The organism is Pauljensenia sp. 20925_1_34, assembly GCF_041432775.1.
GTDB lineage: Bacteria > Actinomycetota > Actinomycetes > Actinomycetales > Actinomycetaceae > Pauljensenia.
The window spans coordinates 1-57,671 of record NZ_JAPWAG010000002.1 but is presented as its reverse complement, the minus strand read 5'-3'; the positions used below and the strand labels follow the sequence as shown (position 1 = coordinate 57,671).

Annotated in this window: 47 protein-coding genes, 1 tRNA gene, 1 pseudogene and 1 riboswitch (1 of these 50 running past the window's edge); of the genes and pseudogenes, 35 read left to right on the top strand and 14 right to left on the bottom strand. The window is 65.4% G+C overall.

Translation table 11 applies throughout. The features are described from left to right. Together O3669_RS01235 and O3669_RS01230 are read left to right on the top strand one after the other, a co-directional pair. Positions 1–2,805, top strand: the 3' portion of a protein-coding gene (locus tag O3669_RS01235) for a fibrinogen-like YCDxxxxGGGW domain-containing protein (RefSeq protein ID WP_371523326.1). It extends 666 nt beyond the left edge of the window; only the last 2,805 of its 3,471 coding nucleotides appear in the window; its start codon lies beyond the left edge, outside the window; the stop codon is at positions 2,803–2,805. 5 nt (positions 2,806–2,810) lie between these two features. Next, positions 2,811–3,596 carry a WecB/TagA/CpsF family glycosyltransferase gene (locus O3669_RS01230; protein ID WP_371523325.1) on the top strand — a complete coding sequence of 262 codons (786 nt, stop codon included), beginning with the start codon at positions 2,811–2,813 and terminating at the stop codon, positions 3,594–3,596. Positions 3,597–4,480: 884 nt separating this feature from the next. Here the strand turns inward: O3669_RS01230 and O3669_RS01225 are convergent. Further along, positions 4,481–5,176, bottom strand: a complete 696-nt coding sequence (locus O3669_RS01225) for a sugar transferase (RefSeq protein WP_295968500.1) — start codon at positions 5,174–5,176, stop codon at positions 4,481–4,483. A 308-nt stretch (positions 5,177–5,484) separates the two neighbouring features. Further along, positions 5,485–5,570: riboswitch (ZMP/ZTP riboswitch) on the top strand. Between the two features lie 38 nt (positions 5,571–5,608). Here O3669_RS01225 and glyA point away from each other — a divergent pair. From glyA to O3669_RS01210, 3 genes are all read left to right on the top strand, one after another. Next, positions 5,609–6,898, top strand: a complete 1,290-nt coding sequence (glyA, locus tag O3669_RS01220) for a serine hydroxymethyltransferase (protein WP_295917661.1) — start codon at positions 5,609–5,611, stop codon at positions 6,896–6,898. After that, on the top strand, positions 6,895–7,803 hold the full coding sequence (locus O3669_RS01215) for a bifunctional methylenetetrahydrofolate dehydrogenase/methenyltetrahydrofolate cyclohydrolase (protein ID WP_295968504.1): 909 nt from the start codon (positions 6,895–6,897) through the stop codon (positions 7,801–7,803). Before glyA ends, O3669_RS01215 begins: the two co-directional genes overlap by 4 nt. A gap of 125 nt (positions 7,804–7,928) precedes the next feature. Continuing rightward, positions 7,929–8,756: an exodeoxyribonuclease III gene (locus O3669_RS01210; protein ID WP_371523324.1), complete on the top strand. Its 828-nt coding sequence runs from the start codon at positions 7,929–7,931 to the stop codon at positions 8,754–8,756. Positions 8,757–9,734: 978 nt separating this feature from the next. Here the strand turns inward: O3669_RS01210 and O3669_RS01205 are convergent. Continuing rightward, positions 9,735–10,283 carry a 2'-5' RNA ligase family protein gene (locus tag O3669_RS01205; RefSeq protein WP_315282726.1) on the bottom strand — a complete coding sequence of 183 codons (549 nt, stop codon included), beginning with the start codon at positions 10,281–10,283 and terminating at the stop codon, positions 9,735–9,737. Between the two features lie 121 nt (positions 10,284–10,404). On the opposite strand from O3669_RS01205, the gene galK reads away from it, so the two are divergent. The 12 genes from galK (at position 10,405) to O3669_RS01145 (ending at position 23,056) form a co-directional block, all read left to right on the top strand. Further along, positions 10,405–11,652: a galactokinase gene (gene galK, locus O3669_RS01200; protein WP_371523323.1), complete on the top strand. Its 1,248-nt coding sequence runs from the start codon at positions 10,405–10,407 to the stop codon at positions 11,650–11,652. A gap of 103 nt (positions 11,653–11,755) precedes the next feature. Beyond that, complete coding sequence (locus O3669_RS01195; RefSeq protein ID WP_295917624.1) at positions 11,756–12,619, top strand: SGNH/GDSL hydrolase family protein; 864 nt, start codon at positions 11,756–11,758, stop codon at positions 12,617–12,619. After that, complete coding sequence (gene pth / locus O3669_RS01190) at positions 12,609–13,211, top strand: aminoacyl-tRNA hydrolase (RefSeq protein ID WP_371523322.1); 603 nt, start codon at positions 12,609–12,611, stop codon at positions 13,209–13,211. Before O3669_RS01195 ends, pth begins: the two co-directional genes overlap by 11 nt. 54 nt (positions 13,212–13,265) lie before the next feature. Next, entirely contained in the window at positions 13,266–16,850 is a 3,585-nt protein-coding gene (mfd, locus tag O3669_RS01185; protein WP_371523321.1) for a transcription-repair coupling factor, read from the top strand. A gap of 60 nt (positions 16,851–16,910) precedes the next feature. After that, the gene (locus tag O3669_RS01180) at positions 16,911–17,507 is read left to right on the top strand and encodes a hypothetical protein (RefSeq protein ID WP_371523318.1); all 597 of its coding nucleotides are present in this window, start codon (positions 16,911–16,913) and stop codon (positions 17,505–17,507) included. Positions 17,508–17,687: 180 nt separating this feature from the next. After that, a complete protein-coding gene (eno, locus tag O3669_RS01175) occupies positions 17,688–18,965 on the top strand; it encodes a phosphopyruvate hydratase (RefSeq protein ID WP_295917616.1) in 1,278 nt (425 codons plus the stop codon). Between the two features lie 108 nt (positions 18,966–19,073). Beyond that, entirely contained in the window at positions 19,074–19,832 is a 759-nt protein-coding gene (locus O3669_RS01170; protein WP_371523317.1) for a septum formation initiator family protein, read from the top strand. Continuing rightward, complete coding sequence (locus O3669_RS01165) at positions 19,829–20,338, top strand: DUF501 domain-containing protein (RefSeq protein ID WP_295917611.1); 510 nt, start codon at positions 19,829–19,831, stop codon at positions 20,336–20,338. Before O3669_RS01170 ends, O3669_RS01165 begins: the two co-directional genes overlap by 4 nt. Positions 20,339–20,395: 57 nt before the next feature. Continuing rightward, positions 20,396–21,373, top strand: coding sequence for a Ppx/GppA phosphatase family protein (locus O3669_RS01160; protein WP_295968922.1), 978 nt, complete (start codon positions 20,396–20,398; stop codon positions 21,371–21,373). A 38-nt stretch (positions 21,374–21,411) separates the two neighbouring features. Beyond that, a tRNA-Leu gene (locus O3669_RS01155) sits at positions 21,412–21,485 on the top strand. A gap of 151 nt (positions 21,486–21,636) precedes the next feature. Beyond that, complete coding sequence (locus tag O3669_RS01150) at positions 21,637–22,614, top strand: Bax inhibitor-1/YccA family protein (protein WP_314768023.1); 978 nt, start codon at positions 21,637–21,639, stop codon at positions 22,612–22,614. Between the two features lie 43 nt (positions 22,615–22,657). Next, positions 22,658–23,056 carry an FKBP-type peptidyl-prolyl cis-trans isomerase gene (locus O3669_RS01145; RefSeq protein ID WP_295968918.1) on the top strand — a complete coding sequence of 133 codons (399 nt, stop codon included), beginning with the start codon at positions 22,658–22,660 and terminating at the stop codon, positions 23,054–23,056. Positions 23,057–23,119: 63 nt separating this feature from the next. Here the strand turns inward: O3669_RS01145 and msrA are convergent, their stop codons facing one another. Further along, positions 23,120–23,746, bottom strand: coding sequence for a peptide-methionine (S)-S-oxide reductase MsrA (msrA, locus tag O3669_RS01140; RefSeq protein ID WP_371523406.1), 627 nt, complete (start codon positions 23,744–23,746; stop codon positions 23,120–23,122). A gap of 105 nt (positions 23,747–23,851) precedes the next feature. On the opposite strand from msrA, the gene O3669_RS01135 reads away from it, so the two are divergent. Continuing rightward, the gene (locus tag O3669_RS01135) at positions 23,852–25,351 is read left to right on the top strand and encodes an AI-2E family transporter (protein WP_371523316.1); all 1,500 of its coding nucleotides are present in this window, start codon (positions 23,852–23,854) and stop codon (positions 25,349–25,351) included. 94 nt (positions 25,352–25,445) lie between these two features. Here the strand turns inward: O3669_RS01135 and greA are convergent, their stop codons facing one another. Continuing rightward, the gene (greA, locus tag O3669_RS01130) at positions 25,446–25,925 is read right to left on the bottom strand and encodes a transcription elongation factor GreA (protein ID WP_295917690.1); all 480 of its coding nucleotides are present in this window, start codon (positions 25,923–25,925) and stop codon (positions 25,446–25,448) included. Positions 25,926–26,042: 117 nt separating this feature from the next. Beyond that, positions 26,043–26,726, bottom strand: a complete 684-nt coding sequence (locus O3669_RS01125; protein WP_315282747.1) for a hemolysin III family protein — start codon at positions 26,724–26,726, stop codon at positions 26,043–26,045. Between the two features lie 172 nt (positions 26,727–26,898). Between O3669_RS01125 and O3669_RS01120 the strand changes: the two genes are divergently transcribed. Next, a complete protein-coding gene (locus tag O3669_RS01120; protein WP_295917598.1) occupies positions 26,899–27,660 on the top strand; it encodes an isoprenyl transferase in 762 nt (253 codons plus the stop codon). Between the two features lie 91 nt (positions 27,661–27,751). Here O3669_RS01120 and O3669_RS01115 read toward each other — a convergent pair whose 3' ends face one another. From O3669_RS01115 to xseA, 3 genes are read right to left on the bottom strand one after another with little or no spacing between them, the layout of a single operon-like run. Beyond that, entirely contained in the window at positions 27,752–28,687 is a 936-nt protein-coding gene (locus O3669_RS01115; protein WP_371523314.1) for a carbohydrate kinase, read from the bottom strand. A gap of 43 nt (positions 28,688–28,730) precedes the next feature. Next, positions 28,731–28,961 carry an exodeoxyribonuclease VII small subunit gene (locus tag O3669_RS01110; RefSeq protein ID WP_295917593.1) on the bottom strand — a complete coding sequence of 77 codons (231 nt, stop codon included), beginning with the start codon at positions 28,959–28,961 and terminating at the stop codon, positions 28,731–28,733. A 57-nt stretch (positions 28,962–29,018) separates the two neighbouring features. After that, positions 29,019–30,188, bottom strand: a complete 1,170-nt coding sequence (gene xseA / locus O3669_RS01105) for an exodeoxyribonuclease VII large subunit (protein WP_371523405.1) — start codon at positions 30,186–30,188, stop codon at positions 29,019–29,021. Between the two features lie 300 nt (positions 30,189–30,488). Here xseA and O3669_RS01100 point away from each other — a divergent pair, with 300 nt between their 5' ends. The 9 genes from O3669_RS01100 to mcrC all read left to right on the top strand — a co-directional run bounded on the left by O3669_RS01100 (position 30,489) and on the right by mcrC (position 40,737). Then, a complete protein-coding gene (locus O3669_RS01100) occupies positions 30,489–31,556 on the top strand; it encodes a 4-hydroxy-3-methylbut-2-enyl diphosphate reductase (RefSeq protein ID WP_371523313.1) in 1,068 nt (355 codons plus the stop codon). Between the two features lie 90 nt (positions 31,557–31,646). Beyond that, positions 31,647–32,978, top strand: coding sequence for a hypothetical protein (locus tag O3669_RS01095; RefSeq protein ID WP_371523312.1), 1,332 nt, complete (start codon positions 31,647–31,649; stop codon positions 32,976–32,978). A 217-nt stretch (positions 32,979–33,195) separates the two neighbouring features. Beyond that, positions 33,196–34,506 (top strand): hypothetical protein, encoded by a 1,311-nt coding sequence (locus O3669_RS01090; RefSeq protein WP_371523311.1) that lies wholly within the window; start codon positions 33,196–33,198, stop codon positions 34,504–34,506. Between the two features lie 76 nt (positions 34,507–34,582). Continuing rightward, entirely contained in the window at positions 34,583–35,665 is a 1,083-nt protein-coding gene (gene ychF / locus O3669_RS01085; RefSeq protein ID WP_315293996.1) for a redox-regulated ATPase YchF, read from the top strand. 680 nt (positions 35,666–36,345) lie between these two features. Then, positions 36,346–36,687, top strand: coding sequence for a HigA family addiction module antitoxin (locus tag O3669_RS01080; RefSeq protein ID WP_371523310.1), 342 nt, complete (start codon positions 36,346–36,348; stop codon positions 36,685–36,687). A 149-nt stretch (positions 36,688–36,836) separates the two neighbouring features. Continuing rightward, positions 36,837–37,031, top strand: a complete 195-nt coding sequence (locus O3669_RS01075) for a type II toxin-antitoxin system VapB family antitoxin (protein ID WP_295917569.1) — start codon at positions 36,837–36,839, stop codon at positions 37,029–37,031. After that, on the top strand, positions 37,028–37,399 hold the full coding sequence (locus O3669_RS01070) for a type II toxin-antitoxin system VapC family toxin (RefSeq protein WP_295917565.1): 372 nt from the start codon (positions 37,028–37,030) through the stop codon (positions 37,397–37,399). Before O3669_RS01075 ends, O3669_RS01070 begins: the two co-directional genes overlap by 4 nt. 108 nt (positions 37,400–37,507) lie before the next feature. After that, positions 37,508–39,685: an AAA family ATPase gene (locus tag O3669_RS01065; RefSeq protein ID WP_371523308.1), complete on the top strand. Its 2,178-nt coding sequence runs from the start codon at positions 37,508–37,510 to the stop codon at positions 39,683–39,685. Next, on the top strand, positions 39,652–40,737 hold the full coding sequence (mcrC, locus tag O3669_RS01060; RefSeq protein WP_371523306.1) for a 5-methylcytosine-specific restriction endonuclease system specificity protein McrC: 1,086 nt from the start codon (positions 39,652–39,654) through the stop codon (positions 40,735–40,737). Before O3669_RS01065 ends, mcrC begins: the two co-directional genes overlap by 34 nt. On the opposite strand, the gene O3669_RS01055 is transcribed toward mcrC, so the two are convergent. Further along, entirely contained in the window at positions 40,709–41,911 is a 1,203-nt protein-coding gene (locus tag O3669_RS01055; RefSeq protein ID WP_371523305.1) for a DNA recombination protein RmuC, read from the bottom strand. The two genes, mcrC and O3669_RS01055, sit on opposite strands and share 29 nt — an antisense overlap. Before the next feature lie 121 nt (positions 41,912–42,032). Here O3669_RS01055 and O3669_RS01050 point away from each other — a divergent pair, with 121 nt between their 5' ends. The 4 genes from O3669_RS01050 (at position 42,033) to O3669_RS01035 (ending at position 47,964) form a co-directional block, all read left to right on the top strand. Further along, positions 42,033–44,960, top strand: a complete 2,928-nt coding sequence (locus O3669_RS01050; RefSeq protein ID WP_371523304.1) for an AAA domain-containing protein — start codon at positions 42,033–42,035, stop codon at positions 44,958–44,960. Between the two features lie 296 nt (positions 44,961–45,256). Further along, positions 45,257–46,102 (top strand): DUF6318 family protein, encoded by an 846-nt coding sequence (locus O3669_RS01045; RefSeq protein WP_371523303.1) that lies wholly within the window; start codon positions 45,257–45,259, stop codon positions 46,100–46,102. Between the two features lie 556 nt (positions 46,103–46,658). Beyond that, positions 46,659–47,018: a hypothetical protein gene (locus O3669_RS01040; protein WP_371523302.1), complete on the top strand. Its 360-nt coding sequence runs from the start codon at positions 46,659–46,661 to the stop codon at positions 47,016–47,018. Between the two features lie 73 nt (positions 47,019–47,091). Next, positions 47,092–47,964 (top strand): DUF6318 family protein, encoded by an 873-nt coding sequence (locus O3669_RS01035; RefSeq protein WP_371523300.1) that lies wholly within the window; start codon positions 47,092–47,094, stop codon positions 47,962–47,964. A gap of 698 nt (positions 47,965–48,662) precedes the next feature. Here the strand turns inward: O3669_RS01035 and O3669_RS01030 are convergent. Continuing rightward, on the bottom strand, positions 48,663–49,535 hold the full coding sequence (locus O3669_RS01030) for an EamA family transporter (protein WP_371523299.1): 873 nt from the start codon (positions 49,533–49,535) through the stop codon (positions 48,663–48,665). 166 nt (positions 49,536–49,701) lie between these two features. Here O3669_RS01030 and O3669_RS01025 point away from each other — a divergent pair, with 166 nt between their 5' ends. Both O3669_RS01025 and O3669_RS01020 read left to right on the top strand, forming a co-directional pair. Next, a complete protein-coding gene (locus O3669_RS01025; protein WP_371523298.1) occupies positions 49,702–50,694 on the top strand; it encodes a hypothetical protein in 993 nt (330 codons plus the stop codon). 143 nt (positions 50,695–50,837) lie between these two features. After that, the gene (locus O3669_RS01020; protein ID WP_371523297.1) at positions 50,838–52,331 is read left to right on the top strand and encodes an alpha-amylase; all 1,494 of its coding nucleotides are present in this window, start codon (positions 50,838–50,840) and stop codon (positions 52,329–52,331) included. 86 nt (positions 52,332–52,417) lie between these two features. Here the strand turns inward: O3669_RS01020 and O3669_RS01015 are convergent, their stop codons facing one another. The 3 genes from O3669_RS01015 to O3669_RS01005 form a co-directional block, all read right to left on the bottom strand. Then, positions 52,418–52,945 carry a GNAT family N-acetyltransferase gene (locus tag O3669_RS01015; RefSeq protein ID WP_295921377.1) on the bottom strand — a complete coding sequence of 176 codons (528 nt, stop codon included), beginning with the start codon at positions 52,943–52,945 and terminating at the stop codon, positions 52,418–52,420. Then, a complete protein-coding gene (locus O3669_RS01010) occupies positions 52,933–53,232 on the bottom strand; it encodes a DUF1778 domain-containing protein (RefSeq protein ID WP_291451744.1) in 300 nt (99 codons plus the stop codon). The genes O3669_RS01015 and O3669_RS01010 overlap by 13 nt, the downstream gene beginning before the upstream one ends. A 159-nt stretch (positions 53,233–53,391) precedes the next feature. Next, complete coding sequence (locus tag O3669_RS01005; RefSeq protein WP_314770125.1) at positions 53,392–54,210, bottom strand: YbjN domain-containing protein; 819 nt, start codon at positions 54,208–54,210, stop codon at positions 53,392–53,394. A gap of 108 nt (positions 54,211–54,318) precedes the next feature. Here O3669_RS01005 and O3669_RS01000 point away from each other — a divergent pair, with 108 nt between their 5' ends. Further along, positions 54,319–55,410 (top strand): EcsC family protein, encoded by a 1,092-nt coding sequence (locus tag O3669_RS01000; RefSeq protein WP_371523294.1) that lies wholly within the window; start codon positions 54,319–54,321, stop codon positions 55,408–55,410. 989 nt (positions 55,411–56,399) lie between these two features. Here O3669_RS01000 and O3669_RS00995 read toward each other — a convergent pair. Further along, positions 56,400–57,671, bottom strand: a pseudogene (locus O3669_RS00995) (hypothetical protein); the annotation flags it as partial.

The following is a 57,671-nucleotide window of genomic DNA, read 5'->3' as shown; positions in this document are numbered from 1 at the left end:
GGCTTCGGCTACGGCCCCCTCGCCTCCTCGTGGTACGACACTTCCTCCTCGACCTCCTACTTCCACCGCAACGGGTCGATCATCAACCCCTACGCGGAGGTCTACGTCCGCCCCGAGCTGCGCTCCACGGACTCTTCCTTCCGCGCCATCAGTGACGGCGGTCTGGCCGCCGAAACCCAGAAGGCCTCGGTGTCTGAATTCGCCACCCCCACGACCTGGGGCGTGACCGGCAACCTCAACGGCTCGATCCAGGAGGGCAGCATCCAGGTGCAGGCCTTCGAACAGATCGGCTCGACCATGTACGTGGGTGGCAACTTCACCGGCGTGCAAAAGGGCAAGAACGGCCAAGAGATCACCTCTCGCGGCCTGGCCGCCTTCGACGCCGTGACGGGTGACTGGACCGGCCAGACCTTCGACTTCAATAACCAGGTCAAGGACCTCGTGGAGCTGCCCAGCGGCAAGCTCCTCGCCGTCGGTGACTTCACCAAGGTCAACGGCGAAACCCGCGTGGGCACCGTCCTCATCGACCCCGCGACCGGGCAGATCGACCCCTCGTGGAACCTTCAGGTACGCAATGGCAACGGCGGGCGCGTCAGCGTGAAGTCCGCGAAGGTGATCGACGGACGCATTTACCTGGCCGGTGCCTTCACTCACCTGTCGGGCAACGGCGTTTCCTCCGTCTACGCCCGTAACGCCGGGCGCCTTGACCTGACCGGCACACCCGACCGCTCCTGGAACCCCGAGTTCAACGGCACCGTCGCCGATATCGACGTCGACGAGGCCGACACCTACTTCTACGCAGCCGGATTCTTCACGCGCATCCACGATCGCGTCGCCGAGAACGCCGCCCGCGTTGAGACGTCCGCGGGTGCCACGCTCGACCAGTCCTGGTCCTTCCGCCACTCCTACTTCATCGGCAAGTACCAGCAGGCCGTCACCGTTGGTAACGGGCGCGCCTACTTCGGCGGCTCGCAGCACTCGCTGTTCGGCTACAACACCTCCGACATGAGCCGCACCTCCGGGTCTATCACCATGCAAAACGGCGGCGACCTGCAGGCCACGACGGCCTCCGCGACAGGCGTCATTTACGGCTCCTGCCACTGCTCGGACTACACCTTCCAGGACGCCTACCAGTACCTGGCCCTGGGCAACACCTGGACCCGCGCCGACGAAATCCAGTGGGTAGGCGGATGGGACCAGGCCACCGGTCGTCAGCTCGGATGGACCCCCTACCGACTGTCCTCCCTGCGCTCCACCGGTGCGTGGGCCCTCGAAATGGGAGACGACGGCGCCCTGTGGGCCGGCGGCGACTTCAACTTCTCCTTCACGTCCAAGACGGCCGGCCAGTGGTCCGGCGGCTGGGTGCGCATGCCCGCCCGTAACGCCACCGCCCCCGCCGTGCCCGCCAACCTGCGCGCCTCCGACGGCAACTCCCAGCAGGTGACCCTCAAGTGGTCCTCCGTACCGGGTGCCGACTCGTACCAGATCCTGCGCGACGATCGCACGATCGCCACCACGACCTCGACGTCCGTCACCGTGCCCCTGGGCGGCAACAACCGCTTCTTCGTTCGCGCCGTCGCCTCCGACGGCCTGGTCGGCGCCACGACCCACGCCTACACGGTCGATGCCAACGGCCAGCCCGCCAAGCCCGACGACGCCACCATCCTCGTCGAGGACGACGCCACCTGGGCGTACCACTGGTCCAACGATGCGGTCGCGCAGGACTGGGCCCAGACCTCGTACGACGACTCCTCCTGGAGCCGCGGCACCGCCCCCATCGGCTACGGTGCCCCCGACCTGGGCACCACCCTCAAGCCCGGCACGCCCAAGACCCGCCCGCTGACCACCTACGCGCGCACCAACTTCACGGTCGCTGACCCCACCGCAATCGGCGGCATCAACGTCTCCGTGACGGCCGACGACGGCGCCGTGGTCTACGTCAACGGCACCGAGGTTGTGCGCCAGCGCATGAGCGAGGGCACCGTCACCGCCGGCACCTACGCGTCCGCCGCGGCGACGACCGCGTCCGCCCGCGCCGACCGACAGCTGGTCTTCGTCCCCGCGTCCCAGCTCGTTGCCGGCACCAACACGCTGGCCGTCGAAACCCACCTGAACTACCGCTCCACGGCCTCGATGACCATCGATGGAACCGTTCGGACCGTGGCAAAGGGCGACGTGCCCGAACCCGAGCCGCAGCCCCAGCCGGAACCCGAGCCGCAGCCCCAGCCCGACCCGGACAAGCCGATCACTCCTGACCCGGACAAGCCGCTTGAGGTCCTGGACGTCTCCGGCGTCAACTTCGGCGAGTTCATGCCCACCGGGGAGTACTGGAACTACTGGGTCTCCAAGGAAGCCCCCGACGCCAAGTGGAACTCCACCGCGAACCTGGCACAGTGGAAGCACGGCGCCAGCCCGCTCGGCTGGGGCGACCGCGACGCCGGTACCCCCTTCGTCATGGAGAAGGCCGACCGACCCATCACGACGTACTTCGCCCGCGACGTGAACCTGGGTACCATCAGCGCCGACTTCGAGCTCACGCTCACCGTCCGTTCCGATGACGGAGCCGTTGTCTACATCAACGGAACCGAAGTCAAGCGCATCAACATGCCGGAAGGAACCATCACCCCGAACACGAACGCCAAGTCCAACGTCTCGCTGGGCACGGCCAAGAACAACCTCCAGACCATCACCGTTCCGCGTGATCTTCTGAAAGATGGTGTCAATCGCATCGCGGTCGAAGAGCACGCGAACTACGCTGGAGCTGTGTCCGTTTCCTTCGATCTCAAAGCAAGCCTGCTGAGGTAATCGACATGACTCTCCAGTCGCCCAACGCTGGCGGCCTCGACCAGAGCGAGGCCGTCGGCGCGGTCGGCCCCAGCGCCGCCGATCCCGCCTTCGACCTGATGGCGCAGCGCGTGCTCACCCGTGGGCACGCCACCACGTGGCTCAACCACTGGTCGCTGCTGCACGCTGACTTCCGTGCGTTGGCGCGCATGAACACCGTCGGCTTCGACGGCACGCTCCTGCAGATGCGACTGCGCGCAGCCGGACACGAAGTGGCTCGCACGTCGGCGGACCTTGTCCTGCCCCACGTCTTCTCTCGCCTTGACGACGGCACTCGAATCACCCTGATCGGTGCCGTTCCCGAGGCCGGCGAGGCGGCAGCGCGGCGCCTGGAGCGTTTCGACGTCCAGGTCATCGACGGTTACGACGGACTGCGCCGCTTCAAGGCGCAGCCTTCCGTACTGGCGGACTTCGAGCCCCGGCTCGTGATCGTGGGCCTGGGCGCTGGCTTGCAGGAGGTCGTCGCCTCGGTCGCACTCGGGCTCGTGCCCGAGGCGTCCGTGTGCACGGCGGGCGGATGGATCGACCAGTACGCCAAGGCTGCCGACGACTACTTCCCCGACTGGGTGCACGCCGCCCGCCTGGGATGGGCCTGGCGCATCGCGCACGAGCCCAAGCGTCTCACCAAGCGCTATACGGTCGAAGCCCTGGACTTCATCGCGCACTGGCCCGAGCTGATTCGTCGTCTCGAGGCCATGGGAACCTTCGACGAGCTCGGCCTCGTCGTGGATAAGAGGGACGCGTCGGTGTGATCGGCGTGCTCTAAGCACTGCTTGCGACAGGCGGGCCAGACCCTGTGAGGGTCTGGCCCGCCTTGCCGTATCCGTGGGGTGCGCACGAGCCTGGGGGTGAGCTGCCTGCGAGACCGGGGGAGTGGGGAGTGTGGCCGGTTTGTGTCGTTACTACTCGGCTCGGCGTCTCGCGCACCGGTACGGACGGTGCGTGCCCGAGTGGCCGCGCCGATGGGGCTAACAGCTGTTCGAAGTCCAGGGAGCAACAGAGCACGTGTGCCTCGTCAGGAGACACAGTGACGCGCGAAATCAGCGCGAAACTATACTGTCGAGTGCGTGCTCAAACGCTGACGTCACACCGTGAAACGGCGAGCACGAGGTGAGTCTCAGGCGAGGCCCGTGACACTACTTCTGACGCTCCTGTTAGGTACGCAACAACGGTTAGTGGGGTATTGACAGTGTCGTCACGACGCGTTCGGGAACCCGTCAGTCAGCAACTGTGTCAAGCATTCGTAAAGTCGCCGGTAGCGCCAATCTAGCATGCACGCGGCAATTATCCATTCGTGTTGCATTCCGATGGGGCCGGGGAAAAGTGGGAGTGCTTCGCCTCTGCAACCCGCCTGAGGGGGTGCTAACTGGGAAGGAATCCCAGTGGGCCACGGGGAGTGCTCTGAGGGCTGTTGAAGGCGCCTAGGGGGTTTCTTCATGCTCCCTGAGGCCCTCGTAGGGGCAGAGAAGCTCTGGCGTGCGGACTGCCCCTGCGGTCGCTACGAGGCCTGCGCGTGTCTCATGGGCGCTTCCAGGCCTTGCGGGACATCTCTGTGCGTAGCCTGCACAATTGGCAAAAGGGTGAGGCCCGAGCCTCTCGGCTCGGGCCTCACCCAATCACACACACGCAGAAAGAATCAGTAGGCTCCCTCGGAACGCAGCAGAGCGGGAACCGTCTGCAGCATGATCCACGCATCGAGCGTGAGGGAACGGTGCTGGGCGTAGGACAGATCCAGGTGGACGGTCTCATCCCAGGAGAGGTTGGAACGGCCCGAAATCTGCCACAGGCCGGTGATGCCCGGGCGGACGGCGAACTTGCCCATGACGCGCGGCTCGTACTGCGCGACCTCGCTGGGGAGCGGGGGGCGCGGGCCGACGAGAGACATATCACCGCGCAGAACGTTGAAGAGCTGGGGCAGCTCGTCAATGGACGTCTTGCGCAGGAAGGAGCCGATACGCGTAATACGCGGGTCGTTTGCCATCTTGAACATGATCGAGTTGCCGGCGCTGGCATCGGCCTCGTTGGCCTCGGCCAGAGAATCCTTCATGGCCTCGGCGTCAACACGCATCGTGCGGAACTTAAACATGGTAAAAGTCGTGCCATCGAGGCCCACGCGCTCCTGGGTGAAGAAAGCGGGGCCACCATCGTTCAGGCGCACTGCTGCGGCGACGATGATCCACACCGGCGTCAGCAGGATAATGCCAATGAGCGAGGCGATAATGTCGCACATGCGCTTGATTGCGTTGTCGGCGGACGCGGCGAAATTCGACGCATGCTCGAACGCGAGAGCCGTCGATGCGGCGCGTGCAGTTGGCTTCGTCAATGTTGTCATCTGTGCGTCTTCCTTCTACTTCTTCAAACTCAAATACTGTAGGTCGGTTAGAGGAGTGAATCCCCCGAACTTCAGGACATTTACTGGGTAAATATCCCGTGAGCGCCTCAGTCACCGTTAGGTGTTAACCCTAGTCTATCCATACGGTTAACTTATTTGCTAACCAAAGGGTTAAGTACAAGGGAAATTGGGCTGTGATTTCATGCACCGGTGATCTTGTCCGGCTCGACCTGTCAGACTGGGTGACCATGTGGTAGTCGTCTGACACCTTGGAAGAATGCGCAGGTCATCGTGGGACGATAGACTTGTACATGCGTCGTGACTGGCGAATTAGGTGGGGAACCACCGGGGAGCGGCGCGCCTGCATCGAGAGCCGCCCGCCTGGGCTTGAAGTTGCGGACATCACATTCGAATGATCAACAGGAGAACCACATGGACTCCCTCAACGACATGACACTGGCGCAGCTGGACCCCGAAATCCAGGCAGTGCTGGACGCCGAGCTGGGGCGCCAGCGCGAGACCCTCGAGATGATTGCATCGGAGAATTTCGTTCCGCGCGCTGTGCTTCAGGCGCAGGGCTCCGTTCTGACGAACAAGTACGCGGAGGGCTACCCCGGCCGCCGCTACTACGGTGGCTGCGAGTTTGTCGATGTTGCCGAATCGCTCGCGATCGAGCGCGCGAAGCAGGTCTTCGGCGGCGACTACGTCAACGTTCAGCCCCACGCTGGTGCGCAGGCAAACGCCGCTGCCCTCATGGCCATGGCGAACGTCGGTGACACGATCCTGGGCCTGTCGCTGGCTCACGGCGGTCACCTCACCCACGGCATGCGTCTGAACTTCTCGGGCAAGAACTACAAGGCCGTCGCCTACGAGGTCGATCGCGAGACCATGCGCATCGAGCCCGAGAAGGTTCGCGAGGCCGCCCTGGCCGAGCGTCCCCGGGTCATCATCGCCGGTTGGTCCGCCTACCCGCGTCACCTCGACTTCCAGGCCTTCCGCGACATTGCGGACGAGGTTGGTGCCGCCCTGTGGGTGGACATGGCCCACTTCGCGGGCCTCGTGGCTGCCGGCCTGCATCCCAACCCGGTCCCCCACGCCGACGTCGTGACGACGACGGTCCACAAGACCCTCGGCGGGCCTCGTTCCGGCATGATCATCTCCTCGCGCGGCGAGCAGTGGGGCAAGAAGCTCAACACCGCCGTGTTCCCCGGCCAGCAGGGCGGCCCCCTCATGCACGCGATTGCCGCCAAGGCCATCGCCATGAAGGTCGCGCAGACCGAGGAGTTCAAGGATCGTCAGCGCCGCACGATCGAAGGCGCGCAGATTCTGGCCGAGCGCCTGGGCGCAGACGACGCCAAGAACGCCGGCATCAAGCTGGTCACGGGCGGCACGGACGTGCACCTGGTCCTGGTTGACCTGGTTGATTCCGAGCTCAACGGCCAGCAGGCCGAGGACCTGCTGCACGAGGTGGGCATCACCGTTAACCGCAACGCGGTCCCCTTCGACCCGCGTCCGCCGGCCGTCACCTCCGGCCTGCGTATCGGCACCCCCGCCCTGGCCTCGCGCGGCTTCGACGCCGAGGACTTCGCCGAGGTCGCCGACATCATCGGCACGACCCTGGCTCAGGGAGCTTCCGGCGCAAACGTTGAGGTGGACGCGCTGCGCGCCCGCGTCAAGAAGCTGACGGATAAGCATCCCCTGTACGCGGGGCTCGAGCAGTGAGGGCTCCCTGGGAGGGGCCCGCGCGGGTTCTCGATGGGACGGCGACCGCCGCCGCGATCAAGGCCGAGCTCAAGGAGCGCGTGGATCGACTGCGCGAGGCCGGGGTCGTCCCCGGGCTCGGCACGATCCTGGTGGGCGAGGACCCGGGGTCTGTCGCCTACGTCGCGGGCAAGCACCGCGACTGCGCCGAGATCGGTGCTGAGTCGATCCGCGTGGACCTGCCGGCCGACGCGACGCAGGAACAGGTGGAAGCCGCCATTGATCAGCTCAACGGCGATCCGGCATGCACTGGATACATCGTGCAGCTGCCCCTGCCCCGCGGCATCGACGCGAACGCTGTCCTGGAACGTATCGATCCGGCCAAGGACGCGGACGGCCTGCACCCGATGAACCTCGGGCGCCTGGTTCTTCGTGGCTCCGGCCCCATCGACTCGCCTCTGCCCTGTACGCCGCGCGCGGTCATCGAACTCGTGGAGCGCCACGGGATCGATCTGGCTGGTCAGAATGTGTGCGTCATTGGGCGAGGCGTGACGGTGGGCCGATCCATTGGCCTACTCATGATGCGCAAGGAAGTTAACGCCACGGTCGACATTTGCCATACGGGCACTGCTGATTTGGCAGATCACGTGCGCCGCGCGGACGTTATCGTCGCGGCTGCTGGTTCCGCCGGAATCGTTACTCCCGATATGGTGACCCCCGGTGCGGTCGTCCTGGACGTGGGTGTGAGTCGCGTGCGGGGTGAGAACGGCAAGGCTCGGCTCATGGGCGACGTCGCAGACGGCGTGGACCAGGTAGCGTCCTGGCTCAGCCCCAACCCGGGCGGAGTTGGCCCGATGACGCGTGCCCTGCTGGTCACGAACGTCGTTGAAGCAGCGGAACGCCAGGCGGGCCTCGGCCCCCGGTAAACGATCCGCATGCCGGCTGCGCCCGGAGCGACGACAATGCGCGAGAGGCGCGGTGAGGATACCCATTCCTCGCCGCGCCTCCTCGTTCATCTAGACTGAAGAAAACTCTTGTTAAGGAGAAAACGATGACTCTGACGGTGACCACCGTAAACCTCAACGGTATTCGCGCCGCCCATAAGCGCGGCTTCCTGGACTGGCTGGGGGCCTCCGACACGGACGTGCTGCTCATGCAGGAGGTGCGTGCACCGGAGGAGATTTCCCGCGAGATCATGGGCGAGGCCTGGGACAGCGTGTGGGTTCCCTGTCGTATCAAGGGTCGTGCGGGCGTGGGCGTGGCCGTGCGACGCGGCCGCGCGAGCCTGGAGGGCGAGCCCCGCCCGATCCTAGACGACGCCGAGACTGACGTGGATTCGGGCCGCTGGCTCGAGGCTGTCGTGCGACCCGAGGGCGGCGATACCCCCGTGCGTGTCGTTTCGGCCTACTTCCACTCGGGCGAGAAGGACACTCCCAAGCAGGAGGCCAAGATGGCGCACCTGCCGCGCATCGGCGCCCGCATGGCCGAGCTCATCGCCGAGGAGGCCGCCGGCGGCATCTCCTCGCTCGTGTGCGGTGACTTCAACGTCGTGCGCTCCGAGGCTGATATCAAGAACTGGAAGCCCAACCACAACAAGCGTGCCGGCGTCCTCGACGAGGAGATCGTCTTCCTGAACCAGTGGGTCGAGGAGGGCTGGCGCGACACCGTGCGCGACCTGGCCGGCGACGTGCAGGGCCCGTACTCGTGGTGGTCGTGGCGCGGGCAGGCCTTCGTCAACAACGCGGGCTGGCGCATCGACTACCAGTACGCGACGCCCGCGCTGGGGGAGCGTGCGCGCTCCTTCGAGATCGGCCGCGCCGACGAATACGCGGAGCGTTTCTCCGATCACGCGCCGGTGAGCGTCACCTACGACATCTGACGTGTCATCGACGCGGCCGTGGCTGGCCTGGGAACGAGCGTTTCCTGGGTGGCCGCGGCCTTTCGTGTCTGCGGGTGTCCACGGCCTTTCGTGTCTGCGGGCGACCATGGCCTTTCGTGTCTGCGGGTGACCTGTTGTATGACCTGTGGCACTGTTTTCCAAAATTTCGCACGTAATTCGTTTGGGTAAAGTTTCAATAATCGCTGGAAACGTTGCAATTCCAACAGTGTGACTTCAAAATTTGAAGTAGTCGCGAGGGAATTACGTGCGACATTGATGGGGCCTGGCTGCGGGTGGCTGTGGCCTTTCGTGTCTGCGGGCGACCTGTTGTGTGAGCTGTGGCACTGTTTTCCAAAATTTCGCACGTAATTCGTTTGGGTGAAGTTTCAACAATCGCTGGAAACGTTGCAATTCCAACAGTGTGACTTCAAAATTTGAAGTAGTCGCGAGGGAATTACGTGCGACATTGATGGGGCCTGGTTGCGGTGCCTGTGGGCGGTGGCGGGTCCTGGCGCTGGGCTGCTAGCAGTAACGAGAGTGCCGGTGTGGAGGGCGCTGGGAACACCAGCGGGCGACCTGTTGTATGAGCTGTGGCACTGTTTTCCAAAATCTCGCACGTAATTCGATTGGGTGAAGTTTCAACAAGCGCTAGAAACGTTGCAATTCCAACAGTGTGACTTCAAAATTTGAAGTAGTTGCGAGGGAATTACGTGCGACATTGATGGGGCCTGGTTGTGGGGCCTGTGGGCGGCGGCGGGGCCTGGCCGGGCTTCGAGATCGATCACTCCGAGCGAAGCTCGTGTGTGGCGATCTCGCGGGCGGGCCGCCGCCCACAGGCGCAACCGGCCGGATCAAGTGGGCAGGCCTCGCGCCGCCCGAAATGTCAGTGGGTGCGCGCCGCACGGAAGTGTGGTGGCAAAGCTGCCGCACGGAAGTGTGGTGGCGAAGCTGCCGCGTGGAAGCGAGGTAGGCAGAAGCTCAGCGACCGGAGGCGTCGAAGTCGAACAGGGCCATCGAGGAGTAGATGCCCGAGGGATCGATGCGGTCCAGGCGGAAACCGGGAACGATCCACGAGGCCTCGACGGTGGCGCCGATGTCGAGCGCAAGATCGAGGGCGATATCGTCGACGTCCTGAGCAAGCGTCACGTGTGGGTGGTAGGGAAAGCGCGTCTCGTGATCGAGGGGGCCGGATCGGATCTCCTCGGCGAGATCCGTGCACGCGGAGGCGCCTTCAGCCAGCGTCATGAAGGCGACGTTCGAGATGGGACGGAAGGAATCCGTGCCAGACAATGTGATGCGGAAGGGGGCGTGGCGCGAGGCGATGGAGCGCAGGTGGTCGATGACGTCGGCGCGAGCCTCGCGTGCGACGGGGGTGGGTGGCATGAGCGTGATGTGCGCGGGGATGCGCGATCCGGCGAGGTCTCCCAGGCGCAGGCGCAGCTCGGTGAGCTGTGTGACCCACGGTTCGGGGATCGCGACGACGACGCCGAGCCAGTCCTGGCCGGGAAGTCGTTGGGGGAGGAACATGGTGCCTGTCCTGTGTCGCTGGGTGGGCCTCCCACTGTACCGGGGAGCGGGGGTGGGATAGCGCTTGAAGGTTGTGAGGGCGTTCACGTAGCCTTGAGTGAGTGAGACCAAGGAGGATCTTGTGATTGATCTCGTGTGGGCCGACGCCGCTACTCCCGATGAAGGGGCCGTGCAGGCCGCAAACCTGTTTCGTGACGCGTATGGCTGCGAGCCTCGGGGCGTGTGGAGCGCGCCCGGGCGCGTCAATATCATCGGCGAGCACGTGGACTATAACGGCGGCCCCTGCCTGCCCATTGCCCTGCCGCACCGTGCGTTTGTGGCGCTGTCGCCCCGCAGTGATCGCACGGTTCGCCTGGTGTCGACGCAGACGCGCGAGGCGATCGACGTCCTCGACCTCGACGTGATCGGTCCGAAGGGGACCCCCGGCGAGGTGGCCAACCACTGGACCGCGTACCTCGCTGGCGTCGCGTGGGCCCTCGAGCAGGCCGGATATGGCCCGCTTCCCGGCTTCGATGCTGCCCTGTGGTCGTGCGTGCCCCTGGGCGGTGGCCTCTCGTCGAGCGCCGCGCTCGAATGTGCGACGGCCGTGGCCTTGGACGAGGTCTGTGGCCTGGGGTTGGCGGGTTCGCTTGAGGATCCGAACGACGAGGGCCGCAAGGTGTTGGTCAAGGCCGCTCAGGCAGCGGAGAATCAGATCGCGGGCGCTAACACGGGTGGCCTGGATCAGACGGCGTCGCTGCGCTGCCGTCAGGGCCACGCGCTGGCCCTCGATTGCCGGGACATGTCTACACGTCAAGTTCCCTTCGACCTGAGCGCGGTCGGCCTCGAGCTTCTCGTCATCGACACGCGCGCCAAGCACTCGCTGGCGGACGGCCAGTACGGGTCGCGCCGCGCGGACTGTGAGGAGTCGGCGCGCATCCTGGGCGTGGGACAGCTCGTCGAGGTGGAGGACTTGGACGAGGCCTCGGCTGCGTTGGGCGATGATCGCCTGGTTGCGCGCACCCGCCACGTTGTCTCGGAGATCGCGCGCACGCGCGCGTTCATCGAGCTGCTGGATGAGGGGCCGCTGGAGGGCACGCGCCTGGCGGTCGCGGGCGCGCTCATGAACGACTCCCACGACTCGCTGCGAGACGACTACGAGGTGTCGTGCGAGGAGCTGGACGTGGCCGTGGAGGCGGCGCGCGTGGCGGGCGCGCACGGCGCTCGCATGACAGGCGGCGGCTTTGGTGGCAGCGCGATCGCGCTTGTCAGTGCGGACGCGGTCCTGGACATCGCTCAGGCGGTCGCGCGCGCCTATGAGATGCGCGGCTGGGAGACTCCTCACTTCATCCGAGCCCTGCCGGGTGCGCCAGCCGGGCGACTGGGCTAAAAGCACCCGACACGACCCGAGGGGCCGGTGCTTCAGCATTTGAAGCACCGGCCCCGGCCTCGTTACACTTGAGGAAGCAACGAAAACGCGGGAAGGACGCAACATGGGGATCGGCAAACGAGCATGGCAGGTGGCTGGCGCGGCGGCTGGCGGCGCGAGTCTCTTCGGCGGCGGCGTGGCGATCGGACGCCTGCTGCGCCTCGATTCCCAGCGCGGTGACTACCGCCGCTCCTGGGAGAACCACAACCTGGCCACGCTGGAGCGCCTGCGTCAGCTTGACGAACACCCCGAGGGCGAGCGCCCCTACCTGATCGTGTCGCTGGGCGACTCTTCCGTGCAGGGCATGGGCGCCTCGCGCGTCACCGAGTCCTACCCGGCGCGCCTGGCCTCCGCCATTAACGAGCAGCTGGACCGCGAGGTCCTGATGCTCAACCTCTCCCTGTCGGGCGCCACCATCGAATCCGTCGAACTGACCCAGATCCCCCAGATGCGCGGCCTGGGCCTGCTGGAGGGTCCCTACCGCCCCGACCTAGTGACCCTGACGATCGGCGGCAACGACGTCATGGCCGAAGATATGGCCCCCGGACAGTTCGAGGAGCGCCTGCGCCGCGTTCTCGCCTCTCTGCCTGCTGATGCCCTGGTTTCCACCATCCCGTCTTTCGGCATCATGCCGCAGGAAAGCCGCGCGCAGGATATGTCGGACCGCATCCGCGCCGCCGTCGAGGACTCCGACGCGCACCTGGTCGACCTGCGCTCCCTCACGCAGGAGTACTCCCTGCCGACCTACACCTTCGCCTACCACGCGGCGGACTTCTTCCACCCCAACTCGGCGGCCTACGCCAAGTGGGCCCAGCTTTTCGCCGAGGCCTGGGCGACGTCTCGACGTGAGGCAGCCCCCGTCGTCGAGGACGCCCCCCAGTGGGACATGCTCTCGGCGCGGGTGGCACAATCGGAGTATGACGACTGACGGACCGTGGCTCGTCGTCGGGTTAGGTAACCCCGGCGCGCAGTATGCCTCCACCCGACACAACGTCGGGTACTTGACCCTCGACGTGCTCGCCTCGCGCGGCGGTGCGACCCTGACCTCGCACCGCTCGCGCACGCACACCGCTGACGTTCGCCTCGGGATCGGCCCGGGCGGCGTGCCCGGCCCCCGCGTGATCCTCGCGCGCTCGGATTCCTACATGAACACCTCCGGCGGCCCGATCAGCGCGCTGGCCTCCTTCCTGAAGATTCCCCCGGCCCGCATCCTCGTCATTCACGATGACATGGACCTGCCCGCCCACACGCTGCGCATGAAGATCGGCGGGGGAGAGGGCGGCCACAACGGCCTGAAGTCGCTGACCCAGCACCTGCACACGCGCGACTATGCGCGCCTGCGCATCGGCGTGGGACGTCCGCCGGGGCGCATGGATCCCGCCGACTACGTGCTGGCCCCCGTGCCCGCCAAGGAACGACCCGACTGGGACGTGACCTTCGAGCAGGCCGCCGACGTGGTCGAAGACATCGTTACCAAGGGTTTTGCCCCCACCCAGATGGCCCTGCACACAGGGGCCTGATCGGGCCGCGCGCCCGACCGGGCGCCGCGCCACCCTCACCGCGAAAGGCAGCGCGTGCTTCTCACCGGACTCCTCCCGGACATCACCTCCGATCCCGCGATCGAGACGGCGACCGACTCCCTCGAGGTCGGCCGTTCGGGCACGATCGTCGCTCCCGTCGGCATCCGCCCGCCCCTGCTCGCGGCCGTCGCCACGCGCGCGGCCACGCCCCTCGTGGTCCTCACGGCCACCGGGCGCGACGCTGAGACGCTGACGAATGCCCTGGCCTCGTGGATCCCGGGCGTGGCGATGCTCCCCGCGTGGGAGACCCTGCCCCACGAGCGCCTCTCTCCCCAGGTCGACACGATGGCCAGGCGTATCGCCGTCCTGCGCCGCCTCGTCCACCCCATCGCCGGGGACGAGAGCGCGGGACCGATCTCGGTGCTCGTCGTGCCGATCCGCGCCTTCCTCCAGCCGATCATCTCCGGCCTGGCCGACCTCGAGCCCGTGCGCGTGCGCACCGGTGACATCCTGGACCTCACCGAGACCACGAATCGCCTGGCCGAGCTCGGCTACGAGCGCGTCGACATGGTCGAAGGCCGCGGCCAGATGAGCGTGCGCGGCGGCATCCTCGACGTCTTCCCGCCCCAGGAACCCCACCCCCTGCGCGTGGAGCTGTGGGGCGACGAAGTCGACGATATCCGCGCCTTCTCCGTCTCCGACCAGCGGACCCTCGGCGAGGCAGCCGACGGCCTGTGGGCCGTTCCCTGCCGCGAACTCCTGCTCACCCAGGCCGTGCGCGCCCGCGCCCGCGAGGCCGCCGACCGCCTGCCCGGTGCTGCCGAGATGCTGACCCTCGCCGCTGAAGGAATCGCCGCCCCCGGCATCGAATCCCTCGCCCCGATTCTGGTGAGCGGCATGCAGTCCCTCCTCGACCTGCTGCCCGCCGGGTCGCCGATCCTCGCCTCCGACCCCGAACGCATCCGCGCCCGCGCCGCCGACCTCGTGGCCACGACCGAGGAGTTCCTCGCCGCCGCGTGGAGCGCCGCCGCCGGGGGAGCCGACACCCCCCTCGAGGCCTCCAAGGCCTCGTTCCTGGACCTGGCCGACCTGTGGGGGAGCGGGACTCGCCCCTGGTGGGAGCTCACCGACCTGCCGCCCGCCGACCTCGCCTCCGCCATCGACGAGGCCGAGGCCGGGTCCGCGGGTCAGTCAGGCCCCGCACCCGTCGTCGTCTCACCCACCCTCATGCGCGTGGGAGCGCGCGACGTGCACCCCTACCGCGGCGACTTCGCCCGCGCCTGCGCCGACCTGACCGACCTGGCGCGCCAGGGCTGGCGCATCGTCGTCACCACCGAAGGCCCCGGCCCGGGACGCCGTATCCGTTCCATCCTCACCGACGCCTCGTGCCCGGCCGCGCTCGCGGACAGCGTCGAGGAGCGGCCCGACGCAGGCCTCGTGACCATTACGACCGCGCAGGCCGGCGTCGGATTCGTCGCGCCCCACCTCAAGCTCGCCGTGCTCACCGAGGGCGACCTGACCGGGCGCGTGGGCGCCTCCACGCGCGACATGCGGCGCATGCCCTCGCGCAGGCGCAAGGGCGTCGACCCCCTGACCCTGCACCCCGGGGACTACATCGTCCACGATCAGCACGGCATCGGACGCTTCATTGAGCTCGTCTCGCGTTCCATCGGGCGCGGGGACGCGGCCTCCACGCGCGACTACCTAGTCATCGAATACGCCCCCTCCAAGCGCGGACAGCCCGCCGACCGGCTCTTCGTGCCCACCGACGCCCTCGACCAGATTTCCAAGTACACCGGCTCCGACGAGCCCTCCCTGACCAAGATGGGCGGCGCCGACTGGGCCAAGACCAAGGCGCGCGCCAAGAAGGCCGTCAACGAGGTCGCCAAGGAACTCATCCGCCTGTACGCCGTGCGCCAGCAGACCAAAGGCCACGCCTTCGGTCCCGACACCCCCTGGCAGCGCGAACTCGAGGACGCCTTCCCCTACGTCGAGACACCCGACCAGCTCGTCACCATCGACGAGGTCAAGGCCGACATGGAAAAACCCGTCCCCATGGACCGCCTGCTCACGGGCGACGTCGGCTACGGCAAGACCGAAATCGCCGTGCGCGCCGCCTTCAAGGCCATCCAGGACGGCTACCAGGCCGCCGTCCTCGTGCCCACGACCCTGCTGGTCACCCAGCACGCCGAGACCTTCGCCGAGCGCTACGCGGGCTTCCCCGTGCGCATCGGCACGCTCTCGCGCTTCTCGACCCCCAAGGAAACCGAGGAGGTCAAGGCCGGGCTGGCCTCGGGCGAGGTTGACCTGGTCATCGGCACCCACGCTTTGCTGACCGGCACCGTCTCCTTCAAGAAGCTCGGCCTCGTCATCATCGACGAGGAGCAACGCTTCGGCGTCGAACACAAGGAAACCCTCAAGGCACTGCGCACCGACGTCGACGTCCTGTCCATGTCGGCCACCCCCATCCCGCGCACCCTCGAGATGGCGATCTCCGGCATCCGCGAAATGTCGATCCTCCAGACGCCGCCCGAGGAACGCCAGCCCGTCCTCACCTTCGTCGGCGCCTACACGGACGCCCAGGTCAGCGCCGCAATCCGGCGCGAGCTCCTGCGCGACGGCCAGGTCTTCTACGTGCACAACCGCGTCGATTCGATCTCCTCGGTCGCCGCCCACATCTCCGAGCTGGTGCCCGAGGCGCGCGTGCGCACCGCCCACGGCAAGATGAACGAACACCAGCTCGAGGCCGTCATCCAGGACTTCTGGAACCACGAGTTCGACGTCCTGGTCTGTACGACGATCGTCGAGACCGGCCTGGACATCTCCAACGCGAACACGCTCATCGTGGACCGTGCCGACACCTTCGGCCTGTCCCAGCTCCACCAGCTGCGCGGACGTGTCGGGCGAGGCCGCGAACGAGCCTACGCGTACTTCTTCTACCCCGGCGACAAGGCGCTGACAGAGACCGCGCACGAGCGCCTCAAGACCATCGCCGCCAACACGGAGCTGGGGGCTGGCCTGGCCGTCGCCCAGCGCGACCTCGAGATCCGAGGCGCCGGCAACCTCCTGGGAGGCGCCCAGTCCGGGCACGTTGAAGGCGTCGGATTCGACCTGTACGTGCGCATGGTCTCCGACGCGGTCGCCGCCTACCGAGGCGACGCCCCGACCGAGAAGACCGACGTGCGCATGGACCTCCAGGTCGACGCCCACATCCCCGAGGGCTACGTGCGTGGCGAACGCCTGCGCCTGGAGGTCTACGCCAAGATCGCGGCCACCTCCACCCCCGAGCAGGAAGCCGACGTGCGCGAGGAACTGGTCGACCGCTACGGCCCCATCCCGCCCCAGGTCGACCTGCTCTTCGCCGTCGCCCGCTTGCGCGAGATCGTGCGCCGCGTCGGCATCGCAGAGGTCGTTACTCAGGGCAAGTACCTGCGCGTCAGCCCCGTGGAGCTGCGCGACTCCCAGGTGATGCGCCTCAAGCGCCTGCACCCGGGAACGGTCATCAAGACGGCCGTGCGCCAGGTCCTCGTGCCCCTGCCCCTCACCACGCGCATCGGCGGATCCCCGCTGACGGACGGGCCTCTGTTGGAGTGGGTGGAGACGCTAGTGACCAAGATTCTCGTACCTTTTGGCGAGTAGTACCTGTGGTGGAATACACTGGTCCTATTGCGTTGCAAGACATCTGAGGAAGGAACGCACGTGCGCTACACACGTCAGCTCGCCACCGCCGCCCTGGTCGTGGCCGCAGGACTGGGAATGGGGGCCTGCTCGGCCCACCCGGGTGCCGCCATCGTCACGTCGTCGGGGGCTACGTACTCCAACGCGGATATTCACGAAGCCGCCAGCCAGATCAACGTTCTGGCGGGCGGACAGCAGAACTACTCCGACGGCGAGATTCGCGCCAAGCTCATGAACCAGGACGCCTACGCGGCTGGCGCCGCCGTTGCCGGGATCACCGTGACCGACGAGATGATCAATATGCTCAATCAGGACGCGGCTGCCGCCCACAACGCTGCTCCCCTCGAACTCACGCCCACGACGCGCGACGCGCTGACGGCGCTCATCCTCGAAGCGCAGCTGCGCGGGCAGATGCAGATGAACCCCGCTGCGGCCAACGCGATCAACAGTGCGATGAACGAGGCCAGTGCGGCCAGCGGCATGACGCTCAACCCGCGCTTCCCGGTCTCTTCCGTCAATGGGCAGCCGCCCCTGTTCGGAGACGCGGTTGCCGGCCCGCAGGACCCTGATCCGTCTGCGCTGATGGGTGGGGGCCAGACGGGAACCAGGACGCAGTGACGCTTGTGTGAGTATTCGCTCACACCGGGCGGGGGACTAATGTCGCTTGTCCGGCGTCGCACACAGGAGCGTTTCGCTCCAAAACATAAGACGTCGCCTCATCGGGGGTGACCACACATGGCGGTCCGTATTACCGTTGTACTGACCGCTTCCACGCAACAACATCGATTGGAGAATGACGTGGCAGTTATTGAAGGCATTGGTGCACGCGAGATCCTCGACTCGCGCGGTAACCCGACCGTCGAGGTCGAGGTCGTCCTCGAGGACGGCACCGCTGCGCGCGCGTCCGTTCCCTCCGGCGCGTCCACCGGCGCGTTCGAGGCCGTCGAGCGTCGCGACGGCGACAAGGACCGCTACCTCGGCAAGGGTGTCCAGGACGCCGTTGACGCCGTCGTCGAGCAGATCGCCCCCGAGCTCATCGGCGAGGAAGCCGACGATCAGCGCTACATCGACCAGGCCATGATTGACCTGGACGGCACCCCCAACAAGGGCAAGCTCGGCGCGAACGCCATCCTCGGCGTCTCCCTCGCCGTCGCCAAGGCCGCCGCGAAGTACGCGGACCTGCCCCTGTACAAGTACCTGGGCGGCCCCAACGCTCACGTCCTGCCCGTTCCCATGATGAACATCCTCAACGGTGGCTCCCACGCGGACTCCAACGTTGACATCCAGGAGTTCATGATCGCCCCCCTCGGCGCTCCCTCCTTCCGTGAGGCCCTGCGCTGGGGCGCCGAGGTCTACCACACGCTCAAGGGCGTCGTGAAGGACCGCGGTCTGTCCACCGGTCTGGGCGACGAGGGCGGCTTCGCCCCCAACCTGGACTCCAACGCTGAGGCCCTCGACCTGATCGTCTCCGCGATCGAGAAGGCCGGCTTCAAGCCGGGCGAGGACGTTGCCCTGGCCCTGGACGTCGCCTCCTCCGAGTTCTTCAAGGACGGCCTGTACCAGTTCGAGGGCGAAGGCCGCTCGACCGAGTACATGGTGGAGTACTACGAGAAGCTCATCTCGAACTACCCGCTGGTTTCCATCGAGGATCCGCTGGATGAGGACCAGTGGGACGCCTGGAAGGCCCTGACCTCCGAGATCGGTGGCCGCGTCCAGCTGGTTGGTGACGACCTGTTCGTCACCAACCCCGCCCGCCTGAAGAAGGGCATCGAGCTGGGCGCCGCGAACGCGCTGCTCGTCAAGGTGAACCAGATCGGTTCGCTGACCGAGACCCTCGACGCCGTCGAGGAAGCGCACCGCAACGGCTACCGTTCGATGACCTCGCACCGCTCCGGCGAGACCGAGGACACCACCATCGCCGACCTGGCCGTCGCCACCAACTCCGGCCAGATCAAGACCGGTGCTCCCGCTCGCTCCGAGCGCGTCGCCAAGTACAACCAGCTGCTGCGCATCGAGGAGCAGCTGGGCGAGGCCGCCGTGTACGCCGGCCGCTCCGCCTTCCCTCGCTTCAAGTGAGTCTAGGCAACTAGCCGCATAGCTCCGCGCGGGCCCGCAAGGGTCCGCGCGGAGTTTTTTCACGGCGTGGGGTGAGCCAAATTCGCGTTCATAGGGCACGATAGAAGAATGGCTAGTCGTCGTCCCTCCTCCCGCCCCTCCCCGCGTCGCCGCTCCTCCGCCTCGGAGGGAGCGCGGACGACGCGTGAGATCAACGCGGAAAAGTCTCGCCAGCGCAGGGCCGCGGCACAGGCGGCGAAGGAGGACGAGGCCTCGGCGCGCAAGAAGGACAAGGCCGGCAAGGCGGACCGGAAGAAGGCGGCGCGCACGACGGGGGAGAAGTCCTCGGACAGGGTGCGCCGCGACCGGCGCGCCAGGAGACGCGATTCGAAGCGCACGCCGCGCGAGAACGCCCCCGTCCTGTCGATCGGCGGCCTGGACGTCTCCACGCGCCTCGTCGTCGTCATGGTCGTCGCCGCGATCTTGTCCGTCATGCTGGTGCCCAGCCTCTACCAATGGTGGCAGCAGGAGCGCGAACTGGCTCAGATCAAGGCACAGGTGGCCGAACAGCAGAAGAAGAACGCTGACATGCAGCGCCAGCTGGACCTGTGGAGCGACCCGGACTACATCTCCACCCAGGCGCGCGAACGCCTCGGATACGTGCGCCCCGGTGAGACTCAATACACGGTCGTCGATCCCGGGCCGCAATACCAGGACTCCGCGATGGCCGCGGCCGCAGCGCCGACCGGGCCCGCGCGGCCCTGGGTGCAACAGGTCGCTATCCTTGTGGGGAAGGCGGACCAGCCGCCCACCTCGAACCCCATCCCATCGGCCGAGACGAGCCAGTCCGGCCAGGCAAACACCACCGGCCAAGAAAGCGGAGAATGAGCCTCGTTAACACTACGGACGCTACCGAAGAGGATCTGGAGGTCCTGCGCTCCCAACTGGGGCGCATCCCCCGTGGCGTCGTCGGTATCGCCGCGCGCTGCGTGTGCGGGCGCCCCACGGTCGTCGCCACTGCGCCGCGTCTGCCCGATGGTACTCCGTTCCCCACGACCTACTACCTGACGCACCCCGCCGCGGTCAAGGGGGCCTCGACGCTGGAGGCCGAGCACGTCATGGAGACCCTCAACGCCCAACTCGCCGAGGATGAGGAGCTGCGCGCCGCCTACGCGCGTGCCCACCAGGCCTACATCGACGCACGCCTGAGCCTGGGCGACGTCCCCGAGATTTCCGGCGTCAGCGCCGGCGGAATGCCCACGCGCGTCAAGTGCCTGCACGCCCTCGTCGGCCACGCCTTGGCCGCGGGCCCGGGCGTGAACCCGATCGGTGACCGCGCGCTCGCGATGCTGGCCGAGCGCGGCCTGTTCTCAACCGAGCGCTGCTCCTGCTGAACCATTCCCACACGCTAGCCCCGGCCTCGTCCGGGACGACACACGAGAAACGAAGCGATGACCCGCGTAGCTGCCATTGACTGTGGAACCAACTCGATCCGACTACTCGTCGCCGATGGACATATCGGTGAGGATGGCCGGCCTCACCTGGCCGACCTGACCCGCCAGATGCGCATCGTGCGCCTGGGACAGGGCGTGGATGCGCGCGGGTACCTCGATCCCGCCGCGATTTCGCGCGCGGTGGAGGCCACCGTCGAGTACCAGCGGATGATCGAAAAGCTTGGTGCGACGAGCATTCGTTTTGTGGCGACCTCGGCGACGCGAGACGCGTCCAACAGCGCTGAGTTCGTCCGCCAGATCAAGGCCGTCATCGGCGTCGAGCCCGAGGTTGTCGTGGGCACGCAGGAGGCGTCGCTGTCCTTCCGCGGCGCCGTGGGCGGGCTGGGCGAGTCGTTGCCCGGCCCGATGCTGGTCGTCGACATCGGCGGCGGCTCAACCGAGCTGGTCCTGGGCTCGACGAGCGTCAAGCAGGCGATTTCGATCGACATGGGCGCGGTGCGCGTCACGGAAAAGTTCTTCACGCACGTGGATCCGGCCGGTGGCGTGCCCGCGGCCGACCAGGAACGCGCGATCGCGTGGATCGATGAGCAGCTGGACATCGCGGAAAAGTCCGTGGACCTGGCGCGCGTGCGCTCCCTCGTGGGTGTCGCCGGCACGGTGACGACGCTGACCGCGCAGGCCCTGGGCCTGACCTCCTACCAGCCCGAACGCATCCACGGCGCCCGCCTGAGCGCCCCCGAGATCGACGCGGCCGTTCGCTTCATGGTGGATCAGCCGACTTCCGTGAAGGCCTCGCTGGGCTTCATGCCCGAGGGGCGCGAGGACGTCATTGCCGCCGGTGCGCTCATCTGGAGTCGCATCGTCACCCGCGTGCTTGAGCGTGCGCGGGCGGCCGGTCACCCCATCGACGAGGTCATCACCTCCGAGCACGACATCCTCGACGGCATCGCGATGTCGATGATCGACCAGGCTTGATGCGCGCCTCGGCCTCCCGTAGGCTGGTAATGCGCTTCGCCCCCGTGGCCCAATTGGCAGAGGCAACCGACTTAAAATCGGTGTGTTGTGGGTTCGAGTCCCACCGGGGGTACTGTTCGTACGCTTTGTTGACGAGGCCGTGGCTCGTAGCGCCCGCACGCCTCGTGGAAGGATGCGTTCGTTGCGCGCATAATGAAATGTTGCCCACGGCGCCTGACGCCGTGCGACACTAGAGGCATTGCATCACTGATGAAGGAGGAAATATGGCCAATCCGGTGATGAACAAGATCGTCAAGGACTGGTCGACCCAGTCGTCGACGCCCGCCGGCTATCCCACGATGCCCGGCTACCAGCCCGCTTCGCAGCAGGCACCCAACCCCTACGCGGGACAGACTCACCCGTACGCGACGCCGCCGCAGGCGGCCCCCTACTCCGCTCAGCCGACCTACGGCATGCCCCAGGAGCAGGCGTACGGCCAGCAGGGCGCCTACGGTGACCCGATGGCCTCCTACGAGGCGATGATGAACGGGCCCGCCGCCGACGCGGTGGATCGTGGGCGCATGACCTACGACGACGTCGTGGTTAAGTCCCTCATGTGCTTCGGCCTGGTTTTCGGCGGTGCGGTCGTCGGCTGGATGGCGGGGATTGTCGTTCCTGCTCTGGCGATGCTCATGGCCTTGGTTAGCTGCTTCGTGACCCTTGGCCTGGGCCTGTGGATTCGCTTCTCGCAGAAGGTGCGCCCGGCCGCGATCATCGCCTACTCGGCGATTGAGGGCTTCGTGCTGGGTGCGTTGTCCTTCGCTTTCGAGACGCTCTACCCGGGCATTGTCGTCACCGCTGTCCTGGCAACCCTCGTCGTCATCGGTGTGACGCTGGGTGCGTTCAGCTTCGGTTTCGTACGTAACTCGAACACGCTCACCCGAGTCGCGGGCATCGGCTCCTTCGCGTTCTTCATCTACTACTCGCTGAGCATTCTCCTGTCGGGCACCGGCCTGGTCGACATGACGGCCGTGCGTAACACCCCCGTGTTCGGCATCCCGCTGGGCGTCATCATTGGCCTGCTCGCCGTGTTCATCGGTGTCCTGTGCCTCGTGCGCGACTTCGACGCCGTCAAGGTTGGCGTCAACGCCGGCGTGCCCGTGAAGTACTCGTGGCTGTGCACCTTCGCGATCATGACGGACGTCATCTGGATCTACCTCGAGATCCTCAAGATCCTGTCCTACTTCATGCGCCGCGACTGACGCGCCGCACCGCATCACCGACACCCCCTTAAGGAAAGACACCATGGAAAACATCTCTGTCACGGGCGAATTCGGCCGCAAGCCCGCCCTCGCCTTCGACGGCACCCCCTCTGACGAGCTCGTCGTCGAGGTCCTGCGCGCCGGCGACGGCCAGGAGGTTGAGGCCGGCGACACGATCACCTGCCACTACTACGGTGCCGTCTTCGGCTCCGCCACCGACTTCGACAACTCCTTCGATCGCGGCGGCGCCCTGTCCTTCCAGATCGGCGTCGGCATGGTCATCCCCGGTTGGGACGAGGGCCTGGTCGGTAAGCGCGTGGGCGACCGCGTGCTGCTCTCCATTCCCGCCGAGCTCGGCTACGGCGCTCGCGGTGTTCCGCAGGCCGGTATCCCCGGCGGCGCGACCCTCGTGTTCGTCACCGACATCCTCGGCGTGAACTGATCGTCCTGCACGCGGGGGCCGACACCATCGTGTCGGCCCCCGCGTGCGTGTGCTGCGCCCCGTCTACTCCTGGGGAAGCGCCGGGCATGCCACGCCCGTGCGCGCGTGGCACTCATAGCCGCCGGGGTTCTTGAACAGATACTGCTGGTGGTAGTCCTCGGCCTGCCAGAATCGAGCGTTCGACTCGGGGGAGGGGGCCGGAGAGATCACCGTCTGGATCGGGCCGAATCCTCGCGCGCTCAACACCTCCTGGTAGGCTGCGCGCAAAGCGGTCGCGTCCTGTAGCTGGCGCTGCGTCGTCGTCCAGATTTCGGAACGATACTGGTCGCCGATGTCGTTACCCTGGCCGCCTACCTGCGTGGGGTCGTGAATCTCGAAGAACAACCGAATCAAGTCTGCCGCGCTCGTCAGTGACGTATCGAAGAGGACACGCACGACCTCGGCGTGGCCGGTCGCATGAGAACAGACCTGACGGTACGTCGGATGAGCGGTGTGCCCGCCCATGTAGCCGGTCGCCGTCGTCACGACGCCGGGAGCGTTCCACATCGCCTTCTCCACGCCCCAAAAGCACCCAGCCGCCAGGAAGATAACCTCCTGGCCAGCCCCGGCCTCGTCGCTCATCGATGACCCCAACACGGCGTGCACCGACGGGGACACCCCCGTGCGCGCCACACGAAAAAGCTCATTCATGTATGCCATTTCACCACCTGCGCCTCGCTTGCGCCTATTGAGCGCGTGAGTTCTGGAAATAGATGCGGGGACGGGTAGGCTGGGGCAGTGAGAAAAGGAGAGCCAGTGGCCACAACACCCAAACGACCTCGGTGGAACCTGTCCGACCTGATGGGGAGGGTGAGCGCGGTAATACCCGCGAAGAACTCCGCCCGCGCGACGCCCCCCGTGCATGCTTCGGCCCCCGCTCCCGTCGTCCTGTCCGTGCGTGAAGAGCGCAGCGACGAAGTTGACGCCTCCGCGCTGGTTCCGCGCAGCTTGCGAGTGGCAGCGGCTCTGTCGTGGCGCACGCTCGTCATCATCGGCCTGGTCGCCGCCTGCATGTGGGTCGGAGCGCACCTGACGCTCGTCATCATGCCGGTCGCGATCGCGCTGACCCTCGCGGTTCTGCTGGAGCCGCTCGTGTCGTGGATGCGTCGGAAACTGCACCTGCCCTCGTCCCTGGCTGCGACCGTCGGCCTGCTCATTTTCTTCGCGGTCGTCGCCGGCGCGCTGAGCCAGGCCGCCGCCGAGCTCATCCAGCAGGTGCCGCAGCTGGCGACTCAGGCCGTGCAAGGCTTCGCCGCCTTGCTCAACGCGTTGGCACACAACGACTACCTCACGAACGGTCCACTCAAGCTCGACACGGCCGTTTTGAATAACATGCTTGAGGCGCTGCGCACCGAACTCGTCACCTGGCTCGACACCAACAAGGAGACGCTGGCGACCGGTGCCATCAATATCACCTCGTCGGTGGGCACGTTGGCCACGTCGGGCCTGACGATGCTCTTCTGCCTCTTCTTCTTCCTCAAGGAAGGCCGCTCCATCTGGCTGTGGTGCGTGCGCCTGCTGCCCGCGCCCGCGCGAGTGCCCGTCCACGAAAGCGCGATCCGCGGCTGGGCGACCTTCGGTTCCTACGTGCGCACACAGATTCAGGTTGCGGCGATTGACGCCACCGGCATCGCGCTGGGCGCGTTCTTCCTGGGCGTTCCCCTGGCCATTCCGATCGGTGTCATTACGTTCTTCGCGGCGTTCGTGCCGATTCTGGGTGCGCTGACGTCGGGCGTGATCGCGGTCTTGGTGGCCGCTGTGAATGGCGGCCTGTCCAAGGCGATCATCATGCTGATCATCATCCTGGTGGTTCAGCAGGTCGAGTCGAACATCCTCCAGCCTTTCATGATGTCGAACGCAGTATCGTTGCATCCGGTTGCTGTCATGCTCGTGATCACCACAGGTTCGGCGATTGCGGGCATTGCGGGCGCGGTCTTCTCTGTGCCGATCGCGGCCTTCATCAACGCGACCGTCATGTACCTGCACGGCTACGACCCGATGCCCGAATTGGCTACGGCCCAGGACCGACCGGGCGGGCCTCCCGGAATGCTTGAGGAGCAGATCGCCGCGACGTACGCGGGTAAGGTGGACACGCGCCCCTACCACTCCAGGCTCGATATGGACGAGGCCGTGGCTGAGTCTGAGCCCGTGGTGAAGGTGCGGGTGGAGTCGGGTAAGGCCGCCTCCTCGAGCGATTCGGCCGCGGGCGAGAAGGAGACGTCGGGGGAACCCCCGACGCCGCACGTGGACGCGTGAACACGCACGTATGACGCAGGCGGGTCCCACCCTAGGGTGGGACCCGCCTGTTGCGTGAGTGGGCGAGGCAGCGTCCTGTCTCGCCGGGAGCGCGTCAGCCTTCGAAGGGCTTGGCTTCGATGATTTCGACGTCGATCATGCGGCCGGTGGGGGCTTCGAAGGAGAGCTTGTCGCCGGCCTTGTGGCCGATGACGGCCGCACCGAGAGGGGCCTGCGCGGAGAAGACCTGGATGCCCAGGTCGCCGCCGGCGTCGCGCGAACCCAGGAGGAAGGTCTGCTCGCGGCCGGCCACCAGGGCGGTGACGACCATGCCGGGCTCGACGATGCCGTCGTCGGCGGGGGTCTCGCCGACCTCGGCGTGTTCGAGCATGTCCTGGAGGGCCTGGATGCGCGTCTCGTTCATCGACTGCTCGTTGCGGGCGGCGTGGTAGCCGCCGTTCTCGCGCAGGTCGCCCTCCTGGCGGGCGGCGTCGATGAGTCGGGCAATTTCGACGCGCTTGACCTCGACGCGTTCCTTGAGCTCGTTTGCGAGCAGGTCGTACTGGGCCTGCGTGAGCCACTGAGTGTCGGCCATGGTTCCTCCATTGACGTGTGTCAGTCCACTGAGCGCCGACACGGGGGTGTCGGCGCGCACGGTGTCGAGTGTAGCAACATTGCGCGTCTCGACGTATTCAGCGCTGTCGGTGGCGCGTCAGCCGCCCAGGACCGCCAGGTAGACGGCGACGCAGTGGCAGGCCCACGCGGCGACGGTAAAAGCGTGGAAGATCTCGTGGAACCCGAACCAGGTGGGGGAGGGGTCGGGCTTCTTCAGGCCGTAGACGAGAGCGCCCACCGTGTAGAGGAGGCCGCCAGCGACGATGAGCCAGACGACGGCGGGTCCGCCCCCGGCCCATAGCTGAGGCAGGTACCAGACGGCCACCCATCCGAGCGCGACGTAGACGAGGGTGGAGAGCCAGCGCGGCGCGGTGGGCCAGAACAGGCTGAGCAAGATGCCAGCGCTCGCCCCTGCCCAGACAACGGACAGGAGGATAGTGGCATCGGAACGGTTCAGGAGGGCGATGGTGAGCGGCGTGTAGGTGCCGGCGATCAGCAGGAAGATATTGGAGTGGTCCATGCGCCTCCACGCGGTCTCCCAGCGGGGCGCCCAGTAGAAGCGGTGGTAGGTGGCGGAGACACCAAAGAGGATGAGGGAACAGGCCAGGTAGACGGCCGATCCGATCTTGGTCGGGGTCGTGGGGGCCAGGCACACCAGGACGATGGAGGCTGCCAGGGATAGGGGGGCCGCGCCCAGGTGGAGCCACCCGCGCAACTTCGGCTTGATGTGGACGAGTTGTCCGGACGCCCACTGCTTGGGCGTGAGCGATGCGATCTTCATCTCTTCACCTCATCAATTCCTTACGCCACCGTAGGTTACTACGCCGTAAGTTGACGTGGCGGGTTTGTTCTCGCACTGCGAGAGCATTTCTGTTTCCCTGTGGCCAGCGGCGCGATACCCTTAATCCCATAAGCGTACGCCGCGCGCCGCGCCGACACTAAGGAGAGACGACATGGGCCAGTGGAACATGCTCTACGACATGTATGAGCGTCGCCTCAAAGCCGAGCTGTCCGACGCGGCAGTACCCAAGCACGTGGGAGTCATCCTCGACGGGAACCGCCGCTGGGCCAAGTCGCTGGGCGCGACCGCCTCGCAGGGGCACCGCGCGGGAGCCGGCAAGATCGCCGAGTTCCTCCAGTGGTCCGAGGACGCGGGCGTCTCCATCGTGACGCTGTGGCTGCTGTCCACCGACAATCTCTCGCGCGACGCGGGTGAGCTGGGTGAGCTGCTGCGCATCATCTGCGAGGCCGTGTCCCTCCTGGCCGACCAGGGGCGCTGGAAGCTGGCGGTCGTCGGTGATCTGTCCCTGCTGCCCGAGAAGGTGGGCGAGGACCTGCGTTCTTCCGTCGCGCGCACCGCGGACGTGCAGGGGATGACCGTCAATATCGCGGTGGGCTACGGCGGCCGACACGAGATCACCGAGGCCGTCCGCGCCATGATGCGCGAGGCCTCCGCCCAGGGCCGCACCCTCGACGAGCTCGCCGACTCCTTCACGGACGCTGACATCACCGCCCACGTGTACACGAAGGACCAGCCCGACCCCGACCTCGTCATCCGAACCTCGGGGGAGCAGCGCCTGTCCGGTTTCATGCTGTGGCAGTCCGTGCACTCCGAGTACTACTTCTGTGAGGTCTACTGGCCCGACTTCCGTCGCGTGGATTTCCTGCGCGCCCTGCGCTCCTATGCCCAGCGCGAGCGCCGCATGGGCAAGTAGGCCCGCGCCACATCGCGCGCACGCACACACTGAACGAGGCCGGACCCCGCTGTGGGGACCGGCCTCGCTCGCGTTGGTGGGGGGAGTCGCCTCAGGACAGTTCGTGCGCCCAGGGCGGGTTCGCGCCCTTGCGTGACACGGTCACGTCGGAGACGGCGCTGGCGCGGTCGATGATGGCGCGGACCTGCTCCTCGGACAGGGAACGCAGAGCCTCGCGCGCGTCGGCGCCGCGCAGGCCCATGCCCCACATGGCGTCGATGATGCCGCCCATGAACGAGTCGCCCGCGCCAACAGTGTCGACGACCTCGACGTTGCCCGGGGTCTTCGTGACACGCAGGCCCGAGGCCGTGGCGATGTCGCTCCCGTGCTTGCCTCGCGTGACGACCACGAGCGAGGGCCCCATGCCGAGCCAACGATCCACGACCTCGTCGATGGGGGCACCGCCCGTCAGCCACTCGATGTCCTCATCCGACACCTTGACGACGTCCGCCAGCGCGATGAAACGCTCGAGGGAGGCGAGGGCCGCCTCGGGTTCGCCCATGATCGAGGGGCGCGCGTTCGGGTCGAAGCACACGAGCGCGTGCTCGCGGCCGCTGGCCAGCGCGTCAAGAACGGCGGAGGCGCCCGGCTCGATGATCGCCGAAATCGAGCCCGCCTCGATGATCTGAGCGGTAGGCGGAACGGTGATTGGTGGAGCCGGCGCCCACTCCAGGTCGAAGGTGTAGGAGGCAGCCCCCGACTCGTCCAGGCGTGCCAGCGCCGTCGACGTGTGCGAGGCACCGCGCGAGGCCCCGGTGACATGCACGCCGGAATCGTACATGTGGAAGTCGATGAGGCGGCCGCGCTCGTCCAGACCGATCCAGGTCGCCAGCGCCACCGGGCGGCCGAGGCGACCCAGCGTCAGGGCGACGTTCGCGGGAGAGCCACCTGGGACCTCAACGGGGAAGTCAGGCTGCTCGTACGTGATGACGACGTCGATGAGCGCCTCGCCGATCGCGAGAATGTGGGGTCCAGATTGCACCGTCATGGTGTCTCCTCGCCTGCGTGTGAGCGGATCTACAGAATGTAGACTAGCGCGCTTCGGGGGTCGGGGGCGTCGCGAGTCCAGAAAGACGCGCCTGCGCACCGTCCAGGATCTGGGAACAGCGCGCCGCCAGTGCCTCGCCGCGCTCCCAGAGTGACAGCGTGTCCTCGAGCGGTGCCTGCCCGCCCTCGAGGGTCTGGACGATGCGCACCAATTCGTCGCGCGCTGCCTCGTATCCGAGGGACTGAGGATCGGGCAGCTGATCATTCGCGGTCATTGTGTTCTTCCTTACCTTGGGTGATTGGTGGGACGAGGCTGGGGCGCAGGTCCCGGGTTACGAATCGGCGGGCGGGGTCGGATTGGTGGCGCCCACCACCTGGGCGACCATGCGGCCAGAGGCGAGGATTCCCTCAATGAGGTCGCCCTTCTTGACCTGCGCCGAGGAAGTGATGAGCTGGCCCGATGGCGTCTTGAGCAGCGCGTAGCCGCGGTCCAGCGTCGCCTGCGGGGACAGGGCGGTGAGCGTGGCGCGTGCACGGGTCAGGCTCTGGCGCTCCGACGCCAGGCGGCGCTCGACCGCCGTGCGCAGCGCGGTCACGCGCTGATCGAGGGCGCTGCGGTGCCCGTCGACGATGGCCCCCGGCCCCTGGAGCACCGGCCGCGACGTCAGGAGCGACAAGTGAGAGCGCTCCGCCATGAGGCGACCGGCCAACGCCCCACGCATGCGGGAGACGGCTTGCGTGACGCCGTCGCCCTCGCGGGCGCGGTCCGGGACGATGCGGCGAGCCGCGTCCGTCGGCGTCGAGGCGCGGTAGTCGGCGACCAAGTCCAGCAGGGGAGAATCGCCCTCGTGGCCGATCGCAGAGACGACGGGGGTGCGTGCGTCCGCGACGGCGCGCACGAGGCGCTCGTCGGAGAAAGGAAGCAGGTCCTCAACCGCGCCGCCGCCGCGCGCGATGACGATGACGTCTACGTCCTCCATGGCGTCCAGCTCAAGGAGCGCGCGGCCCACCTCGGGCACGCAGTGGTCTCCCTGCACGGCGACCTCGCGGATCTCGAAGCGCGCGGTGGGCCACCGGTCCGATGCGTTGACGACCACGTCGTCCTTCGCCTTCGCATTGCGGCCGCAGATCAGCCCGATCGTGCGCGGCAGGAAGGGGAGGGGCTTCTTGCGGGCGTCCGCAAACAGGCCCTCTGCGGCCAGGCGGGCGCGCAGCGCCTCAATCTGGGCGAGCAGGTCGCCCACACCCTGGAGGTGAATCTCGGCGGCCTGAAGGTTCAGGCGACCCGAACGCTCCCAAAACACGGGCTTGACGCGCGTCACCACGCGCGCGCCCTCCGTCAGAGGCGTGGAATCCATGACGCCCGCCCACGCGGTCACCGTCATCGACGTGTCCGTGTCCAGGTCGCGCAGCGTCAAAAAGTGCATTCTCGCGCCCGGGCGCACCTTGTACTCGACGACCTGGCCCTCCACCCACAGGGGGCTCATGCGGTCCACATACACCTTGATGTTCTCCGTCAGCCTGCGCAGCGGCCACGGGTTATCCCGCGTCGTGTCGGCGGCCTTCGCGGCGGGCGGCTGCGCAGGAGCAGTGCCGGAAGCGGGCCCGGCTGCGGGCGAGGAGGGAGAGTAAGGCGAGGTCACTCACACAGGATGCCACACGCCGCCCCCATCTGCGCCGCTGCCCCAACGCGTGTGGGCAGACGACAACGCGGGCGCGCCCCGGCCTCGTCAATAGAGGTGCCGATGTGGGATTTCCGCGCCCACGCGCACGGTCAGCGCCCCGGGCGATAGGGTTGACGCATGAATGAAAACGTCGACCTGCGCGCCAGCGCCGAGTCCCCCCTGCCCGAGGCCCACGGCGAAGGTAACGGCCGTATCCTCCTGGCCGCCCCCCGCGGATACTGCGCCGGCGTGGACCGCGCCGTCGACGTCGTCGAAAAGGCCCTCGAGCTGTACGGCGCGCCCGTCTACGTGCGCAAGGAGATCGTCCACAACAAGTTCGTCGTCGAGTCGCTGACCAAGCGCGGCGCGATCTTCGTCCAGGAGACCGACGAGGTGCCCGAGGGCGCCCGCGTCGTCTTCTCCGCGCACGGCGTCTCCCCGGCCGTCCACGAGGCCGCCGCCACCCGCCACCTCGCCACGATCGACGCGACCTGCCCGCTCGTGACCAAGGTGCACCGCGAGGCCGTGCGCTTCGCGAAGGAAGACTACGACATCATCCTGGTGGGCCATCAGGGCCACGAGGAGGTTGAGGGCACCTTCGGCGAGGCACCCGACCACATCCAGGTCGTGGGCACCCCCGACGAGGTCGATGGCGTCGTCGTGCGCGACCCCTCGCGCGTCGTGTGGATCTCCCAGACCACGCTCTCCGTCGACGAGACCCGCGAGACCGTGGACCGTCTGCGCCAGCGATTCCCGCAGCTCATCGACCCGCCGTCGGACGACATCTGCTATGCCACCCAGAACCGCCAGGGCGCCGTGAAATTCATCGCGCCCCAGGTGGACGTCATGGTCGTCGTCGGCTCGGCCAACTCCTCGAACTCCGTGCGCCTCGTCGAGGTCGCGCTCGAGGCCGGGGCGGGGTCCGCGTACCGCGTCGACAAGGCGGAGGAACTCGATGAGTCCTGGTTCGAAGGTGCCCGCACCGTCGGGCTCACCTCCGGTGCGTCCGTTCCCGAAATCCTCGTGCGCGACGTCATCGAATGGCTGCAGGAGCGCGGATTCCCCACCGTCGAGGTGGCCCGCACCGAAACCGAATCGACGACCTTCGCGCTTCCCCGTGACCTGCGCGCCGACCTCAAGAAGGCCGGCATGGCGCCTGCGCGCCCCCACGCGCCCCGCGTGGCAGGGCCCGACCACACCAGCTGAGACCGCCGCGTGCGCGCGTCTGACACTGCGGTAAGCTTGCTGTGAGGGGCGGGGCTCCGCTGATTGTCAAGCGAACGTGGAGGTTTGCGCATGGATCCCATCGAACGAGTGAGCGACGCCGTCGCCGCCCTGGTAGGGCGCGACCTGACGCTCGAGGACGCGCACCAGTTCCTCCTGGATGCCGCGAAGCTGGTGGCACCCGCTCGTCCCGTCATCGTCGGCGGAGGCACATGCGGCAGCGAGGTGCGCTGGCGCCTCGGCGAGCGCACCCTGGCGATCAGCGGGGGACACGAACCCGAGACACCCCTCGTGTCGGTGAGCTTCGTCAACGCCGAGCACGCCGACGACGAGGAATTCCGCGACTTCAAGTGGGGCCTCATGCAAGACGTGCCCTTCCACTGGACGATCCTCACAGGCCCCGCAGAACCCGGGGACATCTGGACCAAGCAGTGCGCATGCCTGTGCTACAACTGGGATCTCTTCGACGAGGTCTTCGATCCCGTCTTCCAGGCCTTGCCCCACGATCTGGTGAAGCTCCCGCCCGCCTGGCGCCCCCAGATCATCTACCAGTGGGACATGAGCGTGACCTCCCTGGGCGTCATCACGGTGCGCGCCACCGTCGACGGGGTCCAGATCTCCTCCGACGCAACCGGCGACTGTGTCACCCTGCCCCCGGGATTCCCAATGGGAATCGGCCGCATCCTCGCGGGCCTGGCAGGAGGAGTACCCCTGCGCGACGTCCGCTTCCTGGAATCCCGCGGATTCGCCGCCGGCCCCACGAGCCTGACGGGGCGCGAAACCCCTGATCTTCTGGAACAGATCGCGTGGATGGAGCAGCACAACTGGGACGAGTTCGCCCCCGACAACGAGCACAACAAACGCCCCGCCCTCACCTTCGACGACCTGCGTACGGCGGTTGCACTGGCCGAGGCTGACGCTGATGAGAAACCCAGGCCTCGTACCACGCGAGACAACGCCAGCCCCATGCGCGCCGGCCTGACTACCCAACACCTGCAATGGATCGCCCAGCAGTGGCTCGGCGGTGCGCCCGTCTCTGATCTCCTGACGCGCGAGCTCGGCGGGACGCCCGGCACCTACCTCAACCAACAGGCGATCGTCGGCACCGATTGGGTGGCCTACCAGCCCGAACACAACGGCGAGTGGGCCATCATCGTCTCGCCCGCCGAAGGGGAGACGTGGACTGACGACCAGGCGCTCGCGGGCGCAGCCTGGGAGCTGAGCGGCGCGCTGAAGGCCATGGTTGGAGCGCCCTTCGCGGGCCAGACGACCAGCCATTTCGTCTACACCCGATTCTTCGCAGCAGGGGAGCGGGCGCTGGCCGTCGACACCCTCCTCGGGCTGCGACTTCGGCTCGGGACCTTCGAGGAAATGAAGGCCTTCTACCCCCGCGCGTCGGCGTAGCACGCCACTCCCGCTCCTCCCTTTCCCACTCGTCCCTTTCCCGCTCGTCCCTCTTCCTGCCTCCCCGCGCGACCGCCTCCCGCGCGCCCGCGCGCCCCGTGTGGCAGGGCCCGACCACACCAGCTGAGACCGCCGCGTGCGCGCGTCTGACACTGCGGTAAGCTTGCTGTGAGGGGCGGGGCTCCGCTGATTGTCAAGTGAACGTGGAGGTTTGCGCATGGATCCCATCGAACGAGTGAGCGACGCCGTCGCCGCCCTGGTAGGGCGCGACATGACGCGCGAGGATTGCCACCAGTTCATCTTGGAGGCCGCGCAGATGATGGAGCCGGTCAAACCGATCATCATTGGCGGGTCTGAGCAGGAGGAGACACACATTCGGTGGCGCACCCCTGATCGTTCCCTGCGTCTGTCGGTCCGAGGGACGACCATCCACTCGTCGTTTGGCGATACCAGGCTCGTCGAAAACGATGAATACTACAACCTGGAGTCGGAGGAACCCGAGTACAAGCCCTACCGGTGGATGATTGCGCTCGGGCCCGAGATTCAGGAAATCGACATCAGGTCGAAGCCGTGCACCATGTGCTCGTGCTGGGACCAGTTCGACGCGGAGTTCGACCGTTCCATGTCCGACCTGGTCGACGGGCTGGACATGATGCCGCCGCAGTGGCGCCCGCAGATCCGTTACCAGTGGGATCTGCGCGTCTCCGGCCTCGGTGTTCTCACCGCGTCGGTGAGCGCCGACGGCGTGGAGCTGGCCAGCGACGCGACCGGGGAGACGGTTCTTCTTCCCCCGGGCTTCCCCCTCGGCTTCGGGAGGGTGCTCGCCGGGCTGGCGGGCGGCGCGCGCCTGCGCGACGTGCCCATGCTGGCTTCCGGTGGTCTTGCAGTCACGCCCCTGAGCCCGAACGGTTCGGAGAGCCCCGAGGAGATCGAGGAGTTCGACTGGTTCGAGGAGGAGAACGAGCAGGGGTACGCGCCCGATTCTCAGGAGAATCGTCGGCCCGCCCTTACGTTCGCGCAGCTGCGGGACCTCGCCGCCCAGGTCGCGTCCCCGGAGCCGTCCGCGGGTTCCCGTGACGAGGTGGAGACCGTTCCTATGCGCACCGGCCTGGCCTTCGGTCAGGTGTGCGGCATCGTGGACCAGTGGGCGAGGGGCGTGCCCGTGCGTGACGTTCTTGTCGCCAATGGGGGCGTTGCGGGGCAGTTTGACGGCCGCGATGTCTCTTTGGTCGGCGACGGCTGGATCGCGCAGGAGAAGGCATCACGGGGAGAGTGGGTGCTCACCATTTCGCCGACTCCCGCTCGCACGCGCGTTGAGCCGCGCGCGGGGGCGGCTGCCGCCTGGCAGCTATGTCAGACGATGACGCAGATGTTCGGTGCCGCGCGCTTCGGCGAGACTGAGGGCGATGCTGTCTATTCGAGGCTCTATGCGCTCGGTGAGCGCGGCGTGAGGGTCAGGAAGTCTGATGATGTGACGATCACCTTCGGTGACTTCTTACAGCTGGCGCCCGTCGAATTCGCGCAGTGAGCCGAGCGCCCCGCGCGTCGGCGTGACGTGGCGCGTGGGAGCAACGCCGCCGGGCCCGCTCCGATAGGATGGGGGCGTGTCTCTTACTATCGGTATCGCCGGACTGCCCAACGTTGGCAAGTCCACCCTGTTCAACGCCCTGACCCGCGCGACCGTGCTCGCCGCGAACTACCCCTTCGCGACCATCGAGCCCAACGTCGGCGTCGTCCCCCTGCCCGACCCGCGCCTGAACAAGCTCGCGGAGATCTTCGGCTCCCAGCGCATCCTGCCCGCCACCGTGTCCTTCGTGGACATCGCCGGCATCGTGCGCGGCGCCTCCGAGGGTGAGGGCCTGGGTAACCAGTTCCTCGCCAACATCCGCGAGGCCGACGCGATCTGCCAGGTCACGCGTGCCTTCTCCGACCCCGACGTCGTGCACGTCGACGGCAAGGTGGACCCGGCCTCGGACATTGAGACCATCAAGACCGAGCTGATCCTCGCCGACATGCAGACGATCGAGAAGCAGATTCCGCGCCTCGAGAAGGAGGTGCGCGGCAAGAAGACCGAGCCGATCGTCCTTGAGACCGCGCGGGCGGCCCTCGACCTGCTGGAGCGCGGCGAGCTGCTGTCCGGCCCCGAGGGCGCCAAGCTGGACCAGGACGCGCTGCGTTCCTTCCAGCTCATGACCTCCAAGCCCTTCATCTTCGTGTTCAACATGGACGCCGCCGAGATGGACAACGAGGAGATGAAGGACGAGCTGCGCGCCCTCGTCGCGCCCGCCGAGGCCATCTTCCTGGACGCCCAGTTCGAAGCCGAGCTGGTCGAACTGGACGACGAGGATGCCCGCGAGATGCTCGCCGAATCCGGCCAGGATGAGTCCGGCCTGGACAAGCTGGCCCGCGTCGGCTTCGACACCCTCGGCCTGCAGACATACCTCACCGCCGGCGAGAAGGAAGCGCGCGCCTGGACGATCCACAAGGGCGACACCGCCCCCAAGGCCGCCGGCGTCATCCACACGGACTTCGAGAAGGGCTTCATCAAGGCCGAGGTCGTCTCCTACGACGACCTGGTCGAGGCCGGCTCCATGGCCGCCGCGAAGGCCGCCGGCAAGGTCCGCATGGAAGGCAAGGACTACGTCATGCACGACGGTGACGTCGTGGAGTTCCGCTTCAACGTCTGAGTTTACTTCTACGAGGCAGTGGCCGGGTCGCGCGAGGGCGTGGCCCGGCTTCGCTGTTGGTGCGGTGTTGTCACCGGTCTCCTGTCCCAAACCGCAGTCCACTTCGGTAAAAATTCCCGAAAATGGCCCGATTTGGGCGAAGTGGACTGCATTTTGGGCAAGGCGGGAGGCGTGATTGGCCCCATGGGTGGGAGTCTGGGCCCTTCGATGTGCACGTTAACCCCATGGGTGGGGGCCTGGGGCCTTCGATGCGCACGTTAACCCCATGGGTGGCAGTGTGGGCGGGGGTGCCCATGCTCCACGTGTAGGGTTTAGCTGCGCATTGAGGGGTTAACGCTGCCACCCATCGGGCCGCGCTGCCGGTGTGCTCAGTGCAGAAATCGAGGCGAGCGCCGCGGGGACATATTCGCTCGCTTATACCGTCTCACGTGCCAATTGTTCCGTGCCAATGCGATGAGAACTGGCCTGTCGGCGACACGTTGTGTCCTCTAGATTTAACTCGCACTGCGCGAACGGGTATACCAAGGGATCCTCGCCGTGATGGCGAGGATCCCCGTAGTAGACTGCGCCGGTCCAAGCCCAACGCGGTTAGTAGAATGGTAGCACTGGGTTGTAGAGAACCAAAGGTGCTCCGTTCAACGGCGGTGCCTTTTCAAGCGCAGTCGCGATGGATGGCAGTCTTGGCGACGCTGGTCCAGAAGGGGGTGAGATCGTTGACTGCCACTAAAATTGCTCCGATTCACCCGGGCGAAGTCCTCATGGTGGACTTCATCGAGGGCTTCGGAATTACGCAGCACAAGCTTGCCGTTGCTATCGGTGTTCCGCCCCGTCGTATCAATGAAATCGTCCACGGGAAGCGCGGGATTACGGCTGATACGGCGATGCGTCTCTCCCGCTACTTTGGTACGACCCCGGGGTTCTGGATGAAGCTGCAGATGCGCTATGAGCTCGATCGCGCCGAAGATGCACTGGGGGATACGCTGAGTGGGATCGTTCCCCTTGTGACGGTGGAGGTTGCCTAAATTTCCTCGACCTTACGAGGCGCTAGCCGGGTCGCGCGAGGGCGTGGCCCGGCTTTGCTGTTGGGCAGAGGACACGTGAGCGTGAGCGAGCATCAATAGTCGAATCAAATGATGATGCTCGTGATGCTATCCTGAATGTGGAGGTAGCCATGAGAACCACTGTGACACTCGATGACGACCTGCTCGCGCGGGCCGAGGAGCTGACCGGGATTAGAGAACGATCCGCTTTAATCAGGGATGCGGTAGAGCTCCTCGTTCGCATTGAGAGCGGTCGGCAGCTCGCTGCGCTCGGCGGCAGTGATTCGGCGGCGGAGGCTGCCCCGCGGAGTCGGCAGCGCGCATGAGAGTCCTCGTTGACACGAGCATCTGGATCGATCACCTGCGGAAAACTGAGCCGGTTCTGGTCGATCTGCTCGAGCGCGACCAAGTGTGCATACATCAGAGTGTCATCACTGAACTCGCGTTGGGGAACCTCAAGAATCGGTCGTTCTTTTTGAAAATGCTTGAGCGCCTCATGATTGTCCGCAACGTCGACGATCAGGGGGTCCGGCATCTCGTCGAGGAGCGGCGGCTGTGGGGCAGGGGGCTCAGTGCTGTCGACGTGGCGCTCCTGGCAAGTGCTGTCGTAACCCCCGGCGTGTCACTGTGGACGCGCGATAAGCGCCTGCGTCAGGCCGCGCGTGACGTGGGCGTGTTGGCGGAGCTTGACTGAGGAGTGCGCACTGACGAGGCCGGGGCGCGTGAGCGTGGCTCGGCTTTGCTGTCGGGTGAGTACGCGTATGAATCGTGTCGCCGATCACCTGGGTGGTAGGGTGTGGCCATGACGATGGATAGTCAGTACTCATGGCCGCGCTTTTTCATGGAACTAGCGGACAAACTGCTTGCCTTCAAGGATGATCGGCAGGCTCTTATTGCGACGTTGCAGCATGTCTACGCCGAATTCGGTATGGACCTGCCGACGCTTGACTCCGGCGGTATTCCGACGGATATTGATCCTTTTACGGTCTACGGCCTCTTCAATCGCGGCCTCGCTACGGCCAAACGTTGGACGGTTGCCCGGGGAATCGGTGGAGCCCTCGGCGTGCACGCCCCGCTGCACGATGATTTCGTCGGCGTCCCTACGCTACTCAATATCAATGCGACTCTCTACGACCAGGCGCGTCGGGGCGAGGGCGATATTGAGAGACTCTGGGACCTGTTCACGGTCGCTTTGGCCTACGCGGACCGGCCGACAGAGCAGACAGGGGCGGCATTTTGTCACGCGTACGATGCCGTTCTCAAACAACGTAACGCCAGCTGGAACGTCACGATGGGCCTTTTCTGGGTGCGTCCGTATGCCTACGTTAACCTGAGCTCGCGGGATCGTTGGTTCCTCAGCCTTCCCGATCGTATGCCCCCGGACGTGAACGCCGAGGTTTCCCAGCTCGCATCGCCTCCCGGGGCCTTCGCCTATCTGGCGCTGCGCGACCGTGTTCTCGATGCCATGTCCTCCGGCACCTACGACTACACGACTTTCCCGGAGTTGTCAGCATGCGCGTGGCGAGTTTCTGAACAGGTCAACCGTGAGACGAAGGAAGCTGGCAAGGAGAAGGAAGAGGTCGTTCAGGCCGCCGCCCTCGGCGACGCTGACGTGCAGACCGTGCGCTACTGGCTCTACGCCCCCGGCCGGGGAGCCTGTATGTGGGAAGAGTTCTATCAACGCGGCGTGATGGGGCTGGGGTGGCACCAACTCGGTGATCTGAGCGAGTACGCCACCAAGGAGGACATGCGCCAACGGCTACTCGACACTCGCGACGACAATACATCGCAGACGAATTCGGCCCGGGCGGTCTGGCAGTTCGCGAACGAGATCAAGCCGGGAGACGTCATTTTCGTCAAACGAGGCCTCAAGGAGATTCTCGGCCGCGGCGTCGTTACGGGCGACTACGTCTATGACCCGGAAGGGGGCGAGTACCCGCACCTGCGCAACGTGTCGTGGAAGCGTCGGGGAAGCTGGCGAAGTGATCAGCAGTTCCCCATGAAGACCCTCACTGAGATCACTGACTACCCCGATCTGCTGGCGCGCATTGATGCCTTCTTCGATGACGGCGAGGATGAAGAATCAGTTGCCAATGAGGAAACGCTGCCGGTCTTCCCGGAGTATTCCTCCGAACAATTCCTCGACGAGGTCTTCATGGACGAGGAACGCTATGACGCAACCGTGGGCGTCTTGCGCGCCAAGAAGAACATTATCCTGCAGGGCGCACCCGGCGTGGGTAAGACCTTCGCCGCCAAACGCCTCGCCTACTCGATGATGGGCGTCAAGGACGCCTCGCGGGTCATGCTGGTCCAATTCCACCAGAGCTACTCCTACGAGGACTTCATTGAGGGGTATCGCCCCTCTGGTGCGGGATTCGAGCTGGTGAAGGGGGCCTTTTACTCGTTCTGTAAGAAGGCTGCCGAGGACGAGGAGAACGCCTACTTCTTCGTCATTGACGAGATCAACCGTGGAAACCTCTCCAAGATCTTTGGCGAGCTGTTCATGCTCATCGAGAGTGATAAACGCGGACCGAAGAATAAGCTCCAGCTCCTCTATTCGCGTGAGCTCTTCTACGTTCCCCGCAACGTCCACATTATCGGCATGATGAACACGGCAGACCGTAGCCTCGCGATGCTCGACTACGCGCTGCGACGCCGCTTCGCTTTCGTGGAACTGAGTCCCGCCTTCGACTCCGAGGGCTTCCGTGCCTACCGCGTCGGCCTCGTTAATCCGAGGTTCGAGGCATTGGTCCGTGAGGTGGAATCCCTCAACCGCGTGATCGCCGAGGATGAGTCGCTCGGCGAAGGTTTCTGCATTGGACACAGCTACTTTTGCAACATGGACGCCGATACCTGCACCGACGCGGCCCTGGCCTCGATCGTGGACTACGAGCTCATCCCGATGCTCAAAGAATACTGGTTCGACGAGCCTGGCAAGGTCCGCGAATGGAGCGACAGGCTGCGCAGGTCGCTGCGGTGATCCGCGTCCGCAACGTCTTCCACATGCTCGCCTACGCCTTCTCGGCGCTACGCGAGCAGGGCTACCGTGCCGTGGCCACGGAGGACTTCGAGAACGCGGCCGAGCTGTGCGCCGCCATCCTCGAGCGGGGCGTGTCCCTGCAACTCAAACGAGGCCTTGGGCAGGAGTACGTGAACCGGACCGAGGCCCGTTCCTCCCTGCGCGGCACAATCAAGGTCACCGAGTCCGTGAAATCGCAGGCGATTTGGCGCCGCCAGCTGGTGTGCTCCTACGACGAGCTCAGCGTCGACACGACGATGAACCGCATCATCAAGGCGACTGCCGCGCTGCTTGTGCGCTCGGACATCTCACGGGCGCGCAAGAAGAGCCTGAAGAAGCTCATGGTGTACTTCGCGGACGTGCGCGAGATCGACCTGCACACCGTCGACTGGAACATGCGATACGACCGCAACAATCGCACGTACCGCATGCTGATGGCGGTGTGCTGGCTCGTCGTCAAGGGGCTGCTCCAGACTCAGAGCGACGGCACCACGCGCATGATGGATTTCTTCGACGAGCAGCGCATGAGCCGCCTCTACGAGAAGTTCATCCTCGAGTACTACCGCCGGGAACATCCACGTTTGAATGCCAGCGCCTCGTTCATCGACTGGGCGCTCGATGACGGCGTCGCGGACGGTCTGCCCGCCATGCGAAGCGACATCACGCTGAGCGCTCGCGGCCGCGTGCTCATCATCGATGCGAAGTACTACACGTCCACGATGCAGAGCAACTTCGACAAGAGGACCGTGCATTCGGCGAACCTGTACCAGATCTTCGCGTACGTGAAGAACAAGCAGATCGCCTTCGAGCGCGCGGGGGAGAGCGTCGAGGTTTCAGGCATGCTCCTCTACGCTGCGACCGACGAGGACATCCAACCCGACGCCACCTACCGCATGAGCGGCAACCGAATCAGCGCGACGACGCTCGACGTGGACCGTCCCTTCGAGGAGATCCGCGCTCAGTTGGATACTATCGCCGATACGATTACTGCTCCGTCAGCTCCGGCTTCGTGAAGGCGCGGACCTGGGCGGCGTCCGGATCGATGTCGGGGGCCTTCATGGGCTTCTTCGAGGCCGACTCCAGAGCGGTGACGGAACGCGCGCGGGACAGGAGGCGGTTTTCCATCGAGGAGACCGCCTTGTTGTAGTAGTCGACGCTCTTGGCCAGGCTCTTGCCCAGGTTTTCGATGTGGCCGGCGACGACTCCGAGGCGTTCGTACAGGTCACGGCCCAGCGCAATGATGTCGTCGGCCTGCTCGTTGATGTTCGTGCGTGCCCACGCGGTCGCGCACGTGCGGGCCACCGCTAGCAGCGTGACGGGGGAACACAGGGCCACGCCGCGAGCCATCGCGTCGTCCAAAAGCGCCGCATCCGCGCGCAGCGCGGCGCTCAGCGCCGCCTCCGACGGGACGAAGAGGATCACCAGCTCGGGCGAGGAACCGAGAGCCCGCGCGTATTCTCGCGAGGCCAACGCATCCACGTGAGAGCGCAGTGCCTTCGCGTGCGCCACCAGCTCGGAACGTCGCCGAGCCTCCGCCATCTCGCCGCCCTCCTCGATATCGCACGCGCGCAGGTACGCGTCCATCGGAGCCTTCGCATCGAGAGCAAGGAAGCCCTGCCCGGGCAGGTGAATTGTCACGTCGGGTCGTCCACGGTCAGACGAAGCACGTTCTGCGCCCAGGCCTCGTCCCTGAGTGAGCGCACCAATCGAGCGTTGTTCCGCGAAGTCGACGTGCGGCAGCATCCCCGAGGCCTCCAGGATTCGGGCGAGCTCAACCTCGCCCCACGTGCCGCGCGCGCTGCGCGACCGCAGCGCCCCCTCCAGGGAGGCGGTGGTGCGGGCCAGCTCGGCCTCGCGCTGGGCGGTCTCGCGCAGCTGCTCCGCGAGGGCGCCGTGCTGGCGAGCGCGCGTGGCCTCCATCTGGTCGACGCGCGCCGTCATCTGCTCCAGCTGCACGCGAACCGGGGCGAGCGCCTGCAACACGGACGCATCGACGGCCGAGCGGGCCTCGGCCGACTCGACTCGACGCGACAGCTCCTCGGCGCGGGCCTGCCACCGGGCGGCCTCCGCACGCAACGCGCCCACGTCCTCGCCCGGCTGCGAGGCGCGGCGCGCCACCGCCCCCACGTACCCGAGCGCAGCGCCCACGACAAGTCCAACAAGGAGAAAAACAAGAGAGATACCCATAGCGCCACGATACGAGGGGGCGTGCACATCTGCGTCCAGCGGGCGGTCCGCAGGTATCCAGCAACCAACCAGGGCAACGGTCAGTCGCCTATCCTGGGTGTAAGACTCACGGGGGAGGGGTATGGAAGCCGTCAATCCGCGCGCGATGCACGTACTGATTCGCGACAGGGACTCGCAGAGCTGGCAGGACTGCACCTGGAAGGTCGCCAAGGCGTGCCGCGACGGGAATCGCGTCGTCGTCACCTACACCAACGGCAAACAGTATCCGTACGGTGAGGATCGTGTGCGCATCTACGACCAGGTCGAGCGCCGAGAGATCGACGCCCTCGACGAGGTTCGTGTGAACGGGCAGCGCTGGAAAAACGCCGAGATCATCTGGACGCTTCGCCGCGCGGGCCACCCGCGTAATCCGCGCTACACGCTGGCGTATCGAAAAGCTGACGGCAAGCTCGCGCTTCGGCGCTACGGGAGCGACGAGGTTAGAGTGACGTATGCGACCGCGCAGGACCGGCACAACGCTTCCACTCTCGACTATGTCCGCACGGAAGTCCGCGCGCAGGCTCGACGGGCCGGGGCAACATTGGACACGAGCGGGCGCTATCCCAAGTGGGTCGGTGCGGACCACATGCTGCCCGACGCTATTCTTGCGAACGTGTGGGAGTGGCTCACGAGCGCCCCGAAAGGCTCCGCCCTGGAAGCCTTCCTTGCGGGCGTCTCCTCCGCGAAGACGGGCGCGAGCGACCGGCTCATCATGCCCTTCCATTCCAACATTGATCAACGCAACGCGATCCGGGCCGCGCTCACCCACCAGATCTCGATTATCGACGGCCCGCCCGGTACTGGTAAGACGCAGACGATCCTCAACCTGATCGCTTCTCTTATCGCTCAGGGCAAGTCGGTGGGCGTCGTCGCAGGCGCCAACTCCGCAGTCGATAACGTGGTCGACAAGCTGACGGAGGAAGGCTACGGCTTCCTGGTTGCAACGGTCGGGAGCGTCGCACGCGTCAAGGAATTCCATCAGCGTGAGGGAATCCTTGAACAGAAGCGCGAGGCCTGGGCTCGCCATGCGTCCGACGGTTCGTCGGGTGCGCCAACCGACATCGACGACGCTGAGCTGCGGGCTGCGGAGGAACGCCTGGTGGGCCTGTGGGAGGATGCGCGCGATGTTCCGGAGTTTCGCGCGCGCCTGACTGCGACGCGCCGAGAGCGCCGCCTCTTCGAGGAAAAGGTGCGGGAGAGTCGGCGACTGGTTCCCGATATTTCGACCATGCCCGTCCTTCGGCGGGGCTCAGAAACTATCGCTCACTTGCTTGCCCTTGCGCGCTGTGCGCCGAGGCCTGGGCGCGGTCCGCGGGGCATCGTCGAGCGGGTGCGCCGTTATTTCACTTATGGCTCCCTGAACGGTATTGACCTGGCGGACACGGACGTGCAGTCGGCGCTCCAATTCGCCTTCTACGAGGCTCGTGAACGCGAACTGACCCAACGCATCGAGGAAGCGGAGGCCCGGTTAGCCCGCCGAGGCCTCGTCGAGGAGAGTGCCGCGTACCGTCAGCGATCCCGCGAGGCACTGGACGCCGCTCTCCTGGAGCGATTCGAGCGCGAGCACCCGAGTCGCCTCAGCCCCTGTGAGCGGCTCAACCGACAGACGGACATCCTGCTGCGCACCTACCCTGTTGTGGCGTCCACTTGTTTCTCGATTCGCAACAACCTGGCCCAGGACGTGATGCTGGACTGGGTCATCATCGACGAAGCCTCGCAGGTTCTGCTCCCGCAGGGCATGGCTGCGCTGAGCAAGGCGCGTAACGCCGTCATTGTCGGGGACGCCAAGCAGCTCGGGCCGATCTTCCAGGGGTGGGACGAGAGCAAGCAGGCACCTGCCGAGGAACGATTCGACGTGCGCAAGGTGTCGCTGCTCGACTCCGTGAAAATGATGGCCGAGGCCGCGCAGGTGCCCAGCACCTTGCTGAAAGAGCACTACCGCTGCCACCCCGCGATCATCGAGTTCTGCAATCGCATGTATTACGACGGCCAGCTCATTCCGATGCGCGTTCCCGCGGAAGACGCCCCCGATCCGCTTGAAATCGTGTATGCGGCGCCCGGCAATCACGCGCGGCGACCAGCGCGCGGCGGTGGGTTCTTCTCGCAGCGGGAGATTGAGATCATCGCGCAGCTCGAGGATATGCAGGTCATCCGAGAGGGAATAGGCGCGAAGGAGAAGGACGCATCTGGCGACTTTGTCCTGGGCATCGTCACTCCGTTCCGAGCGCAGGCAACGAACCTGGGTCAGCGAATTCGTGCTGAGCAAGGCGACAGGCAGTACTCGCGTTGGCTGGCGGAAACCGCGCACAAATTCCAGGGGCGAGGCGCGGGAACGGTCATCTTGTCGACGGTTCTCAATGCCGGTGAACGGTCAGCTGCGCGCGAGTTCTACGATGCCGATTCCATGACGAATGTAATTGTTTCGCGCGCGAAGGACCGTTTTATCGTCGTGACAGCGCACGGTGGTGTGCGCTTCAGTCGAAATATCTCGGCGTTGCTTGAATACATTGAGATGTACGATCCTAGTTCTGTCATCCAATCGGACATTGTGTCAATCTTTGATGTCCTGTACAGCGCTTACAGCGAGTCGTTGGAGCGTTATTCGCGCGCCAAATGGGCCGATCATCGGCGCTCTCCCGCCGAGAACGTCGCGGACCAGTGCCTGCGCGAGATTCTTGCGGAACCGGCCTATTCGCGCTTTGGTTATCAGATCGAGGTGTTCCTTAAAGATGCGTTGCCGAATACGCGTCGACTCAGCGAGGAACAGCGTGCCTTCACGTTCACGGATAGTGCGCTTGATTTTGGCGTGTATTCGCGGGTGACCGGTCGCCTTGTCCTCGCCATCGAGGTCGACGGCTGGCAGTACCACGGTGCCAGTGATACTCAGCGCAAGCGCGACGCCCTCAAGGATTCGATCATGGCCGCCTATGGAGTCCCAGTCTTGCGCCTGCCGACAAACGGATCGGGGGAGGAGCGCCTCATCCGGGAGGCGCTGGACAAGCTCCTCTGAGCGGGGGCTTGCGTCCGTTTGGTGGTCGGCCTTGGCAGTGGGGCCGTTGGTCGCCAGTGCGTGTGTGTTTGTTGTTTGACGAGGTCGGGGCGGGGTTGGTCTGCCTGGTGCACGTTTGTGCGGGTTGGGTGGGAGAACGTGCCGTGGTGCTTACTGCATATTCTTGGTGTTTCGTGTCGGTTCTGCGCGTAATCTGATGGGAATAGGAAGTGCTTCCAGCGTCGGAAGCGCCCAGGAGGAGACCTCACAGGAGAGGTGTATGCATCATGATGGTCCCACCCCTATCCGAACGTCCCGTGACCGAGGAGGACGAGGAACAGTTCCGCCGCGAGTCCGCCCCGCGTAAGTACACGCTGCGGGAGAGATGGGCCGATTATCGGGCTGATGTGAAGCGCAACCGGCCCAAGGGAGCCAAGGCGCGGCTTCGGGCGTGGATGGACGCCGACGCCGTCGATTGGGGGATCCGCGTGGCGATCGTGTTCTTGTTCATTGGCGGATCCTACTCCCTGTACATCAACGGTGTTGCGTACGGCTGGTGGCACGCCTGGGGTGAGAAACCCACCGTTGCAGCGACGACTACCCCCGCTGCTCGGCCTTCGCCGTCCGCATCGAGCGAACCTGCCATGTCGGGCGGCTACGAAATCGGACCCGACGGCGTTCTCGTACGCCCAGCCGAACACGCCGCCTCCACCTACACCAAACCAGAACTACCCGACGAAGCCAAAGAAAACACCGAAAGAGGAGCAGAACTTGCCGCCGAGCATTACCTAGCGCTCCTCACGTATGCGTGGAATACGGGTGATACGCAACCGTTTGCAGACATGTCAAATCCTGACTCAAATTTTGCTAATTCCTATATTGGTCGCATTAATAGCCTTTACTCGAATGGTTGGGAGTACGGCAACTCGTCGTCCGTCACACATATTCTGAGAGTGAAACCTATGGAACCAGATGGGAGTGGTGTTCCGGAGGGGACAATACTAGTGAAATTCCGGATTGCCTCGGTTGACGGTACATCTTGTTACGGTACACGAATCACCTCGCGCACGGGTGAATATGAATCCACGTTGTCCTTCCTCATGACATGGGTCGACGGACGCTGGCAAGAAACACAAGGGAAGATGATTAGCGATGATGAATGACTTTTTAAAAAAGATGCTTAAGGCTCTTGCCTTATCCTTCGGAATGATTCTCCTCACCGTTCCCGTGGTTACGTTCGCGGAGGCCGTCTGGGATCCTGATCTGCCGCAGTATTCCGCAACTGGAGAAGGCGATGGTGCTGTGCTTGAGGGAATAGAAGGTGGGAGAGAGAGCGTCCCTCCTCATCCAGATACGACGCTAACGGATGATAGGGCCTACCACACCAGCACGAGCGAAGCGAGCTCTGACGCGCAGACGTTCACCTCAGGGCGAATATGTGACGGCGAGACACACGTGATGGAGATGCCGGATGGAAGCAGCGTGCCGTACGCGTGCAAGTCCATGTTTCATGAGAGCAGCAGTAACGAGGCTCCACAGCAAGTGCCTACGACCCGGGAGATACTGTATCGAGCTGCCACCGTCATCCATGCCGATGGAGCGGGGTTGTATAAGCGCCCGCTGAACGTCTCGTACACGAATAGGTTTATCCCCTCTATCGTCGCGGTTTTGCACCCTACCCAAGTTCACACGGTGTCGTTATTAGGTCGCGAGGTTACCGTGACATTTACGGCCACTCAGTACGAGTGGAGTTGGGGTGATGGGACCCCGAACCTGGTCACCACGTCCACGGGTGCGGTGTGGCAAGAGGGCATGGATCTCAACACCGACCCGAGGTTGATCCGCCACTACTACACGCCCCCGCAGGGGTGGCGGTCCATGCTCGATGGCCCATACCCTCACGAAGACCGCGAGATCACGCTGACCACGACGTGGAGTGGAACAGCCACCAATCCCTTCACCGGGGAGACCCAGACCATCAACGGCCTGGTCACCACCACGGAGACCACCGGCAAGTTCCCCCTGTCCCACCTGGTCATTAACAACACCGACACCTGGGAAGAAAAACAAGGCCACTAACCCTAGCCGCCCGAGCGAACGTAACCGCTGCACACGCGACACTGGAAACAGGCAAGGCAAAGGAGCACACGCCATGATGGTCCCACCCCTATCTGAACGTCCTGTGACCGAGGAGGACGAGGAGCAGTTCCGCCGCGAGTCCGCCCCGCGCAGGTGCACGCTGTGGGAGCGGTGGAGTGATTATCGGGCTGATGTGAAGCACAACCGACCCAAGGGAGCCAAGGCGCGGCTTCGGGCGTGGATGGACGCCGACGCCGTGGACTGGGGGATCCGCGTCGCCGTCGTGTTCTTGTTCATTGGCGGATCCTACTCGCTCTACATCAACGGTGTTGCGTACGGCTGGTGGCACGCCTGGGGTGAAAAGCCCACCGTTGCTGCGACGACTACCCCCGCTGCTCAGCCTTCGCCGTCCGCATCGAGCGAACCTGCCATGTCGGGCGGTTACGAGATCGGCCCCGACGGAGTTCTCGTGCGCCCCGCCGAGCATGCGGCCTCCACCTACACCAAACCCGAACTACCCGAAGAAGCCAAAGAAAACACCGAAAGAGGAGCAGAACTCGCCGCCGAGCATGTATTCTCTCTTCTCATATATGCCTGGAATACAGGAGATACACAACCATTCGCAGATATCACAGAACCTGGCGATGGCTTCCGTCAGACGTATATCGATACCATTGAGAATTCCTACGCGAACGGTTGGACATACGGTATGACGTCAAACGTTACACGGATCATCAAAGTCGAGCCCGTGTCAGAGGAGCGGTGGGGAGCTCAACCCAGCACTATCGGCGTACAGTTCAAGGTCAAGACAATCAACGGGGTGACATGCGTCAACCAGAAGATAACTACTAAAGAGAACGAATACGAGTCCACCGTTGTATTATTCATGACCTGGAAAAATGGGGGCTGGACTGTCACAGACGGAGATATTCGCAATGACAAATAAGATTCGTTCGACACTGGTAGTTGCCACTATTCTAGCGACAGCACTGTTGCTAATAAACATGCTCTTCATAATTGAGGGTGTAGGTGTTGTCGGCGGGGTTGGGCCGCACTCATGCCCTTACCTCGCAGCGCCTCGGCCTTCTCCAGCTTCACGACAATCTGCTCAGGCATGTGCTTCGAGAACTTCCTCATGGTCATCCATTCTGCCCGGCCACAAGCAGCCGGGACTACTCAGAACAACCCTCTCACAACAAACGGTCCGAAAAACCCAGACCCCTCCACGAGCACTCCTCGAAACGGGAGGATTTAGACTCCAACTACACACCCAATTATGAAGAGCCAGTTATGTCTGTAGGACTTGAGCTTGTAGTAGTACGTGTTCTCTCGAAGGAACGTCCGTGCATCATCCTCCGACATGATGCTGAATGTGATACCGGATTCTCGGAGATGGTTTATCTGCTCATCTAATCCGTAATGGCGCATGCGTTCATCACCTTCGAAGTTGCGCAGTAATAAAAAGGAGGGAATGCGACCAATATGGTCGATCCCCTCCCGACCCGGCCCGGCGAACCAGGCTAAGCCTACGTTGTACATCGATGATATCACCCCGCCATCTGCGCATGTCAAGCTCAGGCGGCACGTGTCCGTGGAAACGGCCCCCACGTCGACGTGAAACGCGCGTGAAACATGGTCGTGGCCCTACGCCACCACCATGGCTCCCGTGCCCACGCACAGGAACGCCAAGCCCGCCAGGTAACGATGCGTGAAACGCTCGTGAAACACGGCCGCCGAGAAGGCGACGGTCACCAGGATCGACAGCTTGTCGATGGGTACGACAACGGAGGCGGGTCCGTCCTTGAGCGCGTGATAGTACGCCAGCCACGACGAGCAGGTCGCCGCCCCCGACGCGACAATGAAGGCCAGTTCACGCGCGGGGATATCCCGCACGTCCCCAAGCCTGCCTTGCACGGTCACGATCACCCACGCCATGGCCAGCACAACGACCGTGCGCACGGCTGTCCCCAGCGTCGGGTCCACACTCGAAATGCCGACCTTCCCCAGGATCGACGTCAGTGCCGCGAACAGAGCGGACGCGAGCGCGTACACCAGCCAGCTGCCGCCCCCGCGCAGCGCACGAGGCAGGCTCGACAGGTCGGAAGGCTCGACCATGAGGAGCGTTCCCGCCGTGATCGCCACGATCCCGGCCGCCCCCCACGCGCTCACCGGCTCGCCCAGCAGGACCAGCGCCAAGACGATCGCGAGGACCGTCGACAGCTTGTCGATCGGCGCCACGCGGGATACGTCCCCTCGAGACAGCGCCGCGAAGTAACACAGCCACGAGGCCCCGGTTGCCAAGCCCGATAGGACTAAGAACAGCAGCGAGCGTGCGTCGATAGCGCCCAGGGACGACGCCGATCCGACCAGGGCGGCCATGCCCCACGCTCCTGCCGCGACGACGACCGTTCGTAGGGCCGTCGCCACTGTGGAACTCGTCGTCGCGACCCCCGCCTTCGCGAGGATCGACGTGAGCCCGGCGAACAGGGCAGACAAACACGCGGCGATGATCCACACACACCAACTGTAGAGCCTCGTTCGCCGAGGCCGGGGCCGGGCGCGCGTCACGGCGGAAATCAGCCCCGGCCTCGTCAGGCGTGCACGGAGGAAGTGGCCCATTCACGCTAGAGTGATTGCACCAAGACATGAGCAGTCAGCGCGTGCTGAGACGTGGAGGACCATAATGCCCGACAAGATGAACGACGTCGCTGTGGACGCCGAGCTGCGCGGATACACGAACGAACAGGCCTCCGAGGCGGAGCAGCAAGCGATCGAATTCCTCACGAAGGCTGTTCGGATTCCGGGAGTGCGCATCGACCGTGACAGGTACCTGCGCGAGGCGCTCGACAAAGTCAAGGCAACTCACGACGTGATCGATCGCGCCCTCGCATCGAGCCCCGCGGCGGCGGGCGTCCCTCTGGGAGTCCTCGATTTCCTCGCGGACGAAGCTATCTCCTACGAGACAAACAAGTCCGCAGCCTTGTCCTTCGCGGCGGGCATCCCCGGCGGCTTCGCGATGCTCGGCACGATCCCGGCGGACCTGACTCAGTACTACGTGCACGCGCTGCGGATCATGCAAAAACTCGCCTACCTGTACGGCTGGCGCGACCTCCTCGCGGAGGTCGACGCGGGGGAGGACGAGACAATCGGCGTGCTCGCGGTATTTTTCGGCGTCATGCTGGGTGTTGGCGGCGCCGCGCAGTCGCTGACGGCTTTCGCGCGAATCGCCGCCAAGACTGCCTACCAGAAGCACGTGACCAAGCGGGCTCTCATGAGTATCACGTGGTACCCGGTCGTCAAGTACTCGCTGCGCGTCATTGGTATCAACATCACGAAGAACACTTTCTCCAAAGGTGTCTCAAAGGTGCTCCCCATCATCGGCGGATTTGTGTCGAGTGGCCTGACCTTCACGGCGTTGCAGACGCAGTCGTCTCGCCTCAAGGGTCACCTGCGCCAGATTCCCCCTGCCGGCTTCGATGCCGAGGCCTGGGCGCAGCACCTCACCGTCGCAGGCTCGGCACAGAGCAAACAGGTTGTGACGGAGGACGTTCAGGAAACCATGAAAGGCAAGGCGAAGGTCGTGATGCTCGGCGCTAAAAGCGCGGCCTCGGGTATCGCCGACGGAGCCAGTGCCGTCGCCGGCGGCGTCAAGGGACGCCTCAACCGACGCAAGTGATCGCTCATTGACGAGGCCGTGGTCGGGTCCCGGCCGCACCCGCGCGGTGCGCACCAAACCGGGCCCCGGCCTCGTGCCACCGTGTTTAACGCGCCACTGTTTCACCTCCCCGCCCGCCCACCCGAGGGCAAACCTGCCACCATATGCGGGTGAGTGACACGAAGACACCGGCCCTGCTCTCCTCGACGCAAGAGGCTGGGCCCCTGATCCTCCAGGCCTTCGCCTGGGATATGGCCGCGGATGCGAGCCACTGGCGCTACCTCGCCGAGCACGCGCAAGCGATCGCCGACCTGGGCGTCACCATCATCTGGTTGCCCCCCGCCTACAAGGGCCATGGCGGCGTCAAGGACGTCGGCTACGGCGTCTACGACCTGTACGACCTGGGCGAATTCGACCAGAAGGGGTCCGTGCCCACGAAGTACGGGACGAAAGACGAATACCTGGCCGCCATCGACGCCCTGCACGAGGCGGGGATCGCCGTGTGCGCCGACATCGTCCTCAACCACCGCATGGGCGCGGACGCCTCCGAGACCGTGCGAGCTACCCCGATCAACCCCCATAACCGTCATGAGGCCATTGGAGAGCCCGAGACGATCGAGGTGTGGACCCGCTTCACGTTCCCGGGACGCGCCGGCGCCTACTCGGACTTCACGTGGGACTGGACGTGCTTCCACGGCATTGACTGGGACGCGGCGACGGGGCGCGAGGGACTGTGGCTTTTCGAGGGCAAGCACTGGAACGAGTCCGTCAACACAGAGTTCGGCAACTTCGACTACCTCATGGGCTGCGACGTGCACGTCACTGACCCGCGGGTTAGCGAGGAACTGGACCGGTGGGGCCGCTGGTACGTGGAGACGACCGGCGTGGATGCGCTGCGCCTAGACGCCGTCAAGCACGTGGGTTCGGACTTCTACGCGCGCTGGCTCGAAGACCTGCGCACCTCCACCGGCCGTCTGCTCCCCGCCGTCGGCGAGTACTGGAGCGGAGACGTGCGCGAGCTTGAGCAGTACCTGCGCGAAGTCCCCAACGCGATGCTCTTCGACGTGCCCCTGCACTTCCACCTCCACCAGGCCTCGGTCTCTGACGGCAACGTCGACTTGTCGCGCCTGTGGGAGGGCACGCTGACGGCATCGATCCCGGAGCTGTCCGTCACCTTCGTCGAAAACCACGACACCCAGCCTGGACAGTCGCTGGCCTCCACGGTCGCCTCCTGGTTCAAGGCTGCCGCCTACGCGCTCATCCTCCTCAACGAGGCCGGGGTGCCCTGCGTCTTCTGGGGCGACCTCCTGGGGACCCCCGAGACTGGCGACCTGCCCGCCGTGCGTGAGCTCCCCATCCTCATGGGCGTGCGCTTCCGTGCCGCGATCGGCCCGCAGCACAACGCCTTCGACGACCCGGACGTCGTCGGTTTCGCCCGCGAAGGCAGGGCGGACGTGCCCGGCACGGGGTGTGCCGTCATCCTGTCCGACCGCCACGCCGCCGAGAAGACCCTCTACGTGGGGCGCCATCACGCGGGCGAAGACTGGGAGTGCATGATCGGAGGCCACCCCGACGTGCGCGTCGCCGACGACGGCACGCTCACGGGCGTCGTCAGTGACGGTGGTCTGAGCGTCTACGTGCCGCGCGTGAACGCCTGACGCGGCTCCCGCCTCGTCCCAATCGACGAGGCCGGGGTCAGTGTGCCCTCGCGGCTCACCGAAGCGGCGGCGCGTGACGGAGGCAGCTACTCGTGCGCGGTACCCAACGCGAGTGCAATCGTTTGCGTCGGCACGATGAGCTGCAGCGGGGCGATGGGAGAGACCAGTGCGTCAACGTGATGCGTGTAGAAGTCGCGTGCGTGCTCGTCCTTGCAGTGGATGAGCAGCGCGGCGATTCCGAACTGGTCCGATGCCGCGAAAGTCCGGCGAAGCGCGTCGAGCAGGAGCGTCGCGCCCACACCCTGCCCCTGCACTCGGCGGTCAACCGCGAGCCTGGCCAGGAGCATGCATGGGATTGACCGGGGTCGGTGGGCAGCAAAGTCATCCGGCGACCACTCGCGCCGAATCGTTGCTGCCGCTAGCGCGTAGTAGCCGGCGATACGCCCGCTCTGCTGGCACACGTAGGTCACCGCGTTGTTGGCCCGCTGGTTTTGCCACGCATAGCGGTGAAACCAGGTGTCCAGTTCGTCGTTTCCGCACGTGAAATCACTGCGCTTGTCATGGCGCGCCAACCGGCGGGGAGCGTCGAGCACCGGGATTTCTAGTCCGTCCATGTCAGCGTCGATCCGACGGGGGAGGGGCGGGCGGCGAGCGCTTGGATTTTTGTCGTCGGAAGCGGCGCGTCCAGGGCCTCCAACAGACGCTCGAAATCCTCGTCTGTTGCGACGAACTCCGTGCGGTCCGCCAGCGCCTGATCCGCGCGTTCCAGCGCGGACGCGAGGACAAAATCGCTCAGCGACGTCTGCGTAGTGCTCGCGACGTAGCGCAGCTTCTCCTCCTGCGCAGGTGTCAAACGCAGGTTGATACGAGATGACTTTGTGGCAGTTGCGTGCGCAGACATGCTGTACTCCTTTCCACTCGTACATACATTGTATGCCGGATCGGGGCGAGTGGCGACAGCTAAGCGCATAACGAACCCGGGCCTCGTCGACGGGGACGAGGCCCGGGTCAGTGTGCACTCGCGGCTCACCGAAGCGGCGGCGCGGACGGGTGGGGGTGCTTACTCCTGCGTGCCGCCCAGGGCGGGGATGCGCTCGATCTGATCCTTGAAGAAGGACTCGGCGCTGGTGATGAAACGGTCGATGTTCATGGACACCTGCGAGTCCGTCAGGCCCAGGCGAGCGGTCACGAACTGCTCAGCGCACAGGCGTTGGCGGCCGTCGTCCAGGGAGGCAACGTAGACCTTGGGCCACGTCGCGGACGTATTCCAGTCGTTGCACGCCTGGAGCAGACGCTGGCGCAGCTCCATCGACACCTCCTCGCGAACGGCGCCCCACATGCTCAGGTCCGCGCCGTCGTTGACGACCGAGAACATGTAGAAGCCGTGCGTGAAGCCGGTGTGCAGGCGGTTGTCGTTGACCTCGTAGTTGTATTCGTTCGCTTCGAAGAAATCGACGATGCGCGCCAGCTCCACCGGGCGCACGATCCGGCGGCGATCCAGCGCACGGTTGCACTGCTCGATGATCTCAGGCGCGTACTCGTTGGTCGGGTCCATCGCGAGGCACTGCTCCAGGTAGGTCAGCGCACTCTCTTCCTTGTCCTGCCAGTACAGGGCGGTACCGATGCGGTAGTACCACACGGGGTCAGCCATGCCTTCGGCTTCGATACCGCGCAGCAGCTCGACCGCGTGCGCGATGAGTTCTTGGAACGAATCCATGTAGGGCTGCGCGTAGTTAATGTAGGCGCGCGCCAGCAACCCCGTCAGCTCATAGTCCAGTGAGGTCGGCGCTTCGCGTTCGATGAGCGCGATGATCTTCTGGTGTTCGTTCTCTTCGTGCAGGGCGTTGACCTGTGCGATGAGCTGTGAGCGCGAGTTCACGGTCGTTCCTCCAACGTGAGGTCATGAGTGATTACCGAAACACAAGCATAACAGGGGAAGGGAAATGTCCGAGGGGCACGGGAGGACACCGCTGTGTAGGGTTGCAGTATGACGGACAACACTGAGAACGAGGAGCCTTGCATCGACGAGGCGCGTGCGCGCATGAGCCCTGGGGACGCGGCTGAATGGGAGGAGATTCAGGGCTGGAAAGAAGAGCAAATAAGCCCGAAGAATCCGCGTGTTATTTCTCGGCGCATCCGCTCGTTCGTCCTGACGCCCGTCCGTAAACTTGTTGCGTTCGCACGCAAGGTCCCCGGCTGCGGCGCCATCATGTCGTGGGTGTCGGGCAAGACGCTGGCCCTGATCGACAAGGCCACGTCCGCGTCGGAGACGTCGGTGGGTCGACGCCAAATCCTGAAGGCCTATCGCAAGGCAGGCTATAACGTCGAGACCATCGAAGATATCCGCACTCTGAGCCTCGAAGAGGTTCGAGCGGTCAAGCCTCACCTGCGAGGTTTGTACGCGTGTGCTGCAGGTGCGGAGGGCGCTGTTAGCGGCGTGATCGCGTCGGGCGGCGCGGTGGCCGCCATCCTTGGTTTGGGCATCGCATCCGCGCCGGGCATCGCGCTCACAACCTCGGCGATCGCCCTCGACATCACGATGTTCCTGGGAGGCGCGACGCGACTGGTCTCCCATATGGCCGCCTACTACGGCTATGACACGACGGACCCCGCCGAGAACCTCTTTGCCACGATGGTGCTGTCGCAGGCGATCGATCCCACGAGCACCGGGGAAGAAGCGACCGTGGAAAAAGAGACGACGATGCGCACCCTCAACAAGGTCATGAGTGGCATCACGAAGCGCGGACCGATGAACGGCGTCAGCAACAACGTGATCACGGCGACTATCAATTCGTTGTTCGCCTCGCTCGGGGTTCGACTGGCAGGTATGAAGCTCGCGCAGATCGTGCCGCTCGTGGGCGTCGTCGTGGGCGTCTATTTGAACGCGTCCCTCATGCGAACAATTGGAGACACGGCCGAACACCTTTATCGGGAGCGCTTCCTGGCGGAACGCTACGGTTACATCGACGAGGCCGGGGAAGACTCGTCGGGCGCCGTGAGCAACGCGGTGGCTGACGAGATCAGCGCCGACATTGCCTACTACGTGGAGCTGGCACAGAAGGAGTCTCCCCAGCTCTAACACGCCAATCCTGGGCACGGTTGCTGGTGGCGAGAATGCGAGCGTGTGCCCCACGGTCGCGCTCAGGCCCTCGCGGGTGTGTCGTGTTATAGGACATCACGTGTGGGTCGGTGGTCAGTTCCAGGAGCGGCGGACGGATGTGCTCAGTTCAGGGGTGGCCTCATTGGCTCCAGGGGTGGCGCCATCGGCCGGACAGGTGGCTGCTTGGGCCCCTTCATGCGCAGGTTAACCCCACAGGTGGTAGCCCAGGCAGGCCGCCCACACTGCCACCTATCGGGCCCAGCTGCGCAAGAACGAGTATGCGTGGCGGCAGCTGACTGGGCCTGCCGCTCGCGGATAGGTTTCGCCTTCGCGGATAGGTTAGGCGCTTGCGGATAGGTTACGAAGCTATCCGCATCTTCATAAGCTATCCGCATGCTCGCTTCCTATCCACATTCGAGGGCAACAAGCTCAACCGCGGCCATTTACGGAGGCAATCGACGCAGGGGTGGCGCCATCGCCCACAGGGATGGCGGCATCATCCACGGGGGTGGCAGGATCGGCCGGACAGGTGGATACCTGGGCCCCTTCATGCGCAGGTTAACCCCACAGGTGGTAGTCCAGGCAGGCCGCCCACACTGCCACCTATCGGGCCCAGCTGCGCAGGAACGGGTTACCACTACCAGTAAAAGGGCCCACCGACCCACGCGCGCACAGTCCGGGGCCCGCGCGCAGAATCACGGGGTTAATGTACAGACGCTGCCCACACGAAGACGCGAGCAGATGCCACCACCTTCTATACCGACTTTCCCTCACCAGAAAGCCAAAAAGTCACGCCACCAGCAACACGCAGTATCCTATAATCCCTATAACCCGTCTTTCCCGCGCGACAAAGCCGAAAAGTCACGCTCCCAGCAACACGCAGTGTCCTATAACCCGGTGTGTCGGCGTGCGGGTGTCTCACGCAGTGACGGGCGTTCGCTGGTGCGAACGCCCGTCAGGCTGTCGGTTTAGTTCCTGGAGTTCCAGTTCTGCCAGTCGTCGTCCTGCGCGTCGACGGCGATGATCGGCATGTTGGTGCTGGAGCCTGCCTCGTGTTGCGGCGGCGTCGTTGACGCGATGTCCTCCACGTCCTGCTGCTTGCGCCGCCTGGACCAGGGCCACCGCTTGCGCTTCTTGCGCGCGTCCGGCTCCTGGCGGACCTCCTCGCTCCACGAGAACTGCGACGTCCAGCTCTCCTGGAAACCTCCCTGCCCCTCCAGAGCCGGGGGAATCTGAGGAGTCGCCGGCGCGGCATCCTGCACAGGAGCGTCCTGCGGGGGTGCAGGCAGAGGAACGGGCGGCAGGTTCTCCGCGGGCGGGGGAAGCTGCCCGGCGGGCGGGAAGGATGTCGCAGGCGGGGGAAGCTGCTGCGCGGGCGTGAACCCTTGGCCGGGTGCGGGCATCTGCTCGGGGGTGGCCATGTGCTCGGGGGTGCCGCCCTGGAGGTGCGGCTCCGGCTGGCGCGCGGCCAGGGCGTCCCAGTCGAAGGAGTCCATCTGGTCGGCGTGGGGCATCTGCACGGTCGTGAGTCCGGCGTCGCCCGCGTCTTCCTCAGACGAAGCCTGAGCGGGTGCACCCGAAACTTCCGGCTCAGGCATGACGACCGGCTCGGGGGCGGGGATCACGACGGGGGAGGGCACCGCAGCGAAGTCGCGAACGGGGTCGGACTCCGCAACGTGCTCAGGCATAGGCACCGGCGCGGGGGCAGGGAGAAGCTCCGGCTCAGGCTCGGGCTTGGTGGCAGTGACCGGCTCGGGTTCGGGCTCGGTGGCAGTGACAGGCTCCGGTTCGGGCTTGGTGGCAGTGACCGGCTCGGGTTCGGGCTTGGTGGCAGCGACCGGCTCGGGTTCGGGCTCGGTGGCAGCGATCGGCTCGGGCTCGGGCTCGGTGGCAGCGACCGGCTCGGGCTCGGGTTCGGGCTCGGCGGCGGGAGCCGCGACCGAGGCCTGTTCGGGGTTGAATCGAAGCAGCTTGATGGTCGGAACGTCGACATACTCCGGCTGCTCGGGAGCATCCGGGGCAGAGGCGGACTCAGTCACGGGTGCCGCCTGCTGTTCGGGGTTGAATCGAAGCAGCTTGACGGTCGGAACGTCGACGTACTCGGGTTGCTCGGGTTCAGCCAGAACCGGCTCGGCCACCGGTACGGCCACCGGCTCGGCGACCGGCTCGGGCTGCGCAGGCTTGAAGCGGGGGAGTTTGACGGTGAGCATGCCCGGGTCTTGGGGTGCGCCGGTAGTGGT

What these genes read in the sequence shown, in the direction of transcription:
- O3669_RS01230 (WP_371523325.1), top strand. Translation starts at nt 2,811, where the DNA reads ATGACTCTCCAGTCGCCCAACGCTGGCGGCCTCGACCAGAGCGAGGCC.
- O3669_RS01225 (WP_295968500.1), bottom strand. Translation starts at nt 5,176, where the DNA reads ATGACAACATTGACGAAGCCAACTGCACGCGCCGCATCGACGGCTCTC.
- glyA (WP_295917661.1), top strand. Translation starts at nt 5,609, where the DNA reads ATGGACTCCCTCAACGACATGACACTGGCGCAGCTGGACCCCGAAATC.
- O3669_RS01210 (WP_371523324.1), top strand. Translation starts at nt 7,929, where the DNA reads ATGACTCTGACGGTGACCACCGTAAACCTCAACGGTATTCGCGCCGCC.
- O3669_RS01205 (WP_315282726.1), bottom strand. Translation starts at nt 10,283, where the DNA reads ATGTTCCTCCCCCAACGACTTCCCGGCCAGGACTGGCTCGGCGTCGTC.
- O3669_RS01195 (WP_295917624.1), top strand. Translation starts at nt 11,756, where the DNA reads ATGGGGATCGGCAAACGAGCATGGCAGGTGGCTGGCGCGGCGGCTGGC.
- pth (WP_371523322.1), top strand. Translation starts at nt 12,609, where the DNA reads ATGACGACTGACGGACCGTGGCTCGTCGTCGGGTTAGGTAACCCCGGC.
- O3669_RS01170 (WP_371523317.1), top strand. Translation starts at nt 19,074, where the DNA reads ATGGCTAGTCGTCGTCCCTCCTCCCGCCCCTCCCCGCGTCGCCGCTCC.
- O3669_RS01165 (WP_295917611.1), top strand. Translation starts at nt 19,829, where the DNA reads ATGAGCCTCGTTAACACTACGGACGCTACCGAAGAGGATCTGGAGGTC.
- O3669_RS01160 (WP_295968922.1), top strand. Translation starts at nt 20,396, where the DNA reads ATGACCCGCGTAGCTGCCATTGACTGTGGAACCAACTCGATCCGACTA.
- O3669_RS01150 (WP_314768023.1), top strand. Translation starts at nt 21,637, where the DNA reads ATGGCCAATCCGGTGATGAACAAGATCGTCAAGGACTGGTCGACCCAG.
- O3669_RS01145 (WP_295968918.1), top strand. Translation starts at nt 22,658, where the DNA reads ATGGAAAACATCTCTGTCACGGGCGAATTCGGCCGCAAGCCCGCCCTC.
- msrA (WP_371523406.1), bottom strand. Translation starts at nt 23,746, where the DNA reads ATGAATGAGCTTTTTCGTGTGGCGCGCACGGGGGTGTCCCCGTCGGTG.
- greA (WP_295917690.1), bottom strand. Translation starts at nt 25,925, where the DNA reads ATGGCCGACACTCAGTGGCTCACGCAGGCCCAGTACGACCTGCTCGCA.
- O3669_RS01125 (WP_315282747.1), bottom strand. Translation starts at nt 26,726, where the DNA reads ATGAAGATCGCATCGCTCACGCCCAAGCAGTGGGCGTCCGGACAACTC.
- O3669_RS01120 (WP_295917598.1), top strand. Translation starts at nt 26,899, where the DNA reads ATGGGCCAGTGGAACATGCTCTACGACATGTATGAGCGTCGCCTCAAA.
- O3669_RS01115 (WP_371523314.1), bottom strand. Translation starts at nt 28,687, where the DNA reads ATGACGGTGCAATCTGGACCCCACATTCTCGCGATCGGCGAGGCGCTC.
- O3669_RS01110 (WP_295917593.1), bottom strand. Translation starts at nt 28,961, where the DNA reads ATGACCGCGAATGATCAGCTGCCCGATCCTCAGTCCCTCGGATACGAG.
- O3669_RS01100 (WP_371523313.1), top strand. Translation starts at nt 30,489, where the DNA reads ATGAATGAAAACGTCGACCTGCGCGCCAGCGCCGAGTCCCCCCTGCCC.
- O3669_RS01095 (WP_371523312.1), top strand. Translation starts at nt 31,647, where the DNA reads ATGGATCCCATCGAACGAGTGAGCGACGCCGTCGCCGCCCTGGTAGGG.
- O3669_RS01090 (WP_371523311.1), top strand. Translation starts at nt 33,196, where the DNA reads ATGGATCCCATCGAACGAGTGAGCGACGCCGTCGCCGCCCTGGTAGGG.
- O3669_RS01075 (WP_295917569.1), top strand. Translation starts at nt 36,837, where the DNA reads ATGAGAACCACTGTGACACTCGATGACGACCTGCTCGCGCGGGCCGAG.
- O3669_RS01070 (WP_295917565.1), top strand. Translation starts at nt 37,028, where the DNA reads ATGAGAGTCCTCGTTGACACGAGCATCTGGATCGATCACCTGCGGAAA.
- O3669_RS01065 (WP_371523308.1), top strand. Translation starts at nt 37,508, where the DNA reads ATGACGATGGATAGTCAGTACTCATGGCCGCGCTTTTTCATGGAACTA.
- mcrC (WP_371523306.1), top strand. Translation starts at nt 39,652, where the DNA reads ATGGAGCGACAGGCTGCGCAGGTCGCTGCGGTGATCCGCGTCCGCAAC.
- O3669_RS01055 (WP_371523305.1), bottom strand. Translation starts at nt 41,911, where the DNA reads ATGGGTATCTCTCTTGTTTTTCTCCTTGTTGGACTTGTCGTGGGCGCT.
- O3669_RS01050 (WP_371523304.1), top strand. Translation starts at nt 42,033, where the DNA reads ATGGAAGCCGTCAATCCGCGCGCGATGCACGTACTGATTCGCGACAGG.
- O3669_RS01035 (WP_371523300.1), top strand. Translation starts at nt 47,092, where the DNA reads ATGATGGTCCCACCCCTATCTGAACGTCCTGTGACCGAGGAGGACGAG.
- O3669_RS01025 (WP_371523298.1), top strand. Translation starts at nt 49,702, where the DNA reads ATGCCCGACAAGATGAACGACGTCGCTGTGGACGCCGAGCTGCGCGGA.
- O3669_RS01020 (WP_371523297.1), top strand. Translation starts at nt 50,838, where the DNA reads ATGCGGGTGAGTGACACGAAGACACCGGCCCTGCTCTCCTCGACGCAA.
- O3669_RS01015 (WP_295921377.1), bottom strand. Translation starts at nt 52,945, where the DNA reads ATGGACGGACTAGAAATCCCGGTGCTCGACGCTCCCCGCCGGTTGGCG.
- O3669_RS01010 (WP_291451744.1), bottom strand. Translation starts at nt 53,232, where the DNA reads ATGTCTGCGCACGCAACTGCCACAAAGTCATCTCGTATCAACCTGCGT.
- O3669_RS01000 (WP_371523294.1), top strand. Translation starts at nt 54,319, where the DNA reads ATGACGGACAACACTGAGAACGAGGAGCCTTGCATCGACGAGGCGCGT.